General features: G+C 57.2%; 41 protein-coding genes and 1 pseudogene (1 of these 42 only partly in view). 21 read left to right on the top strand and 21 right to left on the bottom strand.

Going from position 1 to position 57,671, the window contains the following annotated elements:
* Positions 1 to 8: 8 nt before the first annotated feature.
* Positions 9 to 2,327, top strand: coding sequence for an alpha-xylosidase (gene yicI, locus CRO87_RS07765; RefSeq protein ID WP_097162363.1), 2,319 nt, complete (start codon positions 9 to 11; stop codon positions 2,325 to 2,327).
* Positions 2,328 to 2,387: 60 nt separating this feature from the next.
* Here yicI and lldD read toward each other — a convergent pair whose 3' ends face one another.
* From lldD to CRO87_RS07745, 4 genes are all read right to left on the bottom strand, one after another.
* Positions 2,388 to 3,575, bottom strand: coding sequence for an FMN-dependent L-lactate dehydrogenase LldD (gene lldD, locus CRO87_RS07760; RefSeq protein WP_097162362.1), 1,188 nt, complete (start codon positions 3,573 to 3,575; stop codon positions 2,388 to 2,390).
* A complete protein-coding gene (gene lldR / locus CRO87_RS07755; RefSeq protein ID WP_097162361.1) occupies positions 3,575 to 4,342 on the bottom strand; it encodes a transcriptional regulator LldR in 768 nt (255 codons plus the stop codon). Before lldR ends, lldD begins: the two co-directional genes overlap by 1 nt.
* On the bottom strand, positions 4,339 to 5,994 hold the full coding sequence (gene lldP, locus CRO87_RS07750; protein WP_097162360.1) for an L-lactate permease: 1,656 nt from the start codon (positions 5,992 to 5,994) through the stop codon (positions 4,339 to 4,341). The genes lldR and lldP overlap by 4 nt, the downstream gene beginning before the upstream one ends.
* A gap of 436 nt (positions 5,995 to 6,430) precedes the next feature.
* Entirely contained in the window at positions 6,431 to 6,793 is a 363-nt protein-coding gene (locus tag CRO87_RS07745; RefSeq protein WP_097162509.1) for a YibL family ribosome-associated protein, read from the bottom strand.
* A 272-nt stretch (positions 6,794 to 7,065) separates the two neighbouring features.
* Between CRO87_RS07745 and CRO87_RS07740 the strand changes: the two genes are divergently transcribed.
* Positions 7,066 to 7,290, top strand: coding sequence for a hypothetical protein (locus CRO87_RS07740; protein ID WP_097162359.1), 225 nt, complete (start codon positions 7,066 to 7,068; stop codon positions 7,288 to 7,290).
* Between the two features lie 5 nt (positions 7,291 to 7,295).
* Here the strand turns inward: CRO87_RS07740 and mtlR are convergent, their stop codons facing one another.
* The 3 genes from mtlR to CRO87_RS07725 all read right to left on the bottom strand — a co-directional run bounded on the left by mtlR (position 7,296) and on the right by CRO87_RS07725 (position 11,060).
* Positions 7,296 to 7,886 carry a mannitol operon repressor MtlR gene (gene mtlR, locus CRO87_RS07735; RefSeq protein WP_097162508.1) on the bottom strand — a complete coding sequence of 197 codons (591 nt, stop codon included), beginning with the start codon at positions 7,884 to 7,886 and terminating at the stop codon, positions 7,296 to 7,298.
* Complete coding sequence (gene mtlD, locus CRO87_RS07730) at positions 7,886 to 9,034, bottom strand: mannitol-1-phosphate 5-dehydrogenase (protein WP_097162358.1); 1,149 nt, start codon at positions 9,032 to 9,034, stop codon at positions 7,886 to 7,888. The genes mtlR and mtlD overlap by 1 nt, the downstream gene beginning before the upstream one ends.
* Positions 9,035 to 9,137: 103 nt before the next feature.
* The gene (locus tag CRO87_RS07725) at positions 9,138 to 11,060 is read right to left on the bottom strand and encodes a PTS mannitol transporter subunit IICBA (RefSeq protein ID WP_097162357.1); all 1,923 of its coding nucleotides are present in this window, start codon (positions 11,058 to 11,060) and stop codon (positions 9,138 to 9,140) included.
* A 534-nt stretch (positions 11,061 to 11,594) separates the two neighbouring features.
* On the opposite strand from CRO87_RS07725, the gene CRO87_RS07720 reads away from it, so the two are divergent.
* The 10 genes and pseudogenes from CRO87_RS07720 (at position 11,595) to CRO87_RS07675 (ending at position 28,473) form a co-directional block, all read left to right on the top strand.
* Positions 11,595 to 11,909 (top strand): DUF3302 domain-containing protein, encoded by a 315-nt coding sequence (locus tag CRO87_RS07720; RefSeq protein ID WP_097162356.1) that lies wholly within the window; start codon positions 11,595 to 11,597, stop codon positions 11,907 to 11,909.
* Positions 11,910 to 11,930: 21 nt separating this feature from the next.
* Entirely contained in the window at positions 11,931 to 13,067 is a 1,137-nt protein-coding gene (locus tag CRO87_RS07715; RefSeq protein ID WP_097162355.1) for an HlyD family secretion protein, read from the top strand.
* 61 nt (positions 13,068 to 13,128) lie between these two features.
* Positions 13,129 to 13,737, top strand: a complete 609-nt coding sequence (locus tag CRO87_RS07710; protein ID WP_097162354.1) for a glutathione S-transferase — start codon at positions 13,129 to 13,131, stop codon at positions 13,735 to 13,737.
* Positions 13,738 to 14,111: 374 nt separating this feature from the next.
* The gene (locus CRO87_RS07705; protein ID WP_097162353.1) at positions 14,112 to 15,773 is read left to right on the top strand and encodes a ShlB/FhaC/HecB family hemolysin secretion/activation protein; all 1,662 of its coding nucleotides are present in this window, start codon (positions 14,112 to 14,114) and stop codon (positions 15,771 to 15,773) included.
* A 12-nt stretch (positions 15,774 to 15,785) separates the two neighbouring features.
* Positions 15,786 to 24,871, top strand: a pseudogene (locus CRO87_RS07700) (hemagglutinin repeat-containing protein); the annotation flags it as partial.
* Positions 24,872 to 25,518: 647 nt separating this feature from the next.
* The gene (locus CRO87_RS07695) at positions 25,519 to 25,833 is read left to right on the top strand and encodes a hypothetical protein (RefSeq protein WP_097162352.1); all 315 of its coding nucleotides are present in this window, start codon (positions 25,519 to 25,521) and stop codon (positions 25,831 to 25,833) included.
* A gap of 218 nt (positions 25,834 to 26,051) precedes the next feature.
* A complete protein-coding gene (locus CRO87_RS07690; protein ID WP_097162351.1) occupies positions 26,052 to 26,729 on the top strand; it encodes a CsgG/HfaB family protein in 678 nt (225 codons plus the stop codon).
* 12 nt (positions 26,730 to 26,741) lie between these two features.
* On the top strand, positions 26,742 to 27,098 hold the full coding sequence (locus CRO87_RS07685; protein ID WP_097162350.1) for a DUF4810 domain-containing protein: 357 nt from the start codon (positions 26,742 to 26,744) through the stop codon (positions 27,096 to 27,098).
* Between the two features lies 1 nt (position 27,099).
* Complete coding sequence (locus CRO87_RS07680) at positions 27,100 to 27,765, top strand: DUF799 domain-containing protein (RefSeq protein WP_097162349.1); 666 nt, start codon at positions 27,100 to 27,102, stop codon at positions 27,763 to 27,765.
* A gap of 165 nt (positions 27,766 to 27,930) precedes the next feature.
* The gene (locus tag CRO87_RS07675) at positions 27,931 to 28,473 is read left to right on the top strand and encodes a DUF3916 domain-containing protein (protein WP_097162348.1); all 543 of its coding nucleotides are present in this window, start codon (positions 27,931 to 27,933) and stop codon (positions 28,471 to 28,473) included.
* Between the two features lie 311 nt (positions 28,474 to 28,784).
* On the opposite strand, the gene CRO87_RS07670 is transcribed toward CRO87_RS07675, so the two are convergent.
* Positions 28,785 to 30,041, bottom strand: a complete 1,257-nt coding sequence (locus CRO87_RS07670; RefSeq protein ID WP_176504279.1) for a serine hydrolase — start codon at positions 30,039 to 30,041, stop codon at positions 28,785 to 28,787.
* A 387-nt stretch (positions 30,042 to 30,428) separates the two neighbouring features.
* On the opposite strand from CRO87_RS07670, the gene selA reads away from it, so the two are divergent.
* The gene (gene selA, locus CRO87_RS07660) at positions 30,429 to 31,817 is read left to right on the top strand and encodes an L-seryl-tRNA(Sec) selenium transferase (RefSeq protein ID WP_097162345.1); all 1,389 of its coding nucleotides are present in this window, start codon (positions 30,429 to 30,431) and stop codon (positions 31,815 to 31,817) included.
* Positions 31,814 to 33,670 (top strand): selenocysteine-specific translation elongation factor, encoded by a 1,857-nt coding sequence (gene selB, locus CRO87_RS07655; RefSeq protein ID WP_097162344.1) that lies wholly within the window; start codon positions 31,814 to 31,816, stop codon positions 33,668 to 33,670. The genes selA and selB overlap by 4 nt, the downstream gene beginning before the upstream one ends.
* A 90-nt stretch (positions 33,671 to 33,760) precedes the next feature.
* Here the strand turns inward: selB and CRO87_RS07650 are convergent, their stop codons facing one another.
* From CRO87_RS07650 to CRO87_RS07620, 8 genes are all read right to left on the bottom strand, one after another.
* Positions 33,761 to 35,299 (bottom strand): DHA2 family efflux MFS transporter permease subunit, encoded by a 1,539-nt coding sequence (locus CRO87_RS07650; RefSeq protein WP_097162343.1) that lies wholly within the window; start codon positions 35,297 to 35,299, stop codon positions 33,761 to 33,763.
* Between the two features lie 10 nt (positions 35,300 to 35,309).
* Positions 35,310 to 36,488 carry an efflux RND transporter periplasmic adaptor subunit gene (locus CRO87_RS07645; protein ID WP_176504278.1) on the bottom strand — a complete coding sequence of 393 codons (1,179 nt, stop codon included), beginning with the start codon at positions 36,486 to 36,488 and terminating at the stop codon, positions 35,310 to 35,312.
* A gap of 14 nt (positions 36,489 to 36,502) precedes the next feature.
* Entirely contained in the window at positions 36,503 to 36,958 is a 456-nt protein-coding gene (locus CRO87_RS07640) for a MarR family transcriptional regulator (RefSeq protein WP_097162342.1), read from the bottom strand.
* Positions 36,959 to 37,180: 222 nt separating this feature from the next.
* Positions 37,181 to 37,351: a hypothetical protein gene (locus tag CRO87_RS22695; RefSeq protein ID WP_176504277.1), complete on the bottom strand. Its 171-nt coding sequence runs from the start codon at positions 37,349 to 37,351 to the stop codon at positions 37,181 to 37,183.
* Positions 37,352 to 37,383: 32 nt separating this feature from the next.
* Positions 37,384 to 39,099 (bottom strand): ShlB/FhaC/HecB family hemolysin secretion/activation protein, encoded by a 1,716-nt coding sequence (locus CRO87_RS07635; RefSeq protein ID WP_097162341.1) that lies wholly within the window; start codon positions 39,097 to 39,099, stop codon positions 37,384 to 37,386.
* A gap of 87 nt (positions 39,100 to 39,186) precedes the next feature.
* Positions 39,187 to 40,437 carry a collagen-like triple helix repeat-containing protein gene (locus tag CRO87_RS07630; protein ID WP_097162340.1) on the bottom strand — a complete coding sequence of 417 codons (1,251 nt, stop codon included), beginning with the start codon at positions 40,435 to 40,437 and terminating at the stop codon, positions 39,187 to 39,189.
* A 354-nt stretch (positions 40,438 to 40,791) separates the two neighbouring features.
* Entirely contained in the window at positions 40,792 to 42,048 is a 1,257-nt protein-coding gene (gene avtA, locus CRO87_RS07625) for a valine--pyruvate transaminase (RefSeq protein ID WP_097162339.1), read from the bottom strand.
* 155 nt (positions 42,049 to 42,203) lie between these two features.
* Complete coding sequence (locus tag CRO87_RS07620) at positions 42,204 to 44,234, bottom strand: alpha-amylase (RefSeq protein WP_097162338.1); 2,031 nt, start codon at positions 44,232 to 44,234, stop codon at positions 42,204 to 42,206.
* A gap of 314 nt (positions 44,235 to 44,548) precedes the next feature.
* Here CRO87_RS07620 and CRO87_RS07615 point away from each other — a divergent pair, with 314 nt between their 5' ends.
* Positions 44,549 to 45,376: a protein bax gene (locus CRO87_RS07615; RefSeq protein ID WP_097162337.1), complete on the top strand. Its 828-nt coding sequence runs from the start codon at positions 44,549 to 44,551 to the stop codon at positions 45,374 to 45,376.
* A 137-nt stretch (positions 45,377 to 45,513) separates the two neighbouring features.
* Here the strand turns inward: CRO87_RS07615 and xylR are convergent, their stop codons facing one another.
* The 4 genes from xylR to xylF all read right to left on the bottom strand — a co-directional run bounded on the left by xylR (position 45,514) and on the right by xylF (position 50,519).
* On the bottom strand, positions 45,514 to 46,692 hold the full coding sequence (gene xylR, locus CRO87_RS07610) for a D-xylose utilization transcriptional activator XylR (protein WP_097162336.1): 1,179 nt from the start codon (positions 46,690 to 46,692) through the stop codon (positions 45,514 to 45,516).
* Positions 46,693 to 46,763: 71 nt separating this feature from the next.
* A complete protein-coding gene (gene xylH, locus CRO87_RS07605; RefSeq protein ID WP_097162335.1) occupies positions 46,764 to 47,945 on the bottom strand; it encodes a xylose ABC transporter permease XylH in 1,182 nt (393 codons plus the stop codon).
* Entirely contained in the window at positions 47,923 to 49,464 is a 1,542-nt protein-coding gene (locus CRO87_RS07600; protein WP_097162334.1) for a xylose ABC transporter ATP-binding protein, read from the bottom strand. Before CRO87_RS07600 ends, xylH begins: the two co-directional genes overlap by 23 nt.
* 62 nt (positions 49,465 to 49,526) lie before the next feature.
* Positions 49,527 to 50,519 (bottom strand): D-xylose ABC transporter substrate-binding protein, encoded by a 993-nt coding sequence (gene xylF / locus CRO87_RS07595; protein ID WP_097162506.1) that lies wholly within the window; start codon positions 50,517 to 50,519, stop codon positions 49,527 to 49,529.
* A 371-nt stretch (positions 50,520 to 50,890) separates the two neighbouring features.
* On the opposite strand from xylF, the gene xylA reads away from it, so the two are divergent.
* From xylA to CRO87_RS07570, 4 genes are all read left to right on the top strand, one after another.
* On the top strand, positions 50,891 to 52,213 hold the full coding sequence (gene xylA, locus CRO87_RS07585; RefSeq protein ID WP_097162333.1) for a xylose isomerase: 1,323 nt from the start codon (positions 50,891 to 50,893) through the stop codon (positions 52,211 to 52,213).
* A gap of 101 nt (positions 52,214 to 52,314) precedes the next feature.
* Positions 52,315 to 53,769, top strand: coding sequence for a xylulokinase (gene xylB / locus CRO87_RS07580; RefSeq protein WP_097162332.1), 1,455 nt, complete (start codon positions 52,315 to 52,317; stop codon positions 53,767 to 53,769).
* Positions 53,770 to 53,858: 89 nt separating this feature from the next.
* Entirely contained in the window at positions 53,859 to 54,398 is a 540-nt protein-coding gene (locus CRO87_RS07575; RefSeq protein ID WP_097162331.1) for an isochorismatase family protein, read from the top strand.
* Complete coding sequence (locus CRO87_RS07570; protein WP_097162330.1) at positions 54,395 to 55,351, top strand: GlxA family transcriptional regulator; 957 nt, start codon at positions 54,395 to 54,397, stop codon at positions 55,349 to 55,351. Before CRO87_RS07575 ends, CRO87_RS07570 begins: the two co-directional genes overlap by 4 nt.
* Here CRO87_RS07570 and CRO87_RS07565 read toward each other — a convergent pair.
* Complete coding sequence (locus CRO87_RS07565) at positions 55,307 to 56,302, bottom strand: acyltransferase (protein ID WP_097162329.1); 996 nt, start codon at positions 56,300 to 56,302, stop codon at positions 55,307 to 55,309. The two genes, CRO87_RS07570 and CRO87_RS07565, sit on opposite strands and share 45 nt — an antisense overlap.
* A 184-nt stretch (positions 56,303 to 56,486) precedes the next feature.
* Here CRO87_RS07565 and CRO87_RS07560 point away from each other — a divergent pair, with 184 nt between their 5' ends.
* Entirely contained in the window at positions 56,487 to 56,789 is a 303-nt protein-coding gene (locus CRO87_RS07560) for a YsaB family lipoprotein (protein ID WP_097162328.1), read from the top strand.
* Between the two features lie 147 nt (positions 56,790 to 56,936).
* A protein-coding gene (gene glyQ, locus CRO87_RS07555; protein ID WP_004126458.1) for a glycine--tRNA ligase subunit alpha crosses the window boundary here: on the top strand, positions 56,937 to 57,671 show its 5' portion. It continues 177 nt past the right edge of the window; the window shows 735 of its 912 coding nt (coding positions 1–735); its start codon is at positions 56,937 to 56,939; its stop codon lies off the right edge, out of view.

The following is a 57,671-nucleotide window of genomic DNA, read 5'->3' as shown; positions in this document are numbered from 1 at the left end:
AAAAAGGCATGAAAATCAGTGACGGAAACTGGCTTATCCAGCCGGGCCTGAACCTTATCCACCCATTGCAGGTGTTCGACGTCGAACAGCAGGGCAACGAAATGGTGGTGTACGCCGCGCCGCGCGACGTGCGCGAACGCACCTGGCAGCTGGATACGCCGCTGTTTACCCTGCGCTTTTTCTCCCCGCAGGAAGGCGTGGTGGGCGTGCGTATCGAGCACTTCCAGGGCGCGCTGGATAACGGCCCGCACTATCCGCTTAACGTGCAAAAAGACGTAAAAGTGGAGATGCAGAACACCGCCGAGTTTGCCGAACTGAAAAGCGGCAACCTGAGCGTGCGCGTCACCAAAGGCGAGTTCTGGGCGCTGGATTTCCTGCGCAACGGCGTGCGCATCACCGGCAGCCAGGTGAAAAATAACGGCTACGTGCAGGACGGCAACACGTCGCGCAACTACATGTTTGAGCGCCTGGATTTGGGCGTCGGCGAAGCGGTGTATGGCCTGGGCGAACGCTTCACCGCGCTGGTGCGCAACGGGCAGACCGTCGACACCTGGAACCGCGACGGTGGCACCAGCACCGAGCAGTCCTACAAAAACATTCCGTTCTATATCACTAACCGCGGCTACGGCGTGCTGGTCAATCACCCGGAGTGCGTGTCGTTTGAAATCGGCTCCGAGAAGGTGTCGAAGGTGCAGTTCAGCGTCGAAGGGGAATACCTCGAGTACTTCGTGATCGACGGCCCGACGCCGAAGGACGTGCTCAACCGCTACACGCAGTTTACCGGCCGCCCGGCGCTGCCGCCTGCCTGGTCGTTCGGCCTGTGGCTCACCACCTCTTTCACCACTAATTACGACGAAGCGACGGTCAACAGCTTTATCGACGGCATGGCCGAGCGCAATCTGCCGCTGCACGTGTTCCACTTCGACTGCTTCTGGATGAAGGCCTTCCAGTGGTGCGACTTCGAATGGGACCCGGTGACCTTCCCGGACCCGGAAGGGATGATCCGCCGCCTGAAGGCGAAGGGGCTGAAGGTCTGCGTGTGGATCAACCCGTACATCGGTCAGAAATCGCCGGTGTTCAAGGAGCTGAAGGAGAAGGGCTATCTGCTGAAACGCCCGGACGGTTCGCTGTGGCAGTGGGATAAGTGGCAGCCGGGGCTGGCGATTTACGACTTCACCAACCCGGAAGCGTGCCAGTGGTATGCCGACAAGCTGAAAGGCCTGGTGGAGATTGGCGTCGACTGCTTCAAAACCGACTTCGGCGAGCGCATCCCGACGGATGTGCAGTGGTTCGACGGCTCCGATCCGCAGAAAATGCACAACCATTATGCGTTCATCTACAACGAACTGGTGTGGAACGTGCTGAAAGAGACCCTCGGCGAGCAGGAGGCGGTGCTGTTTGCCCGTTCGGCCTCCGTGGGCGCGCAGCAGTTCCCGGTGCACTGGGGCGGCGACTGCTACGCCAACTATGAATCAATGGCGGAAAGCCTGCGCGGCGGGCTGTCGATCGGCATGTCCGGGTTTGGTTTCTGGAGCCACGACATTGGCGGATTTGAGAATACGGCCCCGGCGCACGTGTATAAACGCTGGTGCGCGTTCGGGCTGCTCTCCAGCCACAGCCGCCTGCACGGCAGCAAATCCTACCGCGTGCCGTGGGCGTACGATGACGAGTCCTGCGACGTGGTGCGCCACTTCACCGAGCTGAAATGCCGGATGATGCCGTATCTCTATCGCCAGGCGGCGGTTGCCCACGAAACGGGCACGCCAGTGCTGCGCTCAATGCTGCTCGAGTTCCCGGAAGACCCGACGTGCGATTACCTCGATCGTCAGTACATGCTCGGTGATTCGGTGCTGGTCGCGCCGGTGTTCTCCGAGGCGGGCGACGTGCAGTTCTATCTGCCGGAAGGCCGCTGGACGCACCTGTGGCACAACGATGAAATCCCGGGCAATCGTTGGCATAAACAGCAGCACGACGCGCTGAGTCTGCCGGTGTACGTGCGCGACAACACGCTGCTCCCACTCGGCAACAACACGCAGAAGCCAGACTACGCCTGGCATGAAGGCACGGCGTTCCAGCTGTTCCATCTGGAAGATGGGCGTGACGCAGTGTGCCAGGTGCCTGCGGCTGACGGCGTAACCTGCTTCACGCTGAAGGCGAAACGCCAGGGTAATGCGATTACCGTCACCGGTGAAGGCAAAGCGCAGAACTGGACGCTGTGTCTGCGCAACGTGCAGCAGGTTGCTGGCGTGCAGGGTGGCTCTCACTCCGGCAGCGAGTGGGGCGCGGTGGTTGCGGCCCAGGGCAATGAGTTGGTGATTACGCTTTAAATGCGGAGAAGGGGAGAAGGGTGAGCCCCTCTCCCTGACCCTCTCCCGCGCGGAGAGGGGTTACGCAGCATCTCCACGAGCAACGGTCGCCAGCGCCGAGGCCAGATGCTTCACCTCCTGCACCAGCGAGTCCCGCGATATTCCCCCGATCGATTTCGCCCCGGTGAGCGTCATCGCCACCTTCATCTCTTTTTCAATCAGATTCAGCAGGTTGGTCACGCCCGCGCGACCGTGGGTTGCCAGCGCGTACAGATACGCCCGGCCCAGCAGCACGCTGTCTGCGCCCAGGGCAATCATGCGCACCACGTCGAGACCGTTGCGGATGCCGCTGTCGGCGAGGATGGCGATATCCCCTTTTACCGCATCGGCGATGGCTGGCAGCGCACGGGCGGAGGAGAGCACGCCGTCCAGCTGGCGGCCGCCGTGGTTGGACACCACAATGCCGTCTGCGCCAAAACGGACCGCGTCGCGTGCATCTTCCGGGTCGAGGATCCCTTTGATCACCATCGGGCCATCCCAGAATTCACGGATCCATTCGAGGTCTTTCCAGGAAATGGACGGATCGAAGTTGTTGGCCAGCCAGCCGATATAATCCTCAAGCCCCGTCGGCTTACCGAGATAGGTGGATATGTTGCCTAAATCGTGTGGACGCCCGTTCACGCCGACATCCCATGCCCACTGAGGATGCGTGACGGACTGCCAGTAGCGGCGCAGGGCGGCATTCGGGCCGCTCATCCCGGAATGGGCATCGCGATAGCGTGCGCCCGGCGTGGGCATATCCACCGTGAACACCAGCGTGGAGCAGCCCGCCGCTTTCGCACGCTCCAGCGCGTTGCGCATAAAACCGCGATCGCGAAGGACGTAGAGCTGGAACCACATCGGGCGCTTAATCGTCGGTGCGACTTCTTCAATCGGGCAAACGGATACGGTGGAGAGCGTAAACGGAATGCCTTTGGCATCCGCAGCCCCTGCCGCCTGCACTTCACCACGACGTGCGTACATGCCGCACAGCCCGACCGGCGCGAGCGCCACCGGCATGGAGAGCGTCTCATTGAACAGCTTCGTTTCGAGGCTCAGCTCAGACATGTTCTTCAGCACGCGCTGGCGCAGCGCCACCTCAGAAAGGTCGGCCACGTTGCGGCGCAGGGTATGTTCGCTGTACGCCCCGCCGTCGATATAGTGAAACAAAAACGGCGGCAGGATGCGCTGGGCTGCGGCGCGGTAGTCGCTGGCGGCTGAAATGATCATCAGTGGTTCTCCCTTGAATTATGGTCGCCGGGCAGGCGGGTGATCCGCGCCTGGCGGGCCCGGTCTTCATCAAACTGTTTAATGGTGGTGTGCACAAAGCCGAGGTGCGCCATCATCGCCTGGCGCGCCCCTTCGGCATCGCCCGCCAGAATGGTGTCCAGCACAGCCTGGTGCTGTTCGGTGAGCTTCGCGAAAACCGGCGGCACGAGGTACATCCGCTGGCGGCTCTGCTTCACGGAGGACTGCAGCAGGTCGAAGAAGCCGCGCATGGTCTGGAGCAGCACCACGTTATGCGAGGCTTCGGCGATGGCGAGGTGAAAGCGCACGTCGGCCTGTGAGGCTAAATCAGGGTCATCGCTCAGCGTCGCTTCAAAGCAGAGGCGGATTTTCTCTTTATCGGCTTCGGTGGCGCGCAAAGCCGCGTGCCAGGCGGTGCTGGCCTCGATGGCGTGGCGGGCTTCGAGAATATCGAAGCTGTAGTCCGGGTCATCGGCGAGCAGGCTTTTCAGCGGCTGAACGATGTTTTGCTCCGACCAGGGCTCGTGCTGCCATCGCACGAAGGTCCCGCCGCCGCGACGGCTTACCAGCAGCCCTTCGCTCACCAGTTTCGCCAGCGCTTCCCGCAGTGAGTTGCGGGAAACACCGAGCTGTTGGGCGAGCTGGCGCTCGGCGGGGAGCCGCATCCCCGCCTCCAGCCCTTGTTCTTCAATCAGCGTCCGCACACGGGTTGCCACCTCGTCTGCCAGGCGCCGGGGTGTCACTATCATGGGATCATCCAGGTTAAGACGTAGGCCTGAAGTGTCGTAATCACGCCTACCATGCAGGTGAAAATCAGGCTGTGTTTGACCGTGAAGCGGAACAGGTCCGACTCTTTGCCGACCAGCCCCACCGCCGCGCAGGCAATGGCGATGGACTGCGGCGAAATCATTTTCCCGGTTACGCCGCCGGTGGTATTCGCGGCAACCAGCAGCACGTCCGACACGCCAATCTGCTGGGCGGCCGTCGCCTGAAGGGCGGCAAACAGCGCGTTCGATGAGGTATCAGACCCGGTCAGGAACACGCCAAGCCAGCCGAGGAACGGCGAGAAGAACGGGAAGGCGCTGCCGGTGTGCGACAGGGCCAGCGCCAGGGTGGATGACAGCCCGGAATAGTTAGAGATAAACGCGAACGCCAGCACCATGCCGATGGAGTAAATCGGCAGCGCTAAATCTTTCAGCGTGTGGCCGAAGGTGACGACAGCGTCTTTTGGCTTCATGCGCAGCCAGACGATGGAGAGCAGGGCGGCGAACAGAATGGCGGTGCCAGTGGCGGAGAACCAGTCGAATTTATACACCGCCGCATAAGGCGTGGCTTCGTGAACGACCGGCGGCATGCGGGCGACCAGTTTGTCGAGGAACGGCACGGAGACGTTGATCACCCAGTCGTACAGCGCGCCGCCCGGGGCGAACAGCGCTTTAAACGGCGGCACGCTCCACAGGGTGACGGTGGCGGTCAGGAACAGGAACGGCGACCAGGCACGGACTATCTGCCCTGCGGTGTATTTCGTGCGCGCCAGCGTCATGTCGACCTGAGATGCGCCCACGTCGCCGAAGCGGAAAATGCGCACTGGCTGCCAGCGCTTGAGGAACAGCGTCAGGCACACCAGCGACACCAGCGAGGAGATGATGTCCGGCAGCTCAGGGCCGATAAAGTTGGAGCTGAGGTACTGGGCGATGGCGAACGATCCGCCCGCCACCATCACCGCAGGCCAGGTCTCTTTCACGCCGCGCCAGCCGTCCATAATCGCCATGATCCAGAACAGCACGATGATGGTCAGGAACGGCAACTGGCGGCCAACCATCTGGCCGATTTCAAAGCTGTCGAGGCCCGTAACCTGCCCTGCGACCAGGATCGGAATGCCCATCGCGCCAAACGCGACCGGAGCCGTGTTCACAATCAGGCACAGGCCTGCGGCATACAGCGGGTTAAACCCAAGGCCGACCAGCAGCGCCGCGGTGATGGCGACAGGTGCGCCAAAGCCCGCAGCCCCTTCCAGAAACGCACCGAAGGAGAAGCCGACAATCAGCATTTGCAGACGCTGGTCCGGCGTTATCGACAGGATCGACGAGCGGATGATGTCGAACTGGCCTGTCTTCACCGAAATTTTGTAGACGAAAACGGCGGCGATGATTATCCAGGCGATGGGCCACAACCCGTAGAAGAAGCCATAGACGACCGAGGCCAGCGCGCGATCTACCGGCATTTTGTAGAACAGCAGCGCGACAACCAACGCAATGGCGACGGTGTAACTGGCAGCGACATAGCCTTTCAGCTTCAGCTTAATCAGCGCGTAGAAGAAAAAAATGATCGGCAGCGCAGCAATCAGGCTCGACAGCCAGATATTGCCCGCAGGGTCGTAGTTTTGTTGCCAGAGGTTCATGCAGGTCTCCAGAGAACCACTGCGCGAGGAGGCAGGTGAATCTGCGTTCAGCTCTGCGTCACACGTTATGTAAAAGTGGTCCTGCCAATATTGTGATGTGAGGGTAATGCCAACGAATGGTTAATCATATGTTGCAGTTAAGCAATGCGTATGTTTCGCGAGATGTGGGTTCTGTGAAGGAGGGTACAAATCAGGTTGGAATTGGTATGGCCAATTTGATGGTGGCAATCTGTGCCCCTCACCCTAACCCTCTCCCCAAAGGGGCGAGGGAACTGAATGGTGCGGCGTTAAACCTTCAGCGCAGGAGGAATAGGGTGTTAAATTCCTTAAAGGAGCGCGGAACAAAAACGGGATCGGGGATTGAGTCGGGCAGGTATTTCTCCCTCTCCCCTTTGGGGAGAGGGCCGGGGTGAGGGGAGTTTATCTCCAGCGAAAATCAGAACTCGGTCTTCGCAAAACCCGTCATCTCTGTCAGGCCCATTTCACGGCCCAGGGCGGTCATCGGGTGAACCACCACGAGGCCACGAACGGATTTCTTCAGCTTGCCCATATCCGCCTGCTCTTTCTTGGTGATGGCGCGGCGGAACGGCAGGTTGGCCAGCTTCTGCGCTTCTTTGCTCAGCTTCTGGCCATGCACTTCGCGCAGGCGGGCGATTTCGGTTTCCAGCGTCTCTTTCTCTTTTTCCAGCTCGGCGTACTTCTCGGCGTCGTCGACCAGGGAAAGGGTTGGCTGCTGGTGGCGGATCAAATCGAGGCGGTCGCTCAGGCGTTTGATTTCGTTCTTTTCGATTTCTTTCATGATTGCGGCTTTAGTCAGTAAAAGGGGTTCAATGCCCAATAGTATGCGCGGTGAGCGCCGTTCCTGATAGTTAATTATCGTCATTTGCACGCTTGCGCTGAGGTTTAATGCGCACGCATTATGCATAATATATTGAAAAATATGTTTATTTTATAAAGTGTCTGCGCGATCGCATTTTGGGCGATTAACCCGACAAAAAAGCACATTTTCCCCAACGGTCGTGAGAGGGTTTGGCCAGGCTTGAAGGAGACAACCGTAAAGGAGGTGGTGAGATGGCTAAGATGGGCGAGAACGTACCGAGGATTGTCGATAAAGCGGTGGATTTTATGGCCTCCAGCCAGGCGTTTATGGAGTACCTGAAAAAATCCCCGCGCATTAACCGAATCCCTGAACAAATTCCGGAGGAAAAAGCGGCACTGTTTCGTGAACGACTGGACTATTACAGGAACCTGTATAAACCCATGTGCGAGCAGGAAGAGAGCGAAAGCGAGAGCTGAGCGAGTTACTTCTGAAAGGCTTTTTTCAGGCTGATCCGTGAAATCAGCTCTGTGAGGGAAAGCACCATCGTCGAGCGCACCATCTGCTGATAGCGCTGCTTTTGCATGGCATAGAATTCGGCGTCGCTGGTGTCAAACACAGGCTGCGGTGGCAGGGCGCTCACGCAGTGCAGTTCGCCAAACGGGCCGAGGATTTCGTCGTCGGTGAAGGCGTATTCACTGCCGTCGTGATTTAGCTCTTCGCGCAGGGCCATCAGCAGTTCAGCGTCTTCGTATTCCGCACGGCTTATCACGCCAAGGCCATAGATAAGCTTCAGGCGTACCGACAGATCGCCCAGCGGACCTTCGCCGTCCAGCAACGGTTCCACTGCGTATTTCACCGCGTAATCGTCTTTGCGGAAGACCTGAAGCACCAGCATGTTTACCGCCTCGGTTAACAGCTCGACGGCGGCGATCAGGAAGCTTCGTACGGTTTTGCCAGCATTCAGACGCTCAAGCACACGGTTTTCAAAGGCTTGCGTTTGTTCCATTATGGCCTGCATATCTGACAATCTTTTGTTGAGGTGCTGCTCTAAGAGCAGCACCGGGTCCTGCATCATGCGCTCGCTTTATAGGCCGCAACTGCCTGAGCGACCACGTCGCTGTTGGCATCCAGTCCGGAGACCTGCGCCAGGGCGGCCTGTGGGCCTTTCTCGTCGATAAGCGCGGCCAGCTCCTGCGCCTGTGGATCCTGCTCGCTGCGATAGTGCATCGCGCTGGCAATGCCTTTCACCAGGTTGCCGTGCGGCAGGCCGTATTCCAGCGTGCCGAGCAGCGGCTTAATCAGTCTGTCGCCCGCGCTCAGCTTACGCAGCGGCTGACGGCCCACGCGCTCAACGTCATCTTTCAGATACGGGTTCTCAAAGCGACCGAGGATTTTCTGGATGTAGGCGGCGTGTTTATCGGCATCAAAACCGTAACGCTTAATCAGCACCGCGCCGCTCTCGTCCATTGCGCCTTTGACGACCGCACGGATTTTTTCATCGAGAATGGCATCGCGAATGGTCTGATGACCTGCCTGCTTACCGAGGTAGGCGGTTATAGCATGCCCGGTGTTCAGGGTGAAGAGCTTGCGTTCCACAAATGCCATCAGGTTATCAGTTAATTCCATTCCAGGAATATTCGGCAGGGCGCCTTTGAACTGGGTTTTGTCGACAATCCACTCGCTGAAGGTTTCCACGGTCACTTCCAGCGGATCGTTGGTGGCGGATTCTGACGGTGGCACGATGCGGTCCACGGCGGAATCGACGAAGCCCACGTGTTCAGCGACCCAGGCTTTATCTTCTGCTGCCAGTGCGGCTTCAACGTGGCCTTTCAGCTGCGTGGTGCCGCGCACCATGTTTTCACAGGCGATGATATTCAGCGGCGCGTTGTTGCCTGCGGCTTTGCGCTTTGCCAGGCCTTTGGCAATCGCCGGAGCGATGCGCTCAAGAACCACAGGGCCCACGGCGGTGGTCACCAGATCCACCTGGGCAATCAAATCAACCACATCGTCGCCGATGCTGCTGACCGCGTTCACGCCGGAGACGGTTTCCACCTGCTCGTTTTCACCCACCACATGCACCTGATAGCTATGACGTGCATTCAGGGCATCCAGCACCACCTGGTTCACATCGGCGAACGTCAGCGTAATGCCGGCATCAGCCAGCAGTTTGCCGATAAAGCCACGTCCGATATTACCTGCGCCAAAATGTAATGCTTTCATAATCTTAACCTTCATCAATGTTTTTACCCGAGAGGGCTCGGGTGAGGGACTGCGCGTGGTTCCCCTCACCGGAACCCTCTCCCTTTCGGGAGAGGGGGAGAACTTAGGCTGCTTTGTTACCCGAAATCAGGGCCAGCACTTCAGCCACGCTGTTGGTGGTGGCCAGACGCTCGATAACGGATTCGTCATCCAGCGCGTTGGTCAGGCTGGTGATAACGTGGATGTGCTCGTTGTTACGGGCGGCGATACCAATCACCAGGCGGGCAATGTCGTCCGGCTCATCGCCAAACTTCACGCCATCCGGGTACTGGCAGAATACCACGCCGGTTTTCAGCACACGGTCTTTCGCTTCGATGGTGCCGTGCGGAACCGCGATGGACTCACCCAGGTAAGTCGGGGTCAGTTTTTCACGCTCCAGCATTGCTTCCACGTACTCAGGCTCAACGTAGCCACCTTTCACCAACTGCTCACCGGCAAAGCGAATCGCTTCTTCTTTGCTGAAGGCTTTACAGCCGAGGAAGATGTTTTCCGCACCCAGTTTGAACAGGTGGCTGTCGTCCTGCTCGAAGCTGCCCTGCAGGGTTTCACGCACTTTGACTTCGTTATCTTCGTGACGCTGCGCCGCCACCAGACGCTCGGTCAGGCTGGTGTAGAGACCGCTGTCGAGGAAGTTGGTCAGCGAAATGTGCTGGGCCTGTGGCACCTGGCGCATTGCACGTTCGGTCAGATCGCGGTGAGTAATGACCAGGTCTACGTCCGGCGGCAGGTTGTTAATTGCGCTGTTGGTCACGGAGATGTTGCTGAGACCCGCATCCGCCACTTTCTTACGCAGCACGCCTGCACCCATTGCGCTGGAACCCATACCGGCGTCGCAGGCAACGATGATTTTACGCACGTGGCTCAGGTCGTTGGTTACGTCACCCGCGGTCAGCGGAGTGGCTGCGCCTTTGGATTCCGCTTTCATGTCATGCATACGACGGGTTGCCGCTTCGATGTCGTCTTCTTCTTTCACTTTGCTGGTTTTCAGCAGGATAGCCGATACAACGAAGGAGACTGCCATTGCTGCCACGATAGCCGCGATGTTAGCGAAGTACGCACCTTTTGGCGTCATTGCCAGTACCGCCAGGATAGAACCCGGGGATGCCGGAGAAACCAGGCCGCCGTTGAGGATAGTCAGGGTGAACACGCCAGTCATACCGCCGAGGATTACGGCCAGGATCAGACGTGGGTTCATCAGCACGTACGGGAAGTAAATTTCGTGGATACCGCCCAGGAAGTGGATGATAGCCGCCCCGCCCGCAGACTGCTTCGCACTGCCGCGACCGAAGAACATGTACGCCAGCAGGACGCCCATGCCCGGACCCGGGTTGGCTTCAATCAGGAAGAAGATAGACTTACCGATTTCATGGGACTGCTGAATACCCAGCGGTGAGAAGATACCGTGGTTGATGGCGTTGTTGAGGAACAGGATTTTCGCCGGTTCAACAAAGATAGACGCCAGCGGCAGCATGTCATGGACAACCATGAAGTTAACGCCCGCAGCCAGCAGCTTCGACAGCACTTCAACCGCAGGGCCAATGCCGAGGAACGCCAGAATGGCGAGGATCATCCCGATGATACCGGCGGAGAAGTTGTTCACCAGCATTTCGAAACCGGACTTGATCTTACCGTCTACCCAGACGTCGAAGCGTTTAATCGCCCAGCCGCCCAGAGGACCGGCGATCATCGCGCCGAGGAACATCGGCATATCCGCGCCGACGATAACGCCCATGGTGGTAATCGCACCGACCACGCCACCGCGGTCACCGCCAACCAGACGACCACCGGTATAACCGATAAGCAGCGGCAGCAGATAAGTGATCATTGGGCCAACAAGCTTCGCCAGCGTTTCGTTTGGCATCCATCCTGTTGGAATAAATAATGCGGTAATGATACCCCACGCGATAAACGCGCCGATGTTTGGCATCACCATGTTGCTGAGGAAGCGACCAAAGCTTTGCACCTTGATCTTGAAATCGGATGACATAACAACACCCCTTCTTATGTGTTTGCTGACGCGCGGGAAGTTAGCCCGAGGTTTCTTGTTAATTGGCGGCAGAGTAAGCCGGACCCTGTTGATGATGCGAAATCTGGCACTGAATCGATAAACTGTCCAGTCAGCGCCCCTTGGTGTGATCTGTGTCACGCTAATATAGGGTGGTAAGCCGTAATTGAAGTGATCTGTGTCACATAATTGCTGTGTAAAAAAAGTACTAAGCGCAAAAAATCACCCTGAGCGGGCTGTTAATGTGATGTTAATCACATTTTGCGGTGTCTGATTTGTTCCTGATGTGTGATGTTTATCACAAGAAATTTTTCACCCCTTGTCAGCGGATGTGATCCAGCGCGCGCTTTGCCCTAAGCCTGGTGTCGCTGTAACTGAATGACAAAGCGACGAATAAATAACCGACGCTGTCATAGCAAGAATAGCAAAGCCTGATTATGCTTGAGTGACAGTGGGCGAAGCGGTTCCCACCTGAAGGCAACTTCCCTATCCTGATGAGCGTAATAAGAGGCAGCTATGTTTCTTAACTACTTTGCGCTGGGCGTACTGATCTTCGTCTTTTTGATTATCTTCTACGGGATCATCATCCTCCATGATATTCCCTACCTCATTGCGAAATCCCGTAATCATCCGCATGCCGATGCCATTCACGTTGCGGGCTGGGTCAGCCTGTTCACGCTGCACGTCATCTGGCCGTTTCTGTGGATCTGGGCCACGCTCTACCAGCCCGAACGAGGCTGGGGGATGCAGCAGGCGCAAAACGACACGCTGGCCGATTTGAAGCGGCGTGTGGCAGCTCTTGAGGCCCTTGAGCAAGAGAACAAGCAGTAGCACCCGCCGCGGAGGCCGACTATGGATTTGCTCATCATTTTGACCTACGTCGCGCTGGCGTGGGCGGTGTTTAAGATCTTCCGTATCCCCGTCAATAAGTGGAGCGTGCCAACGGCCGCGCTAGGCGGCGTGTTTCTGGTGGGCGCGCTGATCCTCGGGATGAACTACAACCATCCCTATACCTTTACGGCGCAAAAAGCCGTGATTTCCATCCCTCTGACGCCGCAGGTGACGGGGGTTGTCAGTGAAGTGACTGACAAACAGAACAGGCTAATTAAGAAAGGCGAGGTGCTGTTTAAGATAGACCCGACCCGCTACCAGGCTCGCGTTGACCGACTGAAGGCTGACCTGGTGACCACCACGCATAACGTTGACGTGATGAAGGCGCAACTCCAGGAAGCCATCGCCAATACCAGCCGCGTCTCTGCCGAGCGCGACAGGCTGTACAAAGACTATCAGCGTTATCTTCAGGGCAGCCGGGCGAAAGTGAACCCTTTCTCTGAAAGCGATATCGACAATGCCCGGCAGAACTATCTGGCGCAGGATGCGCAGGTCAGGGCATCGGTGGCCGATCAGGCGCAGGTGCAGAGCCAGCTCGACAGCATGCAAAACGGCGAGCAGTCGCAAATTGCCAGCCTTCGGGCGCAGCTGGCGGAAGCCAATTACAACCTCGACCAGACCGTTATTCGGGCTCCGAGTAATGGGTATGTGACGCAGGTGCTGATCCGCCCTGGCACCTACGCCGCCGCGCTGCCCCTGCGGCCAGTGATGGTGTTTATCCCTGAACAGAAACGGCAAATCATCGCCCAGTTCCGCCAGAATTCACTCCTGCGTCTGACGGCAGGCGATGAGGCGGAGGTGGTGTTCAGCGCGCTGCCTGGCGAAGTGTTCTCAGGCAAGCTGACAAGCATTTTACCGGTGGTGCCTGGCGGCACCTATCAGGCCCAGGGCCAGCTACAGTCGCTCACTATCCAGCCGGGCACAGACGGCGTGCTGGCGGTTATTGAGCTTCAGCCGAATGAGCAGGTGGATGCGCTGCCGGATGGCATCTTCGCGCAGGTGGCGGTCTATTCCGATCACTTCCACCACCTCTCTATCATGCGTAAGGTGCTGCTGCGCATGACCAGCTGGATGCACTATCTCTACCTCGATCATTAACCTGAATTTTTAAGTCGCCTGCGCCATACTCATACTTTTGCGAAAGATGAGGGAGCAGGCGATGAAACTGATTGGCAGCTATACCAGCCCGTTTGTGCGCAAGATTTCGGTGATTCTGATGGAGAAAGGGATCGCCTTCGAGTTTATCAATGAGATGCCTTACAACGCTGAAAACGGCGTGGCGCAGTACAACCCACTTGGCAAAGTGCCTGCGCTGGTCACCGACGACGGTGAATGCTGGTACGATTCGCCGATTATTGCGCAATACATTGAGCAGCTGGATATCGCCCCGGCGATGGTGCCGCAGGATGCCAAAGCCGCGCTGCATATGCGCCAGCTGGAGTCGCTGGCCGACGGCATCATGGATGCCGGGCTGGTGTCCGTGCGAGAGCAGGCGCGCCCGGCCGCGCAGCAATCCCCCGATGAACTCCTGCGCCAGCGCGAGAAAATCAGCCGTGGTCTGGATGCGCTGGAGGCTTTTGCAGCCGACGGCACTCTCAAGGCCGATGAACTAAACCTGGCAACCATAGCGACTGCCTGCGCGGTGGGCTACCTCAATTTCCGCCATGTTTCACCGGGCTGGTGCGCTACTCGCCCGCATCTGGTGAAGCTGGTGGAAACCCTGTTCCAGCGCGACAGCTTTGCCCGCACAGAGCCGCCAAAAGCGTAGGCCGAGACTTCCCTCTCTCACCGGGAGAGGGAGTAAACTGGACTCCGAACATTTTTACCGTGAATGTATTTACTGGTTATTATAACCTTGGTTTATTAATAACTGACGCGCTGAAAAATATATCCTTCCTGCCTGCAGGTCCTTTAATCTCTCTTTTTTGATTTTTTCTGACGGATTGTTTTGTCCGTCCGGGGCTTTTTATTCTCTTATTCCAAATACTCATTCTAAAAATCTTAAAACGATCGCGTAACAGGCTGAGTGAGTGCTTATTTAAATCAGAGAAGGCTGTTCCCAGGCTTGTCTAAATGTGTTGAAATACGCCAGAATTGTAAAAAAACAAAAACCGCATAATAAAATAAATAACAGGATTCAGGATGAAAGCGCTTCGCCTGCTGGGAGCCTTATTGGCCATCAGCCAGCCCGTTTTTGCAGCTCCTCTGTCACCTGCCGACAGAAACAGTATTGAGCAACAGCAACAGCAATTATTGCGACAGAACCAGCAGCAGCGAGAATCGCTGGAGCGCGCTACGCCCCTGGCCCGCCCGGCAGCGCCCCCTCAGACTGCTTCGCCTTCCGGCCCCTGCTTTATCATCAATCATATTCTGCTGGATGGGGCGACGCTTATCGACGAACGCCAGCGGCAAAAAATTGTGCAGCCCTGGCAGGGGCAGTGCCTGGATATGGCGCGTATTAACGAACTCACTAATAACGTTTCCGACTGGTACATCAGCAGAGGATATATCACCAGCCGCGCTTTTCTGACCGAGCAGGATTTACGCTCCGGGGAATTACATTTAGCGATTCTCGAAGGCAAGCTTGAGAATATTCGCATGGAAGGGGCGCCCGGACGTGAGCTGAATATGGTATTTCCGGGATTGCGCGGGAAAATTCTTAATCTGCGCGATATAGAACAAGGCATGGAGCAAATTAACCGTACGCGTACCACGCCGGTCCAGATTGAAATATTGCCAGGCGAGAAACAGGGCTGGTCCGTGGTGAATCTTACTGCCACCCCGGAGTTCCCGCTTTCGGCATCAGTCAGCTTCGACAACAGTGGGCAAAAGAGCACCGGCGTCGGGCAAATCAACAGCGGGCTGACCGGCAACAACCTGCTTGGCCTCGCCGACAGCTGGTTTGTCAGCGGCGGGCGCAGCAGCGCGTTTTCACATTCAAAAGATGCACAGAACTTTGCCGCAGGCGTCAGCGTGCCCTACGGATACAGCCTGCTGGACTACAGCTACAGCTGGAACAACTATCTCAGCACGATCGATAACAACGGTTATCTCTGGCGCTCAAGCGGCGATACCGAAACGCACCGCGTCAATCTCTCGCATGTGCTGTTCCGCAACGGCGATATCAAAACGGGCGTCTCCGTTGGCCTTAGCCACCGCATCAACCGTAACTATCTCGACGACGTTCTGCTGCAAAGCAGCAGCCGCAAACTCACCAGCCTGCTGTTTGGCCTCAACCACACCCAGAAAATGCTCGGCGGCGTGGCAACCTTTAACCCGACCTTCAGCCGCGGCATGCCGTGGTTTGATGCGGAAAGTGACGGCAATAAAAACGGCGAGCTGCCAAAAGCGCAGTTCCGCAAATGGAGCCTCAACGCCAGCTTCCAGCGCCCGGTGGCGGAAAACCTGTGGTGGCTGGCGAGCGCCTACGGCCAGTGGACGCCGGACCGCCTCTACGGCAGCGAGCGCATGACCCTCGGCGGTGAAAGCTCGGTGCGCGGGTTTAAAGAACAAAGCCTCTCCGGCGACAACGGCGCCTACTGGCGCAACGAGCTCAACTACACGTTGTTCACTCTGCCGCTGATTGGTCAGGTCAGCGCGCTGGCGGCCCTGGACGGCGGCTGGCTGCACTCCGACCGCCTGGATCCCTATTCCGCGGGCACCCTTTGGGGCACCGCCGCCGGGCTCAGCACCGCCAACGGTCATGTTTCCAGCTCGTTTACCGTTGGGCTACCTCTGGTTTATCCGGACTGGCTCGGCCCGGATCACGTCAGCATTTACTACCGCGTTGCCGTCGCGTTTTAAAGGACTATCACCATGCATCAGCCTCCCGTTCGCTTAACTTACCGTCTGCTTAGCTACCTGGTCAGCGCCCTGATCGCCGGGCAACCCATGCTGCCTGCCGTTGCGGCAGTGGTTACCCCGCAGGGTAAAACCGGCATGGACAAAGCCGCCAACGGCGTGCCGGTCGTGAACATTGCCACGCCGAACGGGGCGGGGATTTCGCATAACCAGTTCAAAGACTACAACGTCGGCAAAGAGGGGCTGATCCTCAACAACGCCACCGGCAAGCTGAACCAGACTCAGCTCGGCGGGCTGATTAACGGCAACGCCAGCCTGAAGGCGGGCCAGGAAGCGAAGGGCATCATTAACGAAGTGACCGGCGGCAACCGCTCACAGCTGCAGGGTTACACCGAAGTGGCGGGCAAAGCGGCGAACGTGATGGTGGCGAACCCCTACGGCATCACCTGTAACGGCTGCGGGTTTATCAACACCCCGCAGGCCACGCTGACGACGGGCAAACCCGTCTTTGACGCCAGCGGCAATTTGCAGGCGCTGGACGTGAAAAAAGGCAGCATCACCATTGAGGGGCAAGGGATTGATGCCAGCAACAGCGACGCGCTGTCGATCATTTCCCGCGCAACCGAAGTGAATGCTGCCATTCACGCCAAAGACCTGAAGGTTATCGCCGGGGCCAACCGCGTCGGTGCGGATGGCAGCGTAACGGCGCAGCAGGGCGAAGGGGCCGCACCATCAGTTGCGGTCGATACCGGCGCGCTCGGCGGGATGTACGCCAACCGCATCCGACTGGTCTCCAGCGAAAAAGGCGTCGGGGTGAACCTCGGCGACCTGAACGCCCGCCAGGGGGACATTACCCTGGATGCGAACGGCAAACTCGTCGTCCATAACAGCCTCGCCAGCGGAGCGCTTTCCGCGAAAGGGGAAAGCATCGCCCTGACCGGCGATCACAAAGCCAGCGGCAACCTGACGCTCAACAGCCAGGGCGACATGACGCTGAGCAACGGCTCGCTGAACAGCGACGGCGATGTGGTGCTGAACGCCAACGGCAAAATTTCGCATGCGAATGAAAAGCTGACCGCCGGACGTGATGCGACGCTTACCGCGAAAAACATCAGCCAGGATGCTGCCAGCCAGATCAACGCCGCGCGGGATATCGCGGCAAAAGCCAGCGATAAACTGACCACACAAGGGCAGATGACCGCCGGGCAGAACCTGACGGTGAGCGCCACAACCCTGACGCAAGACGGCAAACTGCTGGCGAAGAACAGCGCTAAGCTGAATGCCAACACGCTGAACAACAGTGGCTCCGTGCAGGGTGGTTCCGTCACGCTCGGCAGTACAACGCTCAACAACAGCGGTTCACTGCTGAGCGGCGGCAGCCTGGCCGTCAATGCCAAAGACTTCACCCAAAGCGGCAGCACGGGCGCGAAGGGCAAAGCGGACATCACCGCCAGCGGGAAGCTGACCAACAGCGGCTCGCTGGTGAGCGATGATGCGCTCACGCTAAAGGCACAGGACGTGGCGCAGAACGGCACGCTTTCCGGCGGCAAAGGGCTGACGGTGAATGCGCAGACGCTGACCTCCGGCAAAAACTCCGTGACCCACAGCGACGCCGCTATGGCGCTGAATACCACCACGGCGACGCTGGATGGGGAAACCAGCGCGGGTGGCGATCTTCAGATTCAGGCTGACAAGCTGAGCACAGCGGCGACAGCAAGCTTCAGAGCGGCAACACTCTCAGCCTCACCGCGCGGGAAGCGACGCTGGCAGGCACGCAGGCGGCACAGAAGGCGATGACGGTTAACGCCCGCGAGAAGCTCAGTCACAGCGGTAAAAGCAGCGCCGCATCGCTCAGCCTCAACGCGCCGGAGCTGACCAACAGCGGCGTGCTGGTGGCTTCTTCCCTCAACACGCAATCAAAAACGCTGACTAACAGCGGGCTGATGCAGGGCGACAGCGCCCTGCTGATCGACACACAAAAGCTCGATAACCAACAGAACGGCACCCTCTACAGCGCCGCGAATCTGACGCTGGCGATCCCGGACATCCACAACGGCGGGCTTATCACCAGCGACAACGGCCTGGAGCTGAATGCCAACACGCTGAGCAACCCCGGCAAAATCACCGCGAATATGTTGCACGTCAAAGCGACCACGCTCAACAGTGATGGATTGTTGCAGGGAACAGAAGCGCTGACGCTGGCGGGTGACTCGCTCTCGCAGGGCGCTAACGGACGCTGGCTGACGGCGGGCGATCTCGCCCTCAATGCGAAAACGCTGAATACCGCAGGCACCACTCAGGGCCAGAACCTGACCACTCAGGCAGACAGCTGGACCAATGGCGGCTCCGTGCTGGCCACTGGCAATTTCGACGCCACGCTCGGCAGCTCGCTGCTCAATAACGGTGAGCTGATGAGCCAGGGCCGCTTCGGCCTGAACGCGCCGACGCTGACCAACCACGGCAGCATGCTTTCGGCAGGCGAGCTGGCGCTCACTGGCACCACCTTCACCAGCGACGGCACGCTGCAAGGCGACACGCTTTGGTTGCAACAGAACAGCATCGACAACAAAGGCACGATGATTGGCCTGAACGGCCTGACGTTGAACAGCACAGGCGCGCTCACCAACAGTGGCGACCTGCTGAGCCAGAAATCACTGACGCTGAGCGCGGGAGGCGTGACCAACAGCGGACGGCTCCAGGGCCAGAACATCACCTTAGACGGCAGCAGCCTGAACAACAGCGGTGCGATTCAGAGCGCGCTGGATTTAGCCCTGACCCTGAGCGGCGACGTGATTGCCGCCACCGGCAGCAAAATCACCGCGCTCGGCGATGCCCAACTTTCAGGGAAAGCGCTGAGTAACCAGGGATTAATCAGTGCGAAAACGCTGGATGTGAAGGGTGATTCGCTCAGCAACGGCGGCGAAATCAGCGGCGTTAACAGCCTGAACGTAACCCTCAATGGCAACCTGCAACAGCAGGGCAAAATGCTGACCGGCGGCGCGTTGAACATCAAAGCCAAAGACATCAGCAACAGCGGGCAGATGCAGGGCGCTAACACCCAACTCAACGCCAGCTCGCTCACCAACAGCGGGCGCGTGCAGGGCGACAGCGATCTTACGCTCACCCTGCTGAATGCCCTGACCAACCAGGCCAGCGGCGTGCTGCTCAGCCAGAACGCGTTGAGCCTGACCGCGCCTGTGTTGACCAACGACGGCACCATCCAGGGCAACGGCAAAACCACGCTCAGCGCGGCAACGCAGGCCCGCAACGGCGGCAAAATTCTCTCCGGCGGTGACCTGACGTTCACCACGCCAGACTATCTCGGCAGCGGCTGGCTGCAGGCCACCAACCTGGTGCTGAACGTGGCGAAGCTTGCCAGCAGCGGCACCGTGATGGCGGCGAACCAGACCACGCTCACCGGCAGCACGTTCAACAACGGCGGCACTTTCCAGGCCGCACAGCTGGCCGTGAACGCACAAAACGTAACCAACAGCGGCACGCTGCTCGGCAATCAGGGGCTGACGCTCAAAGGGAACAGCCTCAATAACGCGGGCGGGAAGGTGTTCAGCGGCGGCGACATGCTCGCCGAAATGGTCTCGCTCAGCGGCGCAGGCCAGCTGGTGGCGCTCGGCAACCTGACGCTGAAGCTCACCAATAGCTTCACCACCCAGGGTGTTATTGCCGCCAACAAACAGCTCGCCATCAGCAGCCAGGGCGACATCACCAACGGCAGTACCCTGCAGGGCAACGGCATCACGCTGAGCGCCGCAGGCAAGCTCATCAACAACGGTCAGCTGACCGCTGGCAGCGGCACTACTGCACTCAGCGGCAGCCAGATTGCGATGAACGCCAGCGGCAGCCTGCAGGCGGGCGGTGACGTCAGCCTGACAAGCCAGGGCAACATCACTCTCGACGGCTTTACCGGCACCGCGGGCAGCCTGGCGCTGACGGCCGGAGCCTCAATCGTTAACACCGCGCTGCTCTACGCGGGCAACAACCTCTCGCTGTTCGCCAACAGCATCCAGAACCTGCGCGGCGACATGCTGGCGGGCAACAACCTGGTGATGCAGAAAAACGCCAGCGGCGCGGCGAACGCCGAGGTGATCAATACGTCGGGGAATATCGAAACGACGAACGGCGATATCACCATTAAGACCGGGCATTTGCTGAATACGCGGGATGGGTTGACGACATCCAACCAGACGATTAACAACCCGTCGACAATCTCCGGCCTGGGTAACGCCACGATTGATATCGCGATTTCTCAGCTGGAGGACGGTACCTACGGGAAATACGTCAGTCGCTACCCATCCTATAACTGCACTGGCGTCGCAAACACTCACTGCAGGTTGAACGAGGGCTCTACGGCCTACGGCATGCACGCCGACTCAACAGAACAGAAATATGCCATCAGCCAGACGGTGACCACCGTTTCGGCTGATGGCGGCGTGGCAGGCATTCGATCAGGGAAAAATCTTTCAATCGCCGCAGGGCAGCTGGATAACAATGCCAGCTTAATTCTCGCTAATGGTGATGTATCGCTCACCGGCACGACCCTTTCAAACCAGTCCTGGCAGAACTCAACGTCCTCGGAATACTGGAAATATGTCTATCAGGGGCCGATCGGCTATGCCGATCCAAATGGCATCATCACTGCAAATGTTGAAGAAGTCGGGGGAGTGATGCTGCCTAACCCTGATTCGGACAAAATCCGTTTCGTGCTGGATGGCAAAACCACCGAAACTGAACTTGGCGATATCTACCGCTCGGTTATCCAGGCTGGCGGCACTGTTAAAGCTACCTTCACTAGCGATATTAGCAACACCAATACCACTGCCAGCGCGGGCAAAATCAGCAACACCATCGTTGCCCCGAGCCTGAATGCGCCGTCGGCGCAGAACATCGGTGGCGGTGCGAGCCAGCAGGCGCTGGCGGATGCCGGAACCCAGGCCATCACCAGTCCGGACTGGAAAGACACCACCGCCAGCCAGGCTATCGGCGGCGGCACGGGGCTGGCTCCAGGCGGCATGGATGGTAACTATCCCCTGCCTTCCGGCAACAACGGCTATTTTGTGCCGTCGACCGATCCGGACAGCCCGTATCTAATCACCGTTAACCCAAAACTCGATGGCCTCGGCCAACTCGATCCGTCGCTGTTTGGCGATCTGTATAAGCTGCTGGGCATGAACCCGGGCGCGGCCCCGCGCGAGACGGGCAGCCAGTACACCGACATGAATCAGTTCCTCGGCTCGTCGTATATGCTGGACCGCCTCAGCCTGAACCCGGAGAAAGACTACCGCTTCCTCGGCGATGCGGCGTTTGATACCCGCTATGTGTCGAACACCGTGCTGAACCAGACCGGAACGCGCTACATCAACGGCCTCGGCTCCGATCTCGACCAGATGCGCTACCTGATGGACAACGCCGCCGACGCGCAGAGTTCGCTCGGCCTGAAGTTTGGCGTGGCGCTGACGGCGGACCAGGTGGCGGCGCTCGACCACAGCATTCTGTGGTATGAAACCGCGACCATTAACGGCCAGACCGTGATGGTGCCGAAACTGTATCTGTCGCCAAAAGATGTGACGGTGCAGAGCGGCAGCGTGATCGGCGGCAACAACGTGCAGCTGGCGGGCGGCAACGTCACCAACAGCGGCAGCTCGTTGCTGGCGCTGAACGGGCTTGCCATCGACAGCAGCAACAGCCTCAGCAACCTCAATGCAGGGCTTATCAAGGCGGGCGGCGCGCTTGACCTGAGCGCGCTGGGCGATATCAACAACATTGGCTCGTCCATCAGCGGCAAAACCGTCCAGCTGGAAAGCACGGGCGGCAGCATCAACAACATCACCCAGACGCAGCAGTGGAGCGTGGGCGACGACAGCCGTCGTGGAAACGTCCACGTCAGCGGCACCGACGTCGGGCAAACCGCCTCTATCAGCGCCAGCGATGGTCTATACATGGCGGCGGCAAACGACATCAACATCACCGGGGCGAAAGTTGCGGCAGGCGGCGACCTCGCGATGGGCGCAGGCAATAACATCAATATCGCCGCCAATCAGATTACCGACAGCAGCAGCCACTCCGGCTTCCGGGGCCAAAAAGACACCGGTTCATCGTCCACCTCAAATCAGGGCAGCAGCATCACGGCGGGCGGCAACGCGGTGATGCAGGCGGGCAACGACCTGAACGTGACGGCGAGCGCCATTGACGCAGGCAAAACCACGCAGCTGGTGGCAGGCAATGACCTGAACCTGAATGCCGCGGGCAACGGACAGACCAGCCGCACGGGCGGCAGTGAAAGCCATCAGAGCAGCGCAGACAGAACCACCGTTTCAGCAGGCGACAACGTGACGCTGGTCGCCGGGCGGGACATTACCAGCCAGGCGGCAGGCATCGCGGCGGAAGGGAATGTCGGCATCCAGGCCGGACGTGATGTGAATCTGCTGGCGGAAGAGTCCGTGACCGGCAGCAGCTCACACTCGAAAAAGAAAACCATTATCGACGAATCCGTGCGCCAGCAGGGCACCGAAATTGCTAGCGGCGGCAACACCACGATTATCGCCGGGCGTGACGTGAACAGCGAAGCGGCACAGGTGACCGCCAGCGGCGATATCGGCGTGGCGGCAGGCCGTGACGTGAACCTGACCACGGCGACGGAAAGCAACTATCACTACAAGGAAGAGACGAAGACCAAGAAAGGGTTCCTCAGCAAGAAAACGACCCACACCATTGAAGAAGACAGCGCGACCCGTGAAGCAGGCACCCTGCTTTCCGGCGATAACGTTACCGTGCAGGCGGGCAACAACCTGCTGGTGAAAGGCTCCTCCGTGGTGGGCGATAACACCGTGGCGCTGGGCGCGGGCAACAACGTCGATATCGTGGCGGCCACCAACACCGATTCCTCCTGGCGCTTTAAGGAAGAGAAAAAGAGCGGCCTGATGGGCACCGGCGGTATCGGCATCACCGTCGGCAGCAGCAAATCCACCCATGACCTGCGTGAAGCGGGCACCACGCAAAGCCAGAGCTTCAGCACCGTCGGCTCTACGGGCGGTGACGTGGTTATCGCCGCGGGTAACCAGGCGCATATTGGCGGCGCAGACCTGATTGCCGGGAAGGACATGAGCCTCAGCGGCAGCAGCGTCATTATCGACCCGGGCCACGACAAGCGCACCCGCGATGAAACCTTCGAGCAGAAGAAAAGCGGGCTGACGCTGGCGCTTTCGGGCACCGTCGGCAGCGCGATTAACAATGCCGTCACGTCGGCACAGGACACCAAAGAGGAGAGCGACGGGCGCCTGAAGGCATTGCAGGCGACCAAAACGGTGCTGTCCGGCATACAGGCCGGGCAGGCGGCGGACATGGCTAACACCACGGCCGACCCGAACGCGATGGGCGTCAGCCTCTCGCTGACCACGCAGAAATCCAAATCGCAGCAGCATGCCGAAAGCGATGCGGTGGCGGGCAGCACCCTGAATGCGGGCAACAACCTTTCCATCACTGCGAACGGAAAAGGCAAAGGCCCGAACAGCGGCGATATCGTGATTGCCGGAAGCCAGCTGAAAGCGGGCGGCGACACGCTGCTGGACGCGAAGAACGACGTCATTCTCAGCGGGGCCGCCAACACCCAGCAGACCAGCGGCAAGAACAGCAGCAGCGGCGGCGGTATCGGCGTGAGTATTGGTGCGGGCGGTGGCAGCGCAGGTATCAGCGTGTTTGCCAACGTCAACGCGGCAAAAGGCAAAGACAAAGGCAACGGCACCGACTGGACTGAAACCACGATAGACAGCGGCAAAACCGTCACCATCAAGAGCGGGAACGACACCGTGCTCAATGGGGCGCAGGTCAACGGCAATAAAATTGTCGCCGATGTGGGTCATGACCTGCTGATGAGCAGCCAGCAGGACACCAACAAATACGACAGTAAGCAGACCAGCGTGGCGGCGGGCGGCAGCTTCACCTTCGGCAGTATGACGGGCTCCGGCTACATCTCTGCCTCCCAGGACAAGATGAAGAGCCGTTTCGACTCCGTTGCCGAACAAACCGGAATGTTCGCCGGGGATGGCGGTTTCGATATCACCGTCGGCAACCACACCCAGCTTGATGGCGCAGTCATTGCTTCCACGGCCACGGCGGATAAAAACAGCCTCGATACCGGCACGCTGGGCTTCACGGATATCCATAACGAAGCGGATTTCAAAACCCAGCACACCGGCATCAGCATCAGCGGTGCGGGCAGCTTCGGCGACCAGTTCAAGGGCAACATGCCGGGTGGAATGATTTCGGTGGCGGGCAACAGCGGTCATGCGGAAGGCACCACGCAGGCGGCTGTGGCTAATGGCACCATCACCATCCGCGACAAGGACAATCAGAAGCAGGACGTGGCGAACCTGAGCCGCGACACCGAGCATGCCAACGACAGCATCAGCCCGATCTTCGACAAGGAGAAAGAGCAGAACCGCCTGAAGGAAATTGGGATGATCAGCGATATTGGCGGCCAGGTGGCGGATATTGCCCGGACGCAGGGCGAGCTGAATGCGCTGAAGAAAGCTCAGAGTGAGTCGAAGACTGTGTTGCCCGCCAATGCTACAGAAAAAGAGCGGCAGGATTATCTGGCTGGTCTTCGTAACTCGCAGGCCTACAAAGATGAAATGCAGAAGTACGGCACCGGCAGCGACATTCAGCGCGGTATCCAGGCAGCAACGGCAGCACTTCAGGGCCTGGCGGGTGGGAATATTGCTGGCGCACTGGCAGGGGCTTCGGCACCGGAGCTGGCACACTTGCTGAAGAAACCTACGGAAGATAATGCAGCCGTTAACGCTATCGCTCATGCCATTCTCGGTGGTGCGGTTGCAGCCATTCAGGGGAACAGCGCAGCGGCTGGGGCGGCAGGAGCTGCATCGGGTGAGTTGATTGCCAGAGCCATCGCGGGAATTTATTACCCGGGTGTGAAAATGTCAGAACTGACGGAAGATCAGAAGCAAACTATCAGTTCGCTGGCGAGCATCTCAGCAGGTATCGCAGGCGGGCTTGCGGGTGGAGATACTGCGGGTGCGGCGACCGGGGCTGCGGCTGGGAAGAATTCGAGTGAAAATAATGCACTGAGTCCTAATGACTTCGGGAAAGGGATGGCGGACTACGGCCAGTCGGTTCAGTCCTATGTGAAATACGCACAGGACAATAATCTACCACCTGAGCAGGTGCAGGCCGGACTGGCGCAGATGGTGAAAGGTGACCTGCCGGAAAGCGCAGATATTATCAAAGCCATCTTGAGCAATAATCCTGGTTCAGATACCGTAATGGCGCTGTTATCAGCTGAAGATGCGAAGGATTACGCGCTGGCGCTGTTGACATCCATCCCGGCAGAAAAGGCCTTATTGCTGGTAGGTAAAGGCCTTAAGGTTATAGATAACAAAATTCTGATTAGTGCAGCGGAGAAAATATCGACGGCCAAGCCGGGCAAACAATCAGCAATGCCAAGGGATCTGAATGAACAAATAGTGTGGAAGCATGTGCAGGAAAACCCTGCAGCAGGTGAGGTCCTGCCAGGAATGAATAATGATCCTCGTTTCCCTACAAGTGCAGGATTCCAAAAAATGCAGGTGGTCCAAAAAAATTCTAAAGGTGAATCAATCACTATCCATTATCAGTACAACTCTACTACAGGTAAAGCCTACGATATGAAAATTGATACACCTCAGCGGGTTAACGCTAACCCGGCAGATGTATTCGAAAATATTAAAGGGCAGGTAAAATGAAAATACAAGAGAACGATGGAACCATAGTGGATGTGTTCGCCATATATTGGCTTGGAAGCGAAACCCTTTTTTTAGGGTTGCCTAAGAACTACGGTGGTTTGATCGCCTATAAGGAAAAAAATGTTCAAGTTATTGATTCTACATTGCATGGTGCGTTTGAATATTTTTCCACACATATAAATGGAATATATCATTGGGCTTTAATAAAAGAGAAGTTGCTTGATGATATATTGGAGCGTGATGATGTTGCGTATAATCGTTTTCTGGAGATCCTGAAAGCAGAAGGTCATATAGATCCAGACTTCTGTTAGCCATTAAACATCCCGCCCTATCCGGGCGGGAGGATTTTTCTCAAATTTAAAGCTCTCCACCTCCATCCGAACTACAACGCCCTATAAATAAACCATGAGGAGGCTTCAGCTATTACAATTAATCGAACTAAAACTCGTTCGGAAAAACCCACAATGTAGCATCACTAATATTAGTGGATGAAGATTTGTCTTATTAATGTACAAAAGGAATAATATACATGATTAAAAAGATGATAGCAGGTTCTCTAAGCTTAACCGCCTTACTTTTAGTGGGTTGTGCTACGGAATCTTCCCGCTCTGTTGAAGTCGCTAAAGTTGAAACAGCACAAACAGTCTGGCAGGGGCAGCGTAGTCTTATAGCGGTTGGGAAATTCGATAACCGCTCAAGCTACATGAATGGCATATTTTCAGATGGTGTGGATCGACTGGGTAATCAGTCGAAAACAATTTTGGTCACCCATCTACAACAAACAGGTCGCTTTAATGTCCTGGATCGCTCCAATATGGATGAGATCAAAACTGAAGCCAACATCAGTGGCAAAGGCCAGACGCTGAAAGGTGCGACCTATGTCATTACGGGAGATGTAACTGAATTTGGTCGTAAAGAAACTGGCGACAGAGCACTGTTTGGTATATTAGGCCGAGGAAAATCGCAGGTCGCATATGCCAAAGTTGCCCTCAACGTCGTCAATGTAAAAACGTCCGAGGTGGTTTACACCACTCAAGGGGCCGGAGAATACGAGCTGTCTAATCGCGAAATCCTTGGCTTTGGCGGTACCACCAGTTACGACTCTACGTTAAACGGCAAAGTATTGGATCTGGCAATCCGGGAGTCAGTAAATAATCTGGTTACTGCTATTGGAAACGGCACCTGGAATCCTGGGAATACTAATTAAAAGGAATTAAAAATGAATAAAATTAATAAAGTAATGCTCTGCGCGGTGGTGTTGATACTGACCGGTTGTGCTGCCCAAAAGCCACAAAAGATATATAACTGGGACGGCTATCAGGATTCTGTTTATCACTTTTACACCAATGAAACCAGCCCGCAGGAGCAAATTGCTAAGCTGCAGAAGCTGGTTGAACAGTCGAAGTCAAATAATAAACCTGTTCCACCGGGTGTTCATGCTCAACTGGGAATGCTTTACGGTAATACCGGGAATGCAGACTTGGCAATGGCTGAGTTCAATGCAGAAAAAAATCAATACCCGGAATCGGCGTCTTATATCAACTTCCTGACTGCCAAAAAATTAAAAGGACAATAACATGAAAGGATTATTCGCATGCTTTACTCTTGCTCTGGCACTGTTAGCAACGGGTTGTACCACCGGAAATAAAAAATCGACTGACTATTCTGCATTCAGGGAAAGCAAGCCGCGCAGCATTCTGGTGTTGCCACCTAAAAATCAGTCACCGGATGTCAATGCCAGCAATAGCTTGCTGAGCGTTGTGACGATGCCATTGGCAGAATCCGGGTATTATGTCTTCCCGGTTGCGGTTGTGAGTGAAACATTTAAACAAAACGGCGTGACTAACCCGGATGATATCAGCTCTGTCCCGCTTAAAAAATTGCATGATACCTTTGGTGCCGATGCAGTGATGTATATCTCAATTACTGATTACGGTACCTCTTATCAGGTTGTGAATAGCGATACGCGAGTGACTGCAACTGCACGTCTGGTGGATTCACGCACCGGTAAAGAGTTATGGACGGGTGGGGCAACGGCATCGAGCAACGAAGGTCAAAACAATAGTGGTGGAGGATTGATTGGCATTTTGCTGACCGCAGCCATCACGCAAATCGCAAATTCATCGACTGATAAAGCCCATGATATTGCACAGGTTACTGGCGCACGTATGTTCAGTGCAGGCTCAAACGGTGGTTTGCTGTATGGCCCCCGTTCGCCAAATTACAATAAAACACAGTTGTAAAATAAATTTCGTTTACCAGCAGGGTCGCCAATATTTTGGTGGCCCTAATGATACCTCTTATTACTGTGAAGATATGGATTTGGAATGAAAATAGAACCGTAAGAATAAAAATACTGCCTGTTCGTTTAACTCGGCAATCAATGAAACAACCAAGAGTGTAAAAGTATGAGTAGGCGTTTATGCAGGGATAACCGTACAAAAGTAAGAAACATTTCCCGTCGCATTAAATCACTTAACCGCTGGGCTGAAACCTTCCATAACCCGGAACGCGCAGTTTTTTCTTTGGACGAGCATTACTGGAATTACAAGATCCCCGTAGAAATTAATCTTATCGAAGGAAAACACAGTAAGCAGAAAACTAAGTTAGTGTGTGCACAGGCCATGATTAACGCCTGTTCTAACTTAATACTTGCCACAACAGGTCTCGATAACGTTCCAAGAATTACTACTGTAATTTGCCTTCCTGATATGTTTACGAGTGAGGTCTGTTTATTTCGATCTGAGGAGTACTTCCAAAGCTTTATTACCGAGGGGAGCTCTGAAAATGGCTCATCGATACTCCTGAGAGAACGAAGCCTTGCCCGGGAGTGGGGGCTTATTCTTCCGGATGGCGTGCAGGAATTGGGCATTACACTTGATTATTATGGTAGTGACGACACTGATGAGTGGTTTTCAGGTGAGCGTTGGTATTATGGGCAACTGCAGTGATCGAAAGTATTTACGGAACATCAATATGAGTGATCTTTTGTGTCGCTTGCAGTCTCCGATTCAGTCTATACGCAGGTCTGTCAGATTAGATTTAGCCTTGTGTGAATCCAAACCAATCCTGCAAACTCCCGCCCCCAACAGGCGGGAAAGATTTCCACAAATTCACAGCCCCTCAAGCCCAACCCGGGTAATAACGCCCTCCAAGAAATCCATAACCTTCAACTGCTCATCATCAGGCAACTCTTTAGTCTTATTAAGCACTTCATCAATGGCGAACCTGAGCCGCGATACCGGCGGCCAGGCAGCTAAATTCAATGTGGAACAGCAAGTGCCGCGTTACGGATACTGCGGAAGAACGCCATCATCTGGTCGGCATAGAGCTTATTTTTCGCTTCCCCGTTTACATCGTTTGATGTTTTGGCAATAACAATCTTATGCTCAGGGTCGACATAAATAAACTGGCCGTACAGACCTACAGCCAGGAAATCGCCCGCGTTATCTTTGGGGATCCACCACTGGTTACCATAACCCATTGTTGAGGCGCTGGCTTCCAGCGATCCTTTTGGATAATTCACCGCTTTGGTCGACATATTCACCCATGCTTCCGGCAATATTTGCTGGCCATTCAGCCTTCCGGCGTTAGCGTAAATCAGGCCGAAGCGACCAAAATCTTTCAGTGTCGCTTTAATGCAACAAAAACCGAGTTCAAGCCCACCATTGTCAATCTGCACATTGGCGTGGCTCTCCATACCTGCTTTCTTCCACAAATTCTCCTGTAACCAGGGCACCATTTTTTGACCCGTCGCGCCGCGCACCACGGTGCCCAGGGCTGCGGGGTCCAGGCTGCTGTAGTTGTAATAATCGCCAGCCTCGAAGCCAGGAATTCGTTTCTTTTGTTCGGCAACAAAGCCATCGATGGTATTCCAGGGCACGGTTAAATAGAGCAGCATGTCAGAAATGCCTGAGCCTGGCGTATAACCTTCATTAAAATAGACGCCGCTGGACATATTCAGCACGTTGCGAATAGATACGCCGTTGTAGCCGGATTTTTTCAGCACCGGCGCATATTTTTCCATTGGATCATCAATTGATTCAATTTTTTTCGCCTGTACCGCCAGACCAATAGCAGAAGAAGTGATGGATTTTCCCACCGAATAGCTCGGGAAGAGTGATTTAGTAATATCGCCTCCCGGATCTTTGTCTACCGTAGATTCGCTATTAATGGCCTTGTCAAAATAGGTTTCATACAGAATTTGATTGTCGCGCAATACCAGTAATCCCAGCGTGGCGCTGCTGGCAACGGTTTCTATCACGGACAGCGTTTCGTTCAGGTGCTGATAATAGATGTTGTCAAGCGACAGCCCCGTTGAGGCGCGGGTAAGCGGATAGATATTGCCTGCATCGTTTTTGATCACGCCGGTTGCCCAGATTCCGGGCATGTGCCATACGTCCTGGGTGGTTTCCGGTTTTACGTTGGTGAGTAGCGGAGAGGCGCAGGCAGACTGGCTCAGCGCCAGTGCCAATAGCGTAGTGGCAACAGAAGCCTTCAATGAAAATCGTATTTTCATAATAACGTCCATGTAACTCATTAAAAGATAGGGAAATAAGCAATTTTTATAGCGTTTTTGGCGTTGAGAAAACACCACCGCTGGCTGAGAATATTCTGCAAGGCTGTTCCTGTTTCCCCGCATCAATTTTCCGATTTCAGGCGTATTGTGATTGCCAATCAGCCAGTGAACAGTCCTTCAGGAAGCAATGATTCTGCGATCCGATTGCAACCAGGCCGTCCGCCTTTTCATATCCCGCTTCATTCCGCCCTCACGGCAGCGACCCAGTATTATCGTCAGCTTTTCACCAAAACCCCGCGCCAGCGCATTGAGAGGCGCAGCTTTCACCAATATGATTAAGCCAAAAGCCCCTCTCCCGTCGGGAGGCGGCAGACAACAGGGTTACTCATGAACACTGAAAATCCTTCGCTATTCAGTCAGATTCCGGCCACCGATCGCCTGCTGCGCGATCCTGCTTTTACCCTACTGGTCGAACAGGCCGGGCACAGCCAGGTCGTGGCGGTGCTGCGTCAGATGCAGGACGAGGCTCGCGCGGCTATCCGCGAGAACGGTTCGCTGCCCGACTGGTGTCAGAACTGGCCGCAGGCCGCTGCCGCGAGGCTGGCCGCTGATGCGCAAACCCCGCTGCGCCCGGTGTTTAACCTCACGGGCACCGTGTTGCACACCAATCTCGGGCGTGCGCTTCAGGCTGAGGCCGCCGTCGAGGCCGTGGCTCAGGTGATGCGTTCTCCAGTGACGCTGGAATATTCGCTGGATGGTGCCGGGCGCGGACACCGCGACAGTGCGCTGGCGGAATTGCTCTGCCGTCTGACGGGCGCGGAAGACGCCTGTATCGTCAACAACAATGCCGCGGCGGTGCTGCTGATGCTGGCGGCCACGGCGGGCGGCAAAGAAGTGGTGGTTTCGCGCGGTGAACTGGTGGAAATTGGCGGTGCGTTCCGCATTCCCGACGTGATGCGCCAGGCGGGCTGCGTGCTGCATGAAGTTGGCACCACCAACCGCACCCACGCGCGGGACTACCGCGCAGCCGTTAATGAAAACACTGCGCTGCTGATGAAGGTCCACACCAGCAACTACAGCGTGGAAGGCTTCACCAAAGCGGTGGACGAAGCGGAGCTGGCGACCATCGGGCAGGAGCAAGGCATTGCTGTGGTGGCCGATTTGGGCAGCGGTTCACTGGTGGATTTAAGCCAGTACGGCCTGCCGAAAGAGCCCATGCCACAGGAGCTTATCGCCAGCGGCGTGAGCCTGGTGAGCTTCTCTGGCGACAAGCTACTCGGCGGCCCGCAGGCGGGGATCATCGTCGGCAAGCGGGAGCTCATTGCGAAGCTGCAATCCCACCCGCTCAAGCGTGCGCTGCGGGCCGATAAAATGACCCTGGCGGCGCTGGAGGCCACGCTGCGCCTCTATCTGCACCCGGAAAAACTGGCTCAGGCTTTGCCGACGCTGCGTTTATTAACCCGCGCTGAAGATGAAATCCGTGCCTTGGGCGAACGCCTTCTGCCGCTGCTTCAGGCGCAGCTTCCGGATTTTACCGTGCTGCTGGAGTCTTGCCTGTCGCAGATTGGCAGCGGCTCGCTGCCGGTCGATCGTTTACCTTCTCATGCACTGACGTTTACTCCCAATGACGGGCGCGGCGCGTCGCTTGAGGCGCTTGCCGAACGCTGGCGTCGCCTGGCGCTTCCCGTCCTCGGGCGTATTTATGACGGGCGCCTGTGGCTCGACCTGCGCTGCCTTGAGGATGAATCGCGCTTTCTGGAGAACCTGCTGAAATGATTATCGCCACCGCCGGGCACGTCGACCACGGCAAAACCACGCTGCTGGAGGCCATCACCGGGGTGAACGCCTCGCACCTGCCCGAAGAGAAAGCCCGCGGCATGACCATCGATCTGGGCTACGCCTACTGGCCGCAGCCCGACGGGCGCGTTCCGGGGTTTATCGACGTGCCGGGTCATGAAAAGTTTCTGGCGAACATGCTGGCGGGCGTCGGCGGCATCGATCACGCGCTGCTGGTCGTGGCCTCCGACGACGGCGTGATGGCGCAAACCCGTGAGCATCTGGCGATTTTACAGCTGACGGGCAAGCCGACGCTGACCGTCGCGCTGACCAAAACCGATCGCGTGGATGCAGCCCGTATCGCCGAAGTTCGCCAGCAAATTCTGGATGTTTTGCGTGAATACGGGTTTGAGGACGTTTCGTTATTTGAAACCGCCGCCACGCAAATGCAGGGCATTGACGAACTGCGCGCCCACCTTTTACGGCTGGCCGAACGCCAGCACGTGGAGCATCAGCGCTTCCGGCTGGCGATTGACCGTGCCTTCACCGTGAAGGGCGCAGGCCTGGTGGTGACCGGCACTGCGCTGTCGGGCGAAGTAAGCGTGGGCGACACGCTGTGGCTGACGGGCGTGAACAAGCCGATGCGCGTGCGCGGCCTGCACGCGCAGAATCAGTCGGTAGAACAGGCCCGCGCCGGGCAGCGCATCGCGCTGAATATTGCGGGCGACGCGCAGAAAGAAGATCTGACGCGCGGCGACTGGCTGCTGGCGCAGGAGCCGCCGGAGCCGATGGAACGCGTGATTGTCGAATTGCAGTGCCACACGCCGCTGAGCCAGTGGCAGCCGCTGCACATCCATCACGCGGCGAGCCACATCACCGGGCGCGTGTCGCTGCTGGAGAATAACCTGGCGGAGCTGATGTTCGACACGCCGCTGTGGCTGGCAGACAACGACCGCCTGGTGCTGCGCGATATCTCTGCCCGCGTGACGCTGGCGGGCGCACGGGTGGTGACGCTCAACCCGCCGCGTCGCGGCAAACGTAAACCGGAATACCTGAGCTGGCTGGCAAAACTGGCTGGCGCAGAAACCGATGCGCAGGCGCTGGACATTCACCTGCAACGCGACGCGGTCCGCCTGAGCGAGTTTGGCTGGGCGCGGCAGCTTAACAATGAAGGTCTGACTGAACTGACCGCGAAGCCGGAATTGCTGCGCGCGGGTGACAGTATTCTCAGCGCAAGCCTTGCTGTACGCTGGCAGGAAAAGCTGCTGAACGCGCTGGCGATTTATCACGATCAGCATCGCGATGAGCCAGGTCCGGGCCGCGAACGTCTGCGCCGTATCGCCTTGCCGATGGAAGATGAGGCGCTGGTGTTGGCGCTGCTGGAGCAGATGCGCGCGTCAGGTCTTATCGCCAGCCATCACGGCTGGCTGCATCTGCCGGATCACAAAGCCGGGTTCACCGACGAGCAGGCCGCGCTGTGGCAAAAAGCCGGGCCGCTGTTTGGTGACGAAGCGTGGTGGGTGCGAGATTTGGCGCAGAAGGTGGGGGCAGACGAGCAGGAGATGCGCGTCACGCTGCGGCAGGCGGCGCAGCAGGGCATGATTACGGCGATCGTCAAAGATCGTTATTACCGAAACGATCGGATTGTGCAGTTTGCGGCGTTGATCCGCCAGCTGGATCAGGCGCGTGGCTCAACCTGTGCGGCAGACTTCCGCGACAGCCTGAACGTCGGGCGCAAGCTGGCCATTCAGATCCTCGAATATTTCGACCGCATCGGCTTCACGCGCCGCCGCGGCAACGATCATCTGCTGCGCGACGCGATGCTGTTCCCTGACAACGGTGACCGTGCTTAAAACCACAATGCCGGATGGCGCTTCGCTTATCCGGCCTACGGTGTTGCGTCCGTAGGCCCGCGCAAACGAAGTGCCGCCGGGCAATCTTAGTTAATGCGCAGCCGTAGAAGCGCCCGGTGCACCCGCTCTCACAAATGGCGGGCGCGTAAACCAGATAATCACAATCAGCCCCATAAAGCCCCAGCCGAGGATCCAGAAGTAATCGATGGTCGACATCATGTAGGCCTGCTGGGTAATGGTCTGGTCGATAACCGCAAAATGCTGCTGCGTCGGGCCGCCCATCTTCTGCACGTAATCCACTGCCGCCGGGTTGTACTGCGACACGCTCTCCGTCAGGTTCGCGTGGTGGAAAATCTCCCGGCGCTGCCAGATCCATGTGGTGAGCGATGAAGCGAACGACCCGCCCAATACGCGGAAGAACGTTGCGAGCCCCGAGCCCTCCGCCACTTCATTACCGTGCAGGTTCGACAACACGATCGTGGTCAGCGGCATAAAGAAGAACGCCACGCCAATCCCCATGAACATCTGTACGCCCGCGATGGTGCGGAAATCCACGTCGGTGTTGAACTGCGCACGCATCAGGCACGAAGCACCCATCGTCAGGAACGAAATCGAACAGAGCAGGCGTAAGTCCACGCGTGTGGCATAGCGGCCCACGATCGGCGTCAGTAGCAACGGCAGGAAGCCCATCGGCGCGGCGGCAAGCCCGGCCCAGATGGCGGTGTAGCCCATCTGCGTTTGCAGCCACTGCGGCAGAATAATGTTGATGGCGAAGAACGCCGCGTAGCCCAGCATCAGCGCCAAGGTGCCGATGGCGAAATTGCGGTCCTTAAACAGGCGCAGGTTGACGATCGGATGACGCTCGCCGAGCTCCCACATCACGAAGCTGACCAGGCTGATGGCCGACACAATCGACATCACGATAATCGGCGTTGAGGAGAACCAGTCCTCATCGTTGCCCTTGTCCAGCACCACCTGCAGCAGCCCGACGCCGAGCACCAGCAGCATGATGCCGATGTAGTCGATGGGCGATGACTGCGTGGTTTCTTCACGGTCGCGCAGCTGCGTCCACACCACGATGGAGGCGAAAATGCCGATCGGCACGTTGATGTAGAAAATCCACGGCCAGGAGTAATTATCGGTGATCCAGCCGCCGGTAATCGGCCCGACAATCGGCGCGACAACCGTCACCATCGACAGCAGCGCCAGCGCCATACTTCGCTTCATCGGCGGGAAGATGACCAGCAGCAGCGTCTGACACATCGGGAACATCGGCCCGGCGAAAAAGCCCTGTAACGCACGGAAAATAATCAGTTCCGTCATGCTGTGGGCGAAGCCGCACAGGAACGAGGTCAGCGTGAAGAACACCACCGAGGCGATAAACAGCCGCAGCTGCCCGAAGCGCCGGGTAAACCAGCCGGTGAGCGGCAGGGCGATGGCGTTACACACCGCAAAGGAGGTTATAACCCAGGTGCCCTGATCGGCGCTCACCCCGAGGTTGCCGGAAATGGTCGGCAGCGCCACGTTGGCGATGGTGGAGTCCAGCACCTGCATAAAGGTGGCCAGCGACAGCGCGAGCGTCGCCAGGAACAGGCTGGGCGGCGTAAAGGCCGCCTTTGGCTCTGACATAGCTTCTCTCTTAGCGCTGGGCTACGGCGCTGCTGTTGTCATGCAGAATTTTGGCGACCAGCTTGTCGGCGGCGGCCATCGGCGTGTCGTACACGTCGGTGGTAAAGCGTGGTTTTTCCACCGTTTTCTGCGGCAGAAGATGCCCGTCGAGGTCACGAATATCCACCTTCACGTTCATCGACAGGCCGATACGCAGCGGGTGCTTTTGCATGTCGTGTTCGTCGAGGGCGATACGCACCGGCAGGCGCTGAACAATCTTGATCCAGTTGCCGCTGGCGTTCTGGGCTGGCAGCAGCGAGAAGGCGCTGCCGGTGCCGATCCCGAGGCTTTCAATCACGCCGTGGTACTGCACGTCATCGCCGTACAAATCGGCATTCAGCGTCACCTTCTGGCCAAGGCGCATGTCCTGCATCTGGCTCTCTTTGAAGTTGGCATCCACCCACACTTCCTTCAGCGGCACGATGGCGAGCAGCGTAGTGCCTGAAGTGACCCGCATCCCGAGCTGCACCGCGCGTTTGGCGACGTAGCCGCTTACCGGCGCGACGATGGTGGCGCGGGAGTTATCCAGATAGCGCTGGCGCAGGGTGGCGACGGCGGTTTTGATCTCTGGGTGGCTGTCGATCACGGTGTCATCGACCATCGCCTGGTTCGTTTTCAGCGCCTGCTGGGCTGCGGCCAAATCGCTCTGTGCCGTCGTTACCGCATCGCGATAGTGGGAGAGTTCTTCGGCGGCGATAGCGCCCGTCGCGAAGATTTTCTGCCGACGGTTGTAGTCGTTTTGCGCGGTTTGCAGGGCGACTTTTTTCGCTTCTACCTGCGCGCGATAGTTATCCGCGGTGCTGTACAGGCCGCGAACCTGGCGCACGGTGCTGGCGAGGTCGGCTTCGGCCTGCTGCAACGCAATTTCAGTGTCGGCCGGGTCGAGCAGCACCAGCGGCTGGCCCTTCTGCACGAAATCCCCTTCGTCGACGGTGACCTGCGTCACCGTGCCCGCAATCTGCGGCGTCAGCGTGACCTGGTTGCCGTTGACGTAGGCATCGTCGGTGGACTCGTAATAGCGGGCGTAGAGCAGATACCAGGCGAGGCAACCTGCCGCCGCCAGAATCAGCACAAGGAACAGGATCGCAAAGTTACGTTTGCGCTTGCTTGGGCGTTTTTCAGGTGCCGGAGCGGTATTTTCCATAGACATAGCGTGGGGCCTTATTAGCGATGGGGGGCCGTAAATTCATCCGGCAGCATTTTTATCAGCAGGTGAGTCAGCTGGTGCGATTCTTCCGTGGTCAGGCGGGCAGTTAACTCGCCCAGAATGGTTTTCAGCGCCTCATTTTGAAAGGTTTCACACAGCGCCTGGCCTTTGGCGGTCAGCGCCAGGATCACCTGACGTTTGTCCTGCGGGTTGGGGTGGCGCTCAATCAGATCGCTTTTCACCATCCTCTCCACCATCCGGCTCATGGCGCCGGTATCCATTTGCAGGCTTTTGCAGATTTCCGCCGGACTGGTGTTGCCTTTAAATATATTTATCAACACCTTAAATTGCGGCGCGGTAATGCCGCTACCGGAAAAGTAGTGGCCAATCAGCTGGTCCTTAAACTGGTTTGCCAGGTGAAACAGCAAGCCAAGGTGCAGGTTTTTGTCTGAAGAAGAGGGGGTGGTAGTCATGGTAGCTGCCTGGTCAGTAATTAAATTAATGATTACTGCCTGGTCATCAATTGTCAAATAGTGTCAGCGTAAAGCACACAGATTGACAAATGTCTGCCGGAGCAGAAATTGCGGCGTATGCCGCGCAAATCACGGCGAGTTGCATTGCACTGCTGATTGCTTGCGTGGGGCTTTCAGGAAAGGCGATTTCAGGAATGCGAGGTGGAAGAGTTTGCCGTATCGTCACGGCATATCGCCCGGTGGCGCTTTGCCGACCGGGCCTACGGGAGATATGCGATCGGGAATGCGATTGTAGGCCGGGTAAGCTTTGGCGCCACCCGGCGATGCCGGCAAGCCTGCGCCGCCGGGTATTGTGATGTTGCTGACAGGCCACACGGCTCCGCTATTATCCATATCCGCAATTTGTCATCGCCCAGAGGTCTGAATCAGCGCAGGTTGTTAAAGTTCCAGGTGACCGTCAGGCTGTAGCGCCAGTCGCGATTGTGGCTGTCGGTCGGTACATCGCCGACCGGTTTCGCCGCCTCGACGGCCAGGCTGTAATGGCGGTTATCGCCCACCATGACCCCGGTGGCAATGGAGCCAAGCCGCTGGTGCGGCAGGCCCGGCTGGTTAAACCAGGTTTGCGCCGTATCTGCCAGCACGTACGGCTGCACGGTGGCAAGCCAGGTGCTCTCTTTGCGCATATGCAAATAACGCAGTTCGACCTGTCCGCCGAAGCCGTAATCGCCGCTGGCTTCGCCGTCCTGGTAACCTCGCCCGAATCGCTGTGCGCCAAAGCTCACGCGCTCCGGCTCCGGTAAATCATTGTCCGACCAGTCTCCTTCCCATGACGTTGAGAGTTTCCATTTCTCAGCCATCATCCAGGCCGCATCCACATTGCCTTTCCACAGCGTGAAATTGAGATCGGTGTTTTGCGCCGGAGCCGCGTCGGCCCCGAGATCGTTAATCCCCTGGCGTACCGCAAAGCGGCCGCTGAGGCTGGTCGTAGTGAATGCCTTCGCGCCGTTGACACCAAACTCCATAGCCGGGTAGCGCACGTGCTGATGCTGCGCGTCGAGGTCATATTTTTGCCCGGCAATATTGGCCTGGAGATCGTAATCGCTGCGTTTGTCGGTGTAATCCATGCCCCCGGTCAGGTTGAGCTGTGTTTTGCCGGTAAGGATAAGCGGATAGCCAAAGCTCACGCCGCCGTTGTACTGCGTGGTTTTTTGCCGCGCGTTGATGGCAATGTCGTTGGGCAAATCGAGCAGCGGAGAAAAATCTCGCGGATCTTCGTGGTAGTAGCTCCCTTTCAGCTGCATCGTCAGCCCCTCATCATTGAGAAACTGCTGCCAGTTCATGCCGAAATAGGTTTTGCGGGTGTCTTTGTCGAGCGGGATAAGCGTCGCGACGCCGAGCTGATCGCCGTAGCTCGTCAGGTTGCTGAGCGTGCCGTTGACCAGCGCCAGGTTCTGCCCTTTGCGGGTATCCAGCGTGGACGAAATATCCCAGATGTGTGGCTGCATGCCGGTGACCTGCATCGCGGCGGCGCCGTATATGTTTTTCGGCAACTGTGCGTTGGCCTCGACGGGCACGCCGGGTGTGCGGGTCATCAGCTGGCTATAGCGGTCAAAGGTGTCCTGGGTCATGGGTTTTTCCGCCATGATCTTTTCGGCCAGCCGCTGCAGGCGGGCGGCGATGTTCGGGTTGTTACTTTTGATATCGCTGTGCGCCACATAGCCCTCAACCAGCACGATTTTGATATTGCCGTTCTGAAAGTTGTTATCGGGCAGGAACGCATAAGAGAGCGGGTAGCCGTCGGCTTTGTAGCGGGCGGTAATGTCGTTCACCAGACCAATCACCGTCTTTAGCGGTACGGTTTTTTGGGCGTAGGGGCGAAACGGTGCCAGCAGCGACTTTAGCGGATAAAGGGTGCCGCCAATAAACTGAATGTGATTGACCTCAATGGGCGTGTCGGGTGTCAGTTTCGATTCCGGCTTCTGCACCGTGACTTTGGGCTCAGGCGTCGGGGTGACCGGGGGCGCAACGTCGCGTGAAGCCTTCGCCGGGTTTGAGGGATCGATAAGGGCAGGCAAGATATCCGCTCGGGCAAGGCTCAACAGCAGCAGCCCGGGAAGTGCGTAGTAAAAGTGCTGTTTCATGTGTGCAATCCCTGTTCTTAGCCCCGTCTGCGCGGGTCGTCACTGCTGTGAAATGTGCCCCCTTTGCGGGGGCACAGAAGGGTTAACTTATTGCTGTTTTGGTTTCAGGATCCCGCCGACGAGGTTGTTCAGCCCGCCGAGAGGATTGGTGCTGGTACTGCTCTGGTTGGTGGTAGTGCCTGCACTGGCGGTGACGCCTGCGGTCAGGTTATTGACGGTGGTGTCGACGGTCGCGACCAGACCCGTTTTGCTGGCATCAACCGAAGCGTTAGCGGAGACGTTACCGCCGCTGGTCGGGGTTGTGGTCGTGGTTGGTTTCACCAGGCCGCCGGTATCGGTAACCGTCTGGCCGACGTTGGTCACGACCTGGCCCACGCCGTTCAGGCCCGGGTTACTGCCGCTGACGTTGGTGCCCACCTGGCTGACGGTTGTACCCACCTGCGTCAGCAGGCCGTTGACCGGTGCGCCGAGCCCGGTGGTGGTGCCAACCTGCTGCGTTACGCCCTGTACGCCGCTGAGCGTTTTGTTGACTGCCGTGGTGGCATCGGTGGTCACTTTGGTCACGCCCTGGCTGTCGACGACGGTGGTCAGGCCGGTGCCGGTGTTACTCACCAGCTGTCCGGTGCTGTTGACGACGTTGCCCGCCACGCCCGTTACGCCGCCAAGCGGTGTGCCGGAAGTGGAGCTGGCCAGATCGGTACCGACGGTAGACACGGTGTTACCGAGTGAAGTCACCGTGGTGGTGACGCCTTTGGTGGTCGTGCCAAGGCCGTTGGCGTTAGCAGGATTACCAATCCCTGTGGTCACGCCCGTGCCGACGGTAGACACCGCGCTGCCTACACCGCTGACCGTAGTGGAAACTGTTGAGGTGACCGGGTTATCGGTTGGCAGCTGGCTGCCCAGGCTGTCGACGGTATTGCCGACTGAGGTAACGGTTTTGCCGGTATCGCTCAGCACGTTATTGATCGCAGCCGTAGAAGTGCCACCGCCGCTGCCCGTACCTCCGCCACCGGTCCCTGTGCCACCACCGCCAGTGCCCGTCCCTCCACCGCCAGTGCCGGTGCCTCCTCCGGTTCCTGTACCACCACCGCCAGTGCCAGTACCTCCCCCTCCGGAGCCGGTTCCACCGCTGCCGGAACCCCCGCCGCCGTTATTGGCGGTGGAGCCTCCCCCGCTGCCGTCATCGGAACCCGATCCGCTGCTGCCGGTGGTGGGATTATTTTTCGCGGTGGAGTGTGAGCCTCCGCCGCTGCCGCTGCCGCTGCAGGCAGATAAAGAAAATGCGAGCAGTACCGCCACTGCGATAACGCTTAAGTGGCTAACGTTATTCGAGGCCATAACAATACTCCACTAATTAAAACGCCGGGCGGCGTATTAATCAGTGTATGTGGAAAATAATGGCTTGTGCGGGCAGGAACAGGTCAGTCAGAGGTATTAATAATGACGTTTATTTATTATTCGTGGTAATACAATGCATAGATTGTATAGCTTCTTAAAAACAATGAGTTAAATGTATTGTTTAATTTAAGAGCTGCTACATCTCTATGCTTAAAATAAAGCGCTGATTAATTATTGGGATTATTTGAGATAATTCCTAAGATAAATAGGTGAGTAAATAAGAAAGGATATATTCTGAATTAACGGCATCGATCACGGAAAAAATGGGCTCCGCATTTCAGAGCCCATTATTATTTAACATCCGCTCTCGGCCCAGGCTTTTTCTATTTCCTCGGCAAGAATTTTAACGCCCGCTTCGATTTTCTCCGGCTCCGGCACATAGTTCATGCGCATGCACTGATGGGTGTGCGGCCAGGGCTTGTCGAGGCCCGGGAAGAAGAAGTCGCCCGGCACCATCAATACGCCACGTTTTTTCAGACGCTGGTAAAGCACTTCGGTGGTCACCGGCAGGTCCTTAAACCACAGCCAGAGGAAAATCGCGCCTTCCGGCTTGTGGATCAGGCAGCGCTCTTCCGGCAGATAGCGGCGGATGATGGCAATGGTTTCCTGCACGCGCTGATAATAGAACGGCTTGATCACCGTTTCGGACAGGCGCAGCAGGTCTTTGCGCTTGATCATCTCGCACATCATTGCCGGGCCAATGCCGCCAGGAGAAAGGCTAATAATGCCGTTCATGTTGCTGATGGCACTGATGATTTTTTCGTTAGCAATAATAATGCCGCAGCGGCTGCCCGGCAGGCCGAGCTTGGACAGGCTCATGCACAGCACAATGTTCGGGTTCCACAGCGGTCGCGCTTCGCTGAAGATGATGCCCGGGAAGGGCACGCCGTAGGCGTTATCAATGACCAGCGGAATACCGTGCTGATTGGCCAGCACGTCGAGCTTCATTAACTCTTCGTCGGTGATGACGTTGCCCGTCGGGTTGGTCGGGCGCGAAACGCATATCATGCCGGTTTCGTCGGTAACGCGCAGGTGCTCGAAGTCCACGTGGTATTTAAACTGGCCTTCAGGCAGCAGTTCAATGTTCGGGCGTGCGGAGACGAACAGATCTTCTTCCAGGCCAGAATCGGCGTAGCCAATATATTCCGGCGTGAGCGGGAACAGCACTTTACGCACGCTGCCGTCGGCGCGGCGGCCAGCGAAGAGGTTAAATAAGTAGAAAAATGCACTCTGACTGCCGTTTGTCAGCGCAATGTTCTGTGGTCCGATATCCCAGCCGAGCTCTTCGCGCAGCATCTCCGCCAGCGCGGACAGCAGCTCAGATTTGCCCTGCGGCCCGTCATAGTTGCACAGCGCTTCGGTCGCTTTGCCGCTCTCCAGCATCTCCGCCAGCAGGTTGTGGAAGTAGTCATTCATCTGTGGAATCTGCGCCGGGTTACCGCCGCCGAGCATGATGGCGCCTGGCGTGCGCAGGCCATCGTTCAGATCTTCCATCAGGCGGGTGATACCGGAATGACGGGTGAATTTGTCGCCGAAAAGTGAAAAAGTCATATGCAGGTGTTCTGTCGATCTTATGGTCAGAGGCTCACCATAACCCCTGCGACTTTGAGGTGCAAACCAGTGAATGGATTCAGTGCCGGTTATTTATCCTGTGTATATAAAACAGGTCGGAATAACCCTCTGCCTCAGGGCAGAGGGTTGTGCTGTCAGGGTTGCCCGGCCCACACGACCATCACTTTATCGTCACCGTGCTGGCGCACGAAACCATAGCCTTGTGGCAGAGAAAGCGTTGTCTGAGAGCCTGCGCCAATCGCCGGATGGCGGGCGCGGAACTGGCCTAGCTTCTGCCAGTGGCTAACTGTTGCGGCCTCTTTTCCGCTGACGTCCTGCCAGTTCATATCTGAACGCGTGCCCTGTAACGGGTCGGAACCTGTCGGGCCGAACGGACGGGCGGATTCGTCGCCGTAAAAGATCTGCACCGCTCCCGGCGCGAGCAGCAGCAACTCAGCGGCTTTGCTGCCACCTTCGCGGAACAGGCGCGTATCGTGCGAGGAGAGATAGCTCAGGACATTGAACTGTTGCAGCTTGTCGGCCATTTGCTGCCAGGTCAGGTCGATATTCGCCAGGCAGCCCACGGCTTTGGCGGCCTGATCCTGATAATCGAAGTTAATCATCGCGTCGAAACCGTGGCGGTAATACTCGCTCTGCATCACGCCGTGGCCCCAGGCTTCGCCGGTCATCCAAAACGGAGCTGCATCCAGGGCTTTGTCAGGGTTAGCCTTTTTCCACTCTGCCAGCGCGGCGGTGGCCTGGGTTTTTAGCTGATCCCACGCCGGGAGCTCAACGTGTTTGGCCGTATCAACCCGAAAACCGTCAATGCCGTAGTCGCGCACCCACTGACTCAGCCAGTGCGTCAGATAGTCTCGCGGCGTGTAGCCTGCAATGGCTTTGGCGGCGGTATCAAGCTTGTGCTGATAAAAAACGGGCAGGCCGGACACTTCGGTGGATTCGGTTTTGAGATCGGGCAGAAAGGCCAGCGACATGGTCAGATCGTCAAAGCCCGGATTATCGTAGTCACCAATATCGGTGCGGATCCACTTTTTCCCCCACCAGTTGGCCCAGGCCGCTTTATCGCTGAAGTTGATGTAATCGTTGAAGCTGTGCCAGCTCTGGCCCGGGCCGGGCTGCCAGTCGGTCCAGTGCTCGCCGAGCGTTTTTTTCAGTTCGTCACCCTGAAGATAAAGCGAGCCGAACTGGTACTGCTGCATATCCGCAAGGGTTGCGTAGCCCGTGTGGTTCATCACCACGTCGAACAGAATGCGGATGCCGCGCCTGTGGGCTTCGTCCACCAGGCGGCGCAGATCGTCCTCTGTGCCCATGTTAGCGTCGAGCTTCGTCCAGTCCATCGGGTGGTAGCCGTGATAGGCATAGTGCGGGAAATCGCCTTTGGTACCGCCACCGACCCAGCCGTGAATTTGCTCCAGCGGGGAGCTTATCCATAGCGCGTTCACGCCCAGCTGCTGGAGGTAATCAAGCTTGCTGGTGAGCCCCTCCAGATCGCCGCCGTGAAAAGTGCCGATCTCCTGTGAACCGTCCTTGTGGCGGCCATAGCTATTGTCGTTTTGCGGATTGCCGTTGACGTAACGGTCGGTCAGTACGAAATAGACCGTCGCGTTATGCCAGCTGAATGATGCAGGCTGACTGGTTTTCGCGTTCTCCAGGAGCAAAAGTCCGTTGCTGCTTTCGGCTGGCTGAAGCGTGATTTTGCCGCCGCTGACGGTTGCCGTCTTTCCGCTGTAAAAATCACGCACTTCGCTGCCTTCTGCGAAAGTCTGGCTGACATCCAGCGTGAGCGGTTTTCCATCCCAGCGTGGGCACTGGCGAATCTCAATTTTTGCGGTATCGGCCGCTTCACTTTCGACGCTTAACATCAGCGTGGGCGTGCCGGAGCGGGTATCAACCGTCAGCCGGTAAACGCCGTCGCGAAACAGTCGCCACTGCGGCGCGCTGCCTTTACAGGGTTCCAGCGAAAGCATCTCATTGAGTTTTATCGCGGAAGCGGGCTGCCAGCACTGTTGGTCAAAATGTAATGTTAAGGGACGTGTACCCTTCGCCAGCGTTTTCTGGCTGACGAATTGCCCATTGCCCTCTGCCTTGAAGGCAGGGAAATCCGGCGTAGTCCATGCTGCCATGCCGATGCCGGGCAGCAGGATCAGGGTCAGAGCGGCAAGTTTCATGCTGTACACCTGTGTCAGTTTTTGTGCATTTTGCCAGCAGTGGATCCGCGATCACTCCTCCTTCGGACGCATTCGAGGGGAGGACAGCGCAGGGTGAGCGATCGGCGTCAAGTAAGAGTAAAAATTTCTGCGATAAAGCGTGTAATTTCAGGCCTGTGTGTCGAATGAGATACTTTTGTCCGTGACATTGTTTCGGAATTAGACTATTTCTTTGGGTGCGCTCGTAGGGTATTTTTGGTACAATTCGCGATTCTCTTCGCAGTTATGTGAATAATTCAAGACGTTGGAATGATTTAATCCGACCAGGAGACCTGATGATATCGACTCCCATTCGACGATATGGGGCCGCGATACTCATGTTACTCACCTGTGTATTTTCAGGTGGCGTGCTGGCAAAGACGCACACAGCAACAACGAGTCACAAAGCCCCGGTAATAAAGGCAAGCAGTAGTAGTAAGGTTAGCAGTAAACAAGAGTATTCTCGCAATAGTGCAAAGAGCAGTTCACTTCCTGATTTGCGAAAATACCCTTCCGGAACACCTCGTAAGAAAGCGTTTCTCCGGACCGTAATGCCTTATATTACCAGCCAAAATGCGGCAATCACCGCCGATCGTAACTGGCTTGTTTCCAAGCAGTACGACGGCCGCTGGTCACCGTCAGAGCGTGCGCGCCTGAAGGATATTACCAAGCGCTACAAAATCAGCTGGTCCGGCAATACTCGTAAGGTGCCGTGGAACTCGTTGCTTGAGCGTGTGGATATCATTCCTGGCAGCATGGTGGCGACCATGGCCGCGGCTGAAAGCGGTTGGGGCACCTCTAAGCTTGCCCGTGCCAATAACAACCTGTTCGGCATGAAGTGTGTCAAAGGCAAGTGCCAGAAGGCTGACGGGAAAGTGAAAGGATACTCGCAGTTTGAATCGGTGAAAGAGTCGGTTGAAGCTTACGCGGTGAATCTCAACACTCACCCGGCTTACTCTTCTTTCCGTAAGTCCCGCGCGCAGCTGCGTAAAGCGGACCAGGAAGTGACCGCCAGCGCGATGATCCACAAGCTTAAAGGCTACTCAACGCGCGGTTCAAGCTACAACAACTACCTGTTCAGTATGTATCAGGATAACCAGCGTCTGATTGCGGCGCATATGTAAGACGGAGAGATTGCCCGGCGGCACTCCGTTTGCACGGGCCTACGAGAAGTCTTGTAGGCCGGGTCAGCGAAGCGCCACCCGGCATCCATCACCGCTCCGTCTCCTGAAACGCCTTCCACTGGAAGGCGTTTTTGTTTCTAAACCAAAGCTTCTCCGAAGCGCTCCCGGTACTCCTTCGGCGTGGTGTCGTACTCTTTTTTAAACACCGAATAGAAGTACTGCAGCGACGGATAGCCGCACATCTGCGAAATCTCGTTAATAGACAGCGACGTGGAGACCAGCAGGCTGCGCGCCTTCTCCAGCTTTTCGCTGTGGATCACCGCGTGAATGGTTTCGCCCACCTCTTCCTTAAAGCGTTTTTCCAGATTGGAGCGCGAAATCCCCACCGCATCCAGCACCTGCTCAACCTTAATGCCTTTGCAGGCGTTATTACGGATATAGTGCATCGCCTGAATGACCGCCGGGTCATCAAGCGAACGGTAATCCGTTGAACGTCGCTCGATTACGCGCACCGGCGGCACCAGCAGACGCTGGAGCGGCAGGCTTTCGTTGTCCAGCAGGCGGTGCAGCAGCTTTGCTGCCTGGTAACCCATCTGACGCGTACCTTGCGCCACAGAGGAGAGCGCCACGCGCGACAGGTAGCGGGTGAGTTCTTCGTTATCGATGCCAATCACGCAGAGCTTTTCGGGCACCGGAATGTGCAGATGCTCGCAGGCCTGCAAAACATGGCGCGCACGGGCATCGGTAACGGCGATGATCCCGGTTTGCGGCGGCAAGGTTTGCAGCCAGTCCGCCAGCCGGTTCTGGGCGTGCTGCCAGTTTTCCGGGGCTGTTTCCTGGCCCTGATACACCACACCGCGGTATTTTTCCTTCGCGACTATCTGCGCGAACGCATGCTCGCGTTCTAAGGCCCAGCGCTTACCGCTGGAAGAGGGCAGACCGTAAAAGGCAAAACGGTGCACGCCTTTTTCTTTCAGGTGCAAAAACGCGCTTTCTACCAGGGCGTAATTATCCGTGGCGATGTAGTGCACGGGCGGGTAGCTCTCCGGGTGGTGATAGGAGCCGCCAACGCCGACGATCGGCACGTCCACATCGGCGAGCATTTCCTCAATAACCGGGTCGTCAAAATCGGCAATCACGCCGTCGCCGAGCCACTCTTTGATGTTCTCGATGCGGGCGCGAAAATCCTCTTCGATAAAGATGTCCCATTCTGACTGCGACGCCTGCAAATACTCTCCGACGCCCTCCACAACCTGGCGGTCGTAGGCTTTGTTGGCGTTGAATAACAGCGTAACCCGGTGGCGCTTTTCAAACATGTTTTGCTTTCCTGAAGAGACAAGAATGGCGAGACCCAAAGGTGTCGCCATCGTAGCGGAAATGGCCGCGATCAGGCCCGACGCTTGGTGGCCGAATCCATCCACACCGCCAGCAGCAAAATGGCGCCCTTGACGATATATTGCCAGAAAGTCGGGACGTCCATCATGCTCATTCCGTTATCCAGCGCGGACATAATAAACGCTCCCATCACCGCGCCCGCCACGCTCCCCACGCCGCCCGCAAGGCTGGTACCGCCAATCACGCAGGCGGCAATAGCATCCAGCTCGGCGATATTCCCTGCTGAAGGCGAACCTGCCCCTAAGCGTGAACTCAGAATCAGCCCGGCGATAGCGACCATCAGGCCATTGATGGCGAAGACGGCAAGCTTGGTGCGTTCCACGTTAATGCCTGACAGGCGTGCGGCCTCCAGATTGCCGCCGATGGCGTAGATGCGACGGCCAAACGCCGTGCGCGTCGCCATAAACATGCCCGCCAGCAGAAGCAGGGCAAGAATGAGCACAGGAGTAGGTACGCCGCGATAATCGTTCAGCATCCAGATGGCACCGAGCGCAATCACTGCGGTGAGCGCCTGACGGCCCACGACGCGGGTCGACGCAGGGTTCGTTAACCCGAGCGCCTGACGGCGCATGCGCCCGCGCCACTGCCAGGCAACAAACGCCATCAGCCCTAAAACGCCGATGCTAAAGCCAATGCCATCAGGCAAATAGCTCTGGCCGATTTGCGACATCGCCGGGCTGGTTGGTGACACGGTGGTGCCGTTGGTGATGCCAATCAGGATGCCGCGAAACGCCAGCATCCCGGCAAGGGTGACGATAAACGACGGCACTTTGCGATAGGCCACCCACCATCCGTTCCACGCGCCGAGCACCAGGCCCAGCGCCAGGGTGACGATAATCGTCAGCGGCAGCGGCCAGCCCAGCCAGACGTCGAAAATGGCCGCCACGCCGCCGAGCAGGCCCATCATCGAGCCGACGGAGAGATCGATTTCAGCCGAGATAATCACAAACACCATTCCCACCGCCAGAATGCCGGTGATGGCGGTCTGGCGCAGCAGGTTCGAGACGTTGCGCGCGCTGAGGTACGAGCCGTCGGTGGTCCAGGTAAAGAACAGCATGATGGCGACGATCGCGGCGATCATCACAAACACCTGCAAATTGAGCGTCTTCAGCCCCGCAAAGGCGGCGGGCGCTGGCGTCTCCAGCTTCAGTTCAGACGGCGTGTTTTTCGACATGGCGTTCGCTCCTCAGGGCCGCTTCCATCACTTGTTCCTGCGTCAGCTGATGGTTGACCAGGTTCGCTTTCAGTTTACCTTCGTGCATCACCAGCACGCGGTCGCTCAGGCCCAGCACTTCCGGCAGTTCGGAAGAGATGACAATGACCGCAATGTGCTGCTGCACCAGTTGGTTAATCAGTTTGTAGATTTCGTACTTCGCGCCGATATCGATCCCGCGCGTCGGTTCATCGAGGATCAGAATGCGTGGGTTGAGCAGCAGGCAGCGGGCCAGGATCGCCTTCTGCTGATTGCCGCCACTCAGCCGACCGATGGCCAGCTCCGGGGACGAAGTTTTCACTTTGAGGCGTGAAATGGACTGTAAAATGCAATTTTGCTCGGCCGCCTCGTCCAGGGCGCTGAGCGGCCCTGCAAACTGGTCGAGCGCGGCAAGGGTGATATTCTTCCCGACCGCCATCACGGGCACGATGCCGTCTTTTTTACGATCTTCTGGCACCATCGCGATGCCGTGGGCGATGGCCTGCTGGCAGCTGGTAATGTTCACGGCCTTGCCGTCGATAAACACCTTGCCTTCCCAGCGCCCACCCCAGACGCCAAACAGGCACTGCACGGCTTCGGTTCTGCCTGCGCCAACGAGGCCTGCAATACCCAAAATTTCCCCGCGCCGAAGCGAAAAGGAGATGTCGTTGACTCGCTTAATGTGGCGATTCACCGGATGCCAGGCGGTGAGGTGTTCGACGCGAAGGATTTCTTCCCCTGGCGTGTGTGGCTCGTTTGGATACAGGGCCGTCAGTTCGCGCCCGACCATCATGGTGATGATGTCGTCCTCGCTCATGCCGCTGGCATCACGTGTGCCGATATGCTGCCCGTCGCGGATCACGCAGATGGTGTCCGAGATGGCCTTCACTTCATTGAGCTTGTGGGAAATGTAGATGCAGGCAATGCCGTGGTTTTGCAGGTCGCGAATGATGTTCAGCAGTACCGCCGTTTCCTGCTCGGTCAGCGAGGCGGTGGGTTCATCGAGGATCAGCAGGCGAACCTGCTTGTTCAGCGCCTTCGCAATCTCGACCAGCTGCTGTTGCCCGAGGCCTAAATCGCCCACGCGCGTGTCAGGGGAAATGGCGAGGCTCACCTGAGCGAGCAGTTTTTCGCAGCGCAGGGTCATCTGGTCGTAATCCAGCACGCCGTGGCGGGTAATTTCTGCGCCCAGAAAGATGTTCTCCAGCACCGTCAGATGCTTCACCAGCGCCAGCTCCTGGTGGATGATGGCAATGCCGCGGCGTTCGGTGTCGCGAATATGCGCGGCCTGTAAGGGTTCTCCGGCAAAAACAATTTCACCCTCAAAGCTGCCGTGCGGATAAATGCCGCACAGCACTTTCATCAGCGTCGATTTGCCTGACCCATTTTCTCCACACAGGGAAACCACTTCCCCGGCATTCAGGCGCAGGCTGACGTTGTCTACCGCCTTTACCGCCCCGAAGGCTTTGGTGATGCTCTTCATTTCAAGTAAATAAGGCATGGCGGCTCCACGTTATGTTCCACGTTAAAAGCAACTGCCCCTCGCGAGAGGGGCGCGCGGAATTACAGTTCACTCTTTTTGTGGAAGCCGTCTTTAATCACGGTGGCGTCGATATTGGTTTTATTCACTTCAATCGGCGTGAGCAGGCGTGCTGGCACCTCTTTCAGGCCGTTATTGAGCGTGGCGTCGGATTTCGGCTGCTGGCCGTTGCCAAGTTCTACCGCAATTTCGGCGGCGGTGTTGGCAAGTTCGGTGATGGGTTTATAAACCGTCATCGTCTGGGTGCCAGCAATAATGCGTTTCACACCCGCGAGATCCGCATCCTGACCTGAAATGGCGACTTTGCCTGCCAGCCCCTGGGCGCTCAGGGCCTGAATCGCACCGCCTGCGGTGGCATCGTTGGAGGCGACGACGGCATCAATTTTGTTGCTGTTGGCGGTCAGCGCATTTTCCATGATTTTCAGCGCATTTTCCGGCAGCCAGCCGTCGGCCCACTGATCGCCCACGACTTTAATTTTGCCGTCGTCGATGTAAGGTTTTAACACCTTCATCTGCCCGGCGCGGAACAGCTTGGCGTTGTTATCCACCGGTGAGCCGCCCATCAGGAAGTAGTTGCCCTGAGGCACTTTCTCAACAAGGCTTTGCGCCTGCATTTCACCGACTTTTTCGTTATCAAAAGAAATATAGTAATCAATATCCGCATTATTAATCATGCGGTCGTAGGCCAGCACTTTAATGCCTTCCTGCTTCGCTTCTTTAATGACGTTGCTTAATACCTGGCCGTTGTAAGGAATAATGACTAATACATCCACGCCGCGGTTAATCATATTTTCAATCTGCGACATTTGCGTTTCTTCATTACCGTTAGCCGATTGGACAAATACTTTGGCACCTAAGGATTCGGCTTTATTCACAAAGATATCGCGATCTTTCTGCCAGCGCTCAAGACGCAGGTCGTCGATTGCCATGCCGATTTTCACTTCCTTAGCGATGCCCGCAAAGCTTGTCAGCAGCAGTGAGGCGCAGAGCGTGAGGCAAAGTTTTTTCATCTTCATCATCGTAGGGCCTTTTGTAAGTATGTAGGGTGTATGACTGGCGAAAAAAGAAACGAATACGATGGATACGCTGCAAATTTTTAGCACGGGTAAGATTTCTGGCAATTACAGATTTTTATCTTCGGATTACGATATTTGGTTTATTTGTTGAATTATGACCGCGATCGAATTTTAAATCGTTTCAGCCTTTTGTTGCATGGATGTATGGAAGGTCGGTCGTAAAAGAAAATCACGCCTGGATATTTTGCGAGCCAGCGCACGTTTGTGGATTCTCTTAATAGCAGTGTGAAATAACGTAATTGAGCAACCGCAAAACAGGTAACAGTATTACCGCACAACCTGGTATTCGCCGCGTCCAATGGAGTTCAATTATGCAAGCTTATTTCGACCAACTCGATCGTGTCCGTTATGAAGGCCCGAAAACGCAAAATCCGCTGGCTTTCCGCCACTACAACCCGGACGAGCTGGTGCTCGGCAAGCGCATGGAAGACCACCTGCGGTTTGCGGCCTGCTACTGGCACACCTTCTGCTGGAACGGGGCGGACATGTTCGGCGTGGGCTCGTTTGACCGCCCGTGGCAGCAGCCGGGCGAAGCGCTGGCGCTGGCAAAACGTAAGGCCGACGTGGCATTTGAGTTCTTTCACAAGCTGAACGTGCCTTACTACTGCTTCCACGACGTGGACGTGTCGCCAGAGGGCGCGTCGCTGAAAGAGTACCTGAATAATTTCGCACAGATGGTGGACGTGCTGGCTGAAAAACAGCAGCAGAGCGGCGTAAAACTGCTGTGGGGAACCGCCAACTGCTTCACCAACCCGCGCTATGGCGCAGGTGCCGCCACCAACCCCGATCCGGAAGTGTTCAGCTGGGCCGCCACGCAGGTGGTCACGGCGATGAACGCCACCCATCAACTCGGCGGCGAAAACTACGTCCTGTGGGGCGGGCGTGAAGGCTATGAAACCCTGCTCAACACCGACCTGCGCCAGGAGCGCGAACAGATTGGCCGCTTCATGCAGATGGTTGTAGAGCATAAACACAAAATTGGCTTCCGTGGCACGCTGCTCATCGAGCCAAAACCGCAGGAGCCAACCAAGCATCAGTACGACTATGACGCGGCGACGGTCTACGGCTTCCTGAAGCAGTTCGGTCTGGAAAAAGAGATTAAGCTCAATATCGAGGCTAACCACGCCACGCTTGCGGGTCACTCCTTCCATCATGAAATCGCCACCGCCATCGCGCTGGGCCTGTTTGGTTCGGTGGACGCCAACCGCGGCGATGCGCAGCTCGGCTGGGATACCGATCAGTTCCCGAACAGCGTGGAAGAAAATGCGCTGGTGATGTATGAAATTATTAAAGCGGGCGGCTTTACCACCGGTGGCCTGAACTTCGACGCCAAGGTGCGTCGCCAGAGCACCGATAAATATGACCTGTTCTACGGCCATATCGGCGCGATGGACACCATGGCGCTGTCGCTGAAGGTGGCGGCTCGCATGATTGAGGACGGCGAGCTGGATAAGCGCGTGGCGCGTCGTTATGCAGGCTGGAACGGCGAGCTGGGTCAGCAGATCCTGAAAGGGCAGATGTCGCTGACGGACATTGCGAAATACGCCGAACAGCATAACCTTTCACCACAGCACCACAGCGGGCATCAGGAGCTGCTGGAGAACCTGGTGAATTATTATCTGTTTGATAAGTAAAGCCTGATTGCCCGGTGGCGCTTCGCTTACCGGGCCTACAAAATCTGTAGGCCGGATAAGCGTCAGCGCCATCCGGCATTGTTTAATCAAGGAGCCGCCTTATGTACATCGGGATCGATCTCGGCACGTCCGGGGTAAAAGTCATTCTGTTGAGCGAGCAGGGCGACGTGCTGGCCACGCAAACGGAGAAGCTGACCGTATCAAGGCCGCATCCTCTGTGGTCCGAACAGGATCCTGAGAGCTGGTGGCGGGCCACGGATAGCGCGATGAAAGCGCTGGGTGCCCAGCATTCGCTGGCAGAGGTTAAAGCATTGGGAATTGCCGGGCAGATGCACGGTGCAACGCTGCTCGACAAACAGCAACGCGTATTGCGTCCTGCCATTCTGTGGAACGACGGGCGCTGCGCGGAAGAGTGCGCAATGCTGGAGGCGGCGGTGCCTCGCTCCCGCGAGATTACCGGTAACCTGATGATGCCAGGCTTTACCGCCCCCAAACTGCTGTGGGTGAAGCGCCACGAACCTGATGTGTTCAGCCAGGTGGATAAGGTGCTGTTGCCGAAAGATTACCTGCGGCTGCGCATCACGGGTGAGTTTGCCAGCGACATGTCAGACGCGGCAGGCACGATGTGGATGGACGTGGCAAAACGCGACTGGAGTGATGAAATGCTTCAGGCGTGCGGCTTAGCGCGCGACAACATGCCTGCGCTGTCTGAAGGCAGCGATATCACAGGCGCGCTGCTGCCGTCGGTAGCTCAGGCATGGAATATGCCTGCCGTGCCCGTTGTCGCAGGCGGGGGCGATAACGCCGCGGGCGCCGTTGGCGTCGGCATGGCGGACGCGGGCCAGGCGATGTTATCCCTTGGTACATCAGGCGTTTACTTTGCCGTCAGCAACGGTTTCCTCAGCAAGCCAGAGAGCGCGGTGCACAGTTTCTGCCACGCGCTGCCGGGCCGCTGGCATCTGATGTCTGTGATGCTGAGCGCGGCTTCATGTCTGGACTGGGCGGCGAAATTGACCGGCCTCGGAGACGTTCCTGCGCTGTTGGCTGCCGCGCAAACGGCAGATAAAAATGCCGATCCGGTATGGTTTTTGCCGTACCTTTCCGGCGAGCGTACGCCGCACAACAACCCGAACGCAAAAGGCGTCTTTTTCGGTCTGACCCATCAACACGGCCCGGCGGAGCTGGCGCAGGCGGTGCTGGAAGGCGTGGGTTTCGCGCTGGCAGACGGGATGGACGTGGTGCATGACTGCGGCATCAGGCCGCAAAGCGTGACGCTGATAGGTGGTGGGGCGCGCAGCGCATACTGGCGGCAGATGCTGGCCGATATCAGCGGCATTGCGCTGGACTACCGCACCGGCGGTGACGTTGGTCCGGCATTGGGGGCGGCACGCCTTGCGCAGCTTGCCATGCACCCAGGCAAACCGTACTCCGAATTGCTGCCGCAGCTCGCGCTGGAGGAAACGCATCAGCCTGATGCGGCGCAGAATGCCGCCTATGCGTCGCGCCGTGAAACCTTCCGTCAGCTTTATCAGCAGCTCAAACCGCTGATGTCCTGAAGCGGCGGTTGGCTGTCCTTTTTTGACCTTATCAGGCCACCTGTTCGTGTCCAGAATGTGTTTACACCGACACGAACAGGAGTCTGACCATGTCCCGCACCGCATTGATTAACATTGATACCCAGCAGTCCTTCGAACATCGTGATTACTGGAAAACCACCGATTTACCTGCCTTCCAGGCATCGATGCTGACGCTAATTGCCGGCTGCCAGCAGCGTAACGTGCCGATTGTGGATATCTTCCACGTCGATGAGCAGGGCGCGTTCTCCCTGGAGAGTGGCTTCGTCAAGCCAATGTCCTTTTTACGCCATCAGCCGGATGTTGTTTTTCACAAACATGTGCACAATGCATTCACCGATACCGGGCTGGATTTTTGGCTGCGAAGCCGTGACATCAACCATCTAATTATTTGTGGACTGCGCACCGAACAGTGCTGCGAAACCACGACGCGCGTGGCTTCCGATCTCGGCTATCAGGTCACTTTCGTCACCGAAGCGACGCTGACCTTCCCGATGACTCACAAAGGCGTTACTTTGGACGTGGAGACACTGCGCCACCACACCGAAACCGTGCTGGAAGGGCGCTTTGCCACTGTGAAAACCGTTGCGGAGACGCTTGAATCGCTATGACTACTGACGTCTGGTTCGTGATGTTGCCTGGGGTGCTGTCGCTGGATATGACCGGCCCTGCAGAAACGTTCGTGCTGGCGGGGGATGCGTTCCGCCTGCACTACATCGGGCCGGATGCGGAAGTGCCGACGTCTATCGGCATGACGATGGGTAATATTGAGCCGCTGCCGGAGCGGCTTCCGGCGGGTAGCCTGCTGGTGTTGCCCGGCGTCTGCGATTCAAACCACTTCTTTTCCACGCGGCAGGCCGAACAGGTGCGCCGCTGGCTGACGCGCCAGCAGCCGCAGCTACATGCTCGCGAGATAACCCTGATGTGCGTCTGCTCCGGTTCGCTGCTGGCGGCGAAGGCCGGGTTGCTGCACGGCGTGCAGTGCACTACCCATCATGATGTGATTACGCGCCTGAAGGCCGCAGCACCCGGGGCTATCGTCAAAGAGAACCGTATTTTCATTGAAGATAAAGGCATCTGGACCAGCGCAGGGATCACCTCGGGTATCGATCTGGCGCTGCATCTTATCAACCGGCTGTACGGCCCGGAGCGTGCGATGGCGGTGGCGCGCGAGATGGTGGTGTGGTTCCGCCGCTCCGGCGATGATCCGCAGCTTTCTCCCTGGCTGCGCTATCGCAATCATCTTCACCCGGCCATTCACCGGGCGCAGGATGCGCTGACGGCGGCCCCTCAGCGCGCCTGGCCGCTGGCGGATATTGCTGAACGGGCGCACGTCACGCCTCGTCATCTGACGCGTTTGTTCAGGCAACATCTTGGGATTAGCGTGAGGGATTATCTGGAGCAGCTCCGCCTGGCGCTGGCCGAACAGCGGCTTTTGCAGGGAAGCGGAATGGAGCAGGCGGCGCTGGCGGCCGGTTTTACCTCTGCCCGCCAGCTGCATCGCGCCCGCACCCGAGCCCTAACTCACCAGCCGACGAGTGTCGATCCGCTGCACCAGCATTGAGAGCAGCAGGCTGCCTGCAATGGTGGCGCAGAAAATCCATAGAATATCGAGTAGCGGCCAGCTCTTCAGCTCGATGCCGCCAGATCGCAGCGCATGAATGATCAGTGCGTGGAATCCGTAAATCCCTAACGAATACTGCGAAATAGTGCTCAGTCCCGGTAGTTCGCGGCTGTTCAGCATGTTTTTCACGAAGATGAACAGCGTGACGGCGCAGATAAACACCATCGGCCCGGCGTACAGATACCAGGTATCCGCGAAGTTGCCGCGCCATTTCAGTTCATGCAGCGTGCCGCGTGAAATCACCCAAACCGATGCCACAAACAGGCCCGCGCATAGCAGCGTCAGCGGTTTTTTGTCGGTGTTCATCATCCCCAACGCGCGGCCGAGCAGGCCATAGAGCACGTAGTAAAAGGTGTCGCCATCGATGTACAGATTCACCGGCAGCCATTGAAATTGGCCCATTTTCACCGGCACAGTATTGGGGTTCGCCACCACGCCAAGCACGATCATCAATGCCAATAGCATCCAGCCGCTAACGCTTTTTACCTGAATCAGCGGTGAGAGCAGGTAAATCACAAAAATCGCGAAGAAAAACCACAGGTGATAGAACACCGGCTTTTGCAGCAGGTTCTTCAGCGACAGCTCCACGTTGATATGGGTGAACAGCAGAATGTAGGCCAGCGCTATCGCGCTGTAGAAGAGCAGGCACAGGCCTATCCGCAGGAAGTGGCGTGGCTGGGCGCTGCGCTCGCCGAAAAACAGATAGCCTGAAATCATGAAAAACAGCGGCACGCTGACGCGGGAGGCAGAGTTTAACAGGTTGGCAATATCCCAGTTGAGCAGGCTGGTGCTGTGGGCGTTGGTGACATACCAAGTGGTGGTGTGAATCATCACCACCATCAGGCAGGCAATCCCTCGCAGGTTGGTTACCCAGTTAATCTTTCCTGACATCGGTTCCTCAGTGTGGTACTAAAAAAAGTCTGACCGGTGAGCCCGGCCATTGTCCCTTTGGAAAATTCTGAGTTTACTGCGGTTTGCTTGTCGGCCCGGGAACCGATTCGCAGAATGCAGGGTCAGAAAAACACTCTAGTCTTAAAACGACAATAACAGGCAAAGAATAAGGCCGTTACCCAAAATGATGATGAAGTATTTCGTGCCGTTGCTGCTCGCCGTGGCCCTCGCAGGGTGCAGCGCGTCAAAAGCCCCTGAACAGAAGGCTCAGCGGGCGAAAATCGACCCGACTCGTTCGCTCAACATGGAGCAGCTCTGCAAAAATAAAGCGGCGTTGCGTTACAACACGGGGGCGCAGAAGGTTGATGTGACTGGCTTTGAGCAGTTTCAGGGCAGCTATGAGCTAAAAGGCTATACGCCGAAGAATGAGAGTTTCATCTGCTCTTTTGACGCAGACGGTCAATTTTTACACCTTTCGATGCGCTAAGCGGCAGGGGCCGCGGGGGGAAATCTCTTATGTTTCCCCAATATTCCGTCAATATTCGGCAAACTAAGCCATTCATACTGTATATCTCGCAGCCAGCGGGTATACTTGACGCTTCCTTAATTCCACACGTATCCAGCACGAAAATATATGCAAAAGTTTGATACCAGGACTTTCCAGGGCCTGATCCTGACCTTACAGGATTACTGGGCTCGTCAGGGCTGCACCATTGTTCAACCACTGGACATGGAAGTCGGCGCTGGCACCTCCCATCCGATGACCTGTCTGCGCGCGCTCGGCCCGGAGCCGATGGCGACTGCCTACGTGCAGCCGTCCCGCCGCCCGACTGACGGTCGCTATGGCGAAAACCCGAACCGTTTACAGCACTACTATCAGTTCCAGGTGGTGATTAAGCCTTCCCCGGACAACATTCAGGAGCTGTATCTCGGATCCCTGAAAGAGCTGGGCATGGACCCGACCATCCACGACATTCGCTTCGTGGAAGACAACTGGGAAAACCCAACGCTGGGTGCCTGGGGTCTTGGCTGGGAAGTGTGGCTGAACGGCATGGAAGTGACGCAGTTCACCTACTTCCAGCAGGTTGGCGGCCTCGAGTGTAAGCCAGTCACCGGCGAAATCACCTACGGTCTGGAACGTCTGGCGATGTATATCCAGGGCGTGGACAGCGTGTATGACCTCGTCTGGAGCGACGGCCCGCTGGGTAAAACCACCTACGGCGACGTGTTCCACCAGAACGAAGTGGAGCAGTCCACCTATAACTTCGAATACGCCGACGTCGACTTCCTGTTCTCCTGCTTCGAGCAGTATGAGAAAGAAGCTCAGCAGCTGCTGGCGCTGGAAAACCCGCTGCCGCTGCCTGCCTAC

The organism is Enterobacter sp. CC120223-11, assembly GCF_900215375.1.
Taxonomy (GTDB): domain Bacteria; phylum Pseudomonadota; class Gammaproteobacteria; order Enterobacterales; family Enterobacteriaceae; genus Scandinavium.
This window is presented reverse-complemented; position numbering and strand designations above follow the sequence as displayed.

Excerpts from the sequence above, each read along its gene's own strand:
- yicI (WP_097162363.1), top strand. The coding sequence starts at position 9 with ATGAAAATCAGTGACGGAAACTGGCTTATCCAGCCGGGCCTGAACCTT.
- lldD (WP_097162362.1), bottom strand. The coding sequence starts at position 3,575 with ATGATCATTTCAGCCGCCAGCGACTACCGCGCCGCAGCCCAGCGCATC.
- lldR (WP_097162361.1), bottom strand. The coding sequence starts at position 4,342 with ATGATAGTGACACCCCGGCGCCTGGCAGACGAGGTGGCAACCCGTGTG.
- lldP (WP_097162360.1), bottom strand. The coding sequence starts at position 5,994 with ATGAACCTCTGGCAACAAAACTACGACCCTGCGGGCAATATCTGGCTG.
- CRO87_RS07745 (WP_097162509.1), bottom strand. The coding sequence starts at position 6,793 with ATGAAAGAAATCGAAAAGAACGAAATCAAACGCCTGAGCGACCGCCTC.
- CRO87_RS07740 (WP_097162359.1), top strand. The coding sequence starts at position 7,066 with ATGGCTAAGATGGGCGAGAACGTACCGAGGATTGTCGATAAAGCGGTG.
- mtlR (WP_097162508.1), bottom strand. The coding sequence starts at position 7,886 with ATGCAGGACCCGGTGCTGCTCTTAGAGCAGCACCTCAACAAAAGATTG.
- mtlD (WP_097162358.1), bottom strand. The coding sequence starts at position 9,034 with ATGAAAGCATTACATTTTGGCGCAGGTAATATCGGACGTGGCTTTATC.
- CRO87_RS07725 (WP_097162357.1), bottom strand. The coding sequence starts at position 11,060 with ATGTCATCCGATTTCAAGATCAAGGTGCAAAGCTTTGGTCGCTTCCTC.
- CRO87_RS07720 (WP_097162356.1), top strand. The coding sequence starts at position 11,595 with ATGTTTCTTAACTACTTTGCGCTGGGCGTACTGATCTTCGTCTTTTTG.
- CRO87_RS07715 (WP_097162355.1), top strand. The coding sequence starts at position 11,931 with ATGGATTTGCTCATCATTTTGACCTACGTCGCGCTGGCGTGGGCGGTG.
- CRO87_RS07710 (WP_097162354.1), top strand. The coding sequence starts at position 13,129 with ATGAAACTGATTGGCAGCTATACCAGCCCGTTTGTGCGCAAGATTTCG.
- CRO87_RS07705 (WP_097162353.1), top strand. The coding sequence starts at position 14,112 with ATGAAAGCGCTTCGCCTGCTGGGAGCCTTATTGGCCATCAGCCAGCCC.
- CRO87_RS07695 (WP_097162352.1), top strand. The coding sequence starts at position 25,519 with ATGAAAATACAAGAGAACGATGGAACCATAGTGGATGTGTTCGCCATA.
- CRO87_RS07690 (WP_097162351.1), top strand. The coding sequence starts at position 26,052 with ATGATTAAAAAGATGATAGCAGGTTCTCTAAGCTTAACCGCCTTACTT.
- CRO87_RS07685 (WP_097162350.1), top strand. The coding sequence starts at position 26,742 with ATGAATAAAATTAATAAAGTAATGCTCTGCGCGGTGGTGTTGATACTG.
- CRO87_RS07680 (WP_097162349.1), top strand. The coding sequence starts at position 27,100 with ATGAAAGGATTATTCGCATGCTTTACTCTTGCTCTGGCACTGTTAGCA.
- CRO87_RS07675 (WP_097162348.1), top strand. The coding sequence starts at position 27,931 with ATGAGTAGGCGTTTATGCAGGGATAACCGTACAAAAGTAAGAAACATT.
- CRO87_RS07670 (WP_176504279.1), bottom strand. The coding sequence starts at position 30,041 with ATGAAAATACGATTTTCATTGAAGGCTTCTGTTGCCACTACGCTATTG.
- selA (WP_097162345.1), top strand. The coding sequence starts at position 30,429 with ATGAACACTGAAAATCCTTCGCTATTCAGTCAGATTCCGGCCACCGAT.
- selB (WP_097162344.1), top strand. The coding sequence starts at position 31,814 with ATGATTATCGCCACCGCCGGGCACGTCGACCACGGCAAAACCACGCTG.
- CRO87_RS07650 (WP_097162343.1), bottom strand. The coding sequence starts at position 35,299 with ATGTCAGAGCCAAAGGCGGCCTTTACGCCGCCCAGCCTGTTCCTGGCG.
- CRO87_RS07645 (WP_176504278.1), bottom strand. The coding sequence starts at position 36,488 with ATGTCTATGGAAAATACCGCTCCGGCACCTGAAAAACGCCCAAGCAAG.
- CRO87_RS07640 (WP_097162342.1), bottom strand. The coding sequence starts at position 36,958 with ATGACTACCACCCCCTCTTCTTCAGACAAAAACCTGCACCTTGGCTTG.
- CRO87_RS22695 (WP_176504277.1), bottom strand. The coding sequence starts at position 37,351 with ATGGATAATAGCGGAGCCGTGTGGCCTGTCAGCAACATCACAATACCC.
- CRO87_RS07635 (WP_097162341.1), bottom strand. The coding sequence starts at position 39,099 with ATGAAACAGCACTTTTACTACGCACTTCCCGGGCTGCTGCTGTTGAGC.
- CRO87_RS07630 (WP_097162340.1), bottom strand. The coding sequence starts at position 40,437 with ATGGCCTCGAATAACGTTAGCCACTTAAGCGTTATCGCAGTGGCGGTA.
- avtA (WP_097162339.1), bottom strand. The coding sequence starts at position 42,048 with ATGACTTTTTCACTTTTCGGCGACAAATTCACCCGTCATTCCGGTATC.
- CRO87_RS07620 (WP_097162338.1), bottom strand. The coding sequence starts at position 44,234 with ATGAAACTTGCCGCTCTGACCCTGATCCTGCTGCCCGGCATCGGCATG.
- CRO87_RS07615 (WP_097162337.1), top strand. The coding sequence starts at position 44,549 with ATGATATCGACTCCCATTCGACGATATGGGGCCGCGATACTCATGTTA.
- xylR (WP_097162336.1), bottom strand. The coding sequence starts at position 46,692 with ATGTTTGAAAAGCGCCACCGGGTTACGCTGTTATTCAACGCCAACAAA.
- xylH (WP_097162335.1), bottom strand. The coding sequence starts at position 47,945 with ATGTCGAAAAACACGCCGTCTGAACTGAAGCTGGAGACGCCAGCGCCC.
- CRO87_RS07600 (WP_097162334.1), bottom strand. The coding sequence starts at position 49,464 with ATGCCTTATTTACTTGAAATGAAGAGCATCACCAAAGCCTTCGGGGCG.
- xylF (WP_097162506.1), bottom strand. The coding sequence starts at position 50,519 with ATGAAGATGAAAAAACTTTGCCTCACGCTCTGCGCCTCACTGCTGCTG.
- xylA (WP_097162333.1), top strand. The coding sequence starts at position 50,891 with ATGCAAGCTTATTTCGACCAACTCGATCGTGTCCGTTATGAAGGCCCG.
- xylB (WP_097162332.1), top strand. The coding sequence starts at position 52,315 with ATGTACATCGGGATCGATCTCGGCACGTCCGGGGTAAAAGTCATTCTG.
- CRO87_RS07575 (WP_097162331.1), top strand. The coding sequence starts at position 53,859 with ATGTCCCGCACCGCATTGATTAACATTGATACCCAGCAGTCCTTCGAA.
- CRO87_RS07570 (WP_097162330.1), top strand. The coding sequence starts at position 54,395 with ATGACTACTGACGTCTGGTTCGTGATGTTGCCTGGGGTGCTGTCGCTG.
- CRO87_RS07565 (WP_097162329.1), bottom strand. The coding sequence starts at position 56,302 with ATGTCAGGAAAGATTAACTGGGTAACCAACCTGCGAGGGATTGCCTGC.
- CRO87_RS07560 (WP_097162328.1), top strand. The coding sequence starts at position 56,487 with ATGATGATGAAGTATTTCGTGCCGTTGCTGCTCGCCGTGGCCCTCGCA.